We start from the raw sequence: 42,758 nt of genomic DNA, 5'->3' as shown, positions 1-42,758 counted from the left end.
TGAGCCCGGTACAATACCGAGCTCATGCCCAACTGGTTGCATAAAAATAGTTGTCTAACTTTAAGGGGTCACTTCAATCTGTGGGCTGCTTTTTTTTATTGCGAAATAGCTTTCAGCATGAACGTATGATCGTGGTGATGGTATAGAAAGAATATTTTTCTGATTTGACACTAACCTTTTAGTAAGTAGTTGTACTAAAAGTGCATACTTACATATTTGTAGTGCGCGCTTTATACTCAGAAAATAAATAATACTCAAGGAGGATAAGTCTTTGAAAACTCTTGTTATCGTAACACACCCAAGCATAGAAACATCTGTGATAAATAAGCAATGGGTAGGAGAACTCAAAAAATATCCAGAAAAGTATACTATACATGAATTGCATACGATTTACCCTGACGGGAACATTGATGTGGAAAAAGAGCAGCACTTAATTGAATCGCATAGTAAGCTTATTTTACAGTTCCCTGTTTATTGGTTTAGTAGTCCGCCTCTCCTTAAAAAATGGCTTGACGATGTTTTTGCTTATGGCTGGGCTTATGGTTCAAATGGAGGAGACAAATTAAAGAATCGCAAAGTTGCTTTAGCTGTATCTGCCGGAATTAAAAAAGAAGATTATAGTGAAAAGGGAAGATATCGCTATACACTTGAGCATCTACTATCCCCTTTTGAAACAACCTTCCTATATTGCAGTGCAGATTATCGTTCGTTCTTTGCGTTTTATGGTACAGAAAATGAGCCTGGCGCAGATGCCCCAGGTTTGTCCGAAAGCGAATTGGAAAAAAGCGCACGAGATTATTTGAGTTTTATTGACAGCCTGTAATAGGAATGCCTATTGCTGTCCGTCCTCCAGAGCTGGCAAACCATTTTCCTCTCCCCACTCGCACATCATATTTAACAATGGAATGAGAGAAAGGCCACGCTTAGATAATGAATATTCAACTTTTGGAGGTATCTGGAGAAATTCCTTGCGTATGATAAGGCCATCTGCCTCTAGCTCTTTTAACATAATGCTTAGTGTTTTGAAGGAAATGGTGCCGATACTTCGTTTCAGCTCGTTATGCCGCATAACCTTATTTTCAGAAAGCCAATATATAATGATCATTTTATATTTACCGCTTATTAAGGACAACGTATATCCAAAGCCAGTGTCTTTTAGGACCACGCCAGACGGAACACAGGTTTCACCCATAAGTTACACTCTCCTTTAGGTAAGTATATAATATAAATGTGCATACTTTACAACTGATCATTATGCAATCTTGGTGAAATGATGTAAAGTATGCTCGTTATAAATGTTTCTGTATCTTTAAATAGAGTGATTTTAGAAACGGAGAGGATCGCCTTGACATCCTGGAAAGGCGTTCACTATAATTCAGATAGAAATCGCCTCCACTCTTCTTTTTATTCATTTTGTGGAACCGGTTCCTTAAAAGATGTAGTTAAGTCCATTCACTGTTTATGAATGTAATCTCTAAATAAGGTGGCATCGTTATGTTTAAATGGTTGAAAAAGAAGGCGACTCCTCGTATTGAACAATTCGACATGGTAGCACCAATCAAAGGAAAAGTGGTTTCCCTTGAAGAGGTTCCAGATCCTGCGTTCTCTACGAAGGCTATGGGGGAAGGTATCGCTATTCATCCGACTGAAGGTAAAGTGACTGCTCCTTTCGCGGGTAAAGTCGTTCACGTGATGGAGAAAAGTAAGCATGCTCTGATCATTGAGCATGAATCCGGTGTGCAAATTTTGATACATGTCGGGATTAATACAGTTTCCCTCAAAGGACAAGGGTTTAACCCTCACGTTCAAACAGGAGATAACATTAAAGCAGGGCAATTACTGATGGAGTTTGATCTAGACGCGATTCAACAGGGTGGCTTGCCTGTAATTACTCCGGTAATCGTTCCAGACGGGCAAGAGATGATCAGTCATGTGGAAATCTTGGAAGGTACATCCGCCTCTTCAGAAGTACCCGTATTAAGAGTTCACTTAAAAGCCTAGTTCTCATTCAGAAAAGACTAACCAGGAATTCCTGGTTAGTCTTTTCTTTAGATGATTCACTGACTGGTCAAGGATCGGGTATGACCATGTGATCAAAAGCTAGGATTCACATATTTCAGATATCCGCTGATTACAATTGCCTTCGTACAGCCCTCCATGAAAGCAGATCACTTTTTTTATATCATATGGCAGCAGGTTTTTAAGAGATTCTTTGGCCATATTGAAATCACAGCAGTATTGCGGGTCTGGAGCCAATAATTTGCCGCTTACCACGCGTAGAGCATCTCCTGCAATCAGGGTTTGACTGGATTTATGATAGAAACTTAGGTGTCCTGGTGTATGTCCAGCAGTATCTATAACTACGATCCCCCCGCAGAAAGGTAATTCCTCTCCGGCAACGATGGTGGAGTTTACAATAGCCTTTGGGGGATTTTCAAGTGTACGCCGGAATGCGTGTCTCCACTCTACCGGAACGGATTCGGGCATGGCGCTTACAGCTTGATCTATTGCTTCTGGAGTCAGCTTTATAAGCTGTTGTTCTCCCTGTATATAAGGCTTTTCGATAGAACTGGCTAATACTTGAACTGGGGATGAAGAAGCCCGGATTATATCTGCTAAACTGCCGATATGATCAAGATCCTGGTGTGTTATTAATATGAAGGTAAGTTTATGGATTGTTAATCCGGTGCCTAGAATAGCCTCATGCAAAAGTGAGAGTTGCCCGGGGTAAGCGGTATCAACTAAAATCATGTTATCTTCGTCCCACATTAAAGTGGGGTGAATACTCTCTATACTTCCCATAATGTTAGCAGAAACCTGGAGCATGTGTATTCCCTTGTCTAATTGCATCGAATCCCTCCATAAGAGTTGATGTAATACAAAGGAATCGTATCATGAAATATAAATATGTAAACATATATTATATCACAAAAATAATTATTTGTAAATATGTAGAATTTTAAATTTGTGTGACAGTTAGGAGTGATGACGTGAAGAAAATTTATTTTGTCAGACATGCCCAAGCAACAGGACAGGAACCAGATGCCCGACTTACCGATGAGGGTACCCGACAAGCTGAGCAGTTAGTTGATTTTATGGAGAACGTAGGTGTGGAATATATTGTGTCCAGCCCGTGGAAACGGGCCGTGCGAACCATTCAGCCCTTGGCTGAACGGAAACAGTTGCAGGTGTATACTGATGTACGTCTTCAAGAACGGGTACTTAGCCATGAGCATTTGGACCATTGGCTGGACGTGCTGGAACAGACCTATTTGGACGAGGACTTGAAGCTGGAGGGAGGGGAATCATCCCGTGAAGCAGTAGATCGAGGAATCCAGCTTGTTCAGGAGCTTATAGAGCGGGCGGAAAAAACGGTTATCATTGTAACTCATGGAGCTTTACTATCTCTTCTCATTCGACATTACGATCCGCAGTTTGGGTTTGAGGACTGGAAAAAGCTTTCGAATCCCGACGTGTATTTGCTAGAGCTGAAAGAAGCAGAAGCCAAGATTCACAGAGTGTGGAATACGGGTTGAAATAAATAAAGCACGTTCACCATAAGTGCAGAATGGAATCGAAAGGGGAGGCGCATGTTGAATGCAAACCGTTTTTTAGAATTAGAAAAGGCGTTGTTTCAAGCTTGGTCTTTGGAGTCTAGTTCTAAATGGACAGCAAATAATCCTGCGGCTGGACAATGTGGTGTCACAGCGCTTGTCGTTCAGGACAGGCTTGGCGGCGATATTTTGAGGACATGGCTGGATAGTGGCTGGCACTATTACAACCGCATTGGTGAGGACATTATAGATTTTACGAGGTCGCAATTTTCAAGCCTTCCTCAGTATCAGGATGTATACTCCAACCGGGAGGAAGCTTTTTCGGACACCAATGCAGGGCAGTATGCAGCCTTAAGCCAGAGATTAAAGGAATTTCTAAACGAAGAAGAATAAGGGGATTTAAATCTGGATGCAGTCATAAAGACGTGATTTTTGAACCTGATCCAATGGAAGGTACTTTTTGTTGCCCAATATACATTAAAGAGCTGAGTAATCAGTAAAATTCTTGAAGATAAAAGCTGTATTTACGTTATAAAATGGGCTATACTGAGGTAAGAATAGTAAAGGAGTCGTGCGCTAACACGACTCCAGTATACAACCACTGCTTAAAGAGCAGTCGGCAGTAGGGTCCAACAATAGACCGTTACCTTGGATCGGGGCGGTCTATTTCTTTTTTATGTAGGTAGGCAATGCCAGAATGAACATGCCGAACATGATCATCAAGGAAATTGCGTCTTGAGATATTAATTACTTAATTACGTATTTTCTTGGAGAGTACTATAAAATAAACTCTAATGCAGCCAATGACCGGGAATGCTTAGAGAAGGGGGCAGTTTGGTTTTACAATTGCCCTTAGCCGAATTTAATTGCGCCTGTGTAAGAAAGATACTTCCTTCCAGATTAGCCCCACTTAAATCAGCATCTCTAAAATCCGTACCGATCAAGTCTGTCATTCTCAGATCAGCCTCTCGCAGATCAGCAGCAATAAGTAAAACTCCTCTCAGGTTGGTACCTCTAAGATTAGCGCCTCTCAAATTGGCCCCGATAAGGTCTCTACTCCTGATTTTTTTACTATATTTATTGTGCTCCACGTTTTTCTTAACTTTTTCTCGTACTAACTCACTTGTTTGTAAAAGTAAATCATTGACTAACGCCCTATGGGTTGGTACATGAAGATTTATGAGGGATTTTGGATCTTGATCCGTAAGCTGCTCGGTTTTCGCCATAGCTTTTTGTAAGTCTGTATAGATGGGTTGAGTTTCTTTTAAGTTAAGGGCTTCATTGAGGTAATAAAGCATTTCATGAAGCTGTTGCATGATGGGAAATAGATTGAACATTTCCTCAGCTATTGCCGGATCGTCTCGCCAGCTTTTTCCCTTGTATGTAACTTGGGAAACTTTTTGACCTGCTCCAAAGCAATCATATACCGTACAGCCTCGCAAGCCGTTGTTTCTTAGATTCTTATGAATATCACAACGATAATCCGCATTGAGGTTTTGACAAGGGGTTCCTCCATCCTTATTAAAAGCAAAATCAGCTGATTTTGCATAAGGCAAGGCTACACAGCATAAACCAAAACATTGTTCACAATTTGCACTATACAATAAACACACATCCTTTTACTGGCACCTATTAAATGTAATATTACCAAAAAAAGATGGGGTATAGTATATTGTTTTTTCATAGACTTCTAGAGTCTGCTGGATCGTTTAGAGAAGAAATCTAGTCTTTTGCCAGGTTCAATTGCCATGAGACTCCGTATTTATCTTCAACCCACCCAAATTGTTGGCTTACGGGAGAGGCTTCAAGGGGCATTAGAACTCGGCCTTCCTGAGATAGCTGGTCAAACACGCTATGGATTTCTTCTTCCGAATCACAAGTGACGAATAGCGATAGAGCTGGGGTAAAAGGGTGTTTGTCCTGATGGTTATAGTCTATAGCCATAAAAGTCTGCCCTTTGAGGTTGAATACGGCATGTAACACGGTCCCATCTTCCTGATGAAAAATGCTCATGATACCAGACGGTTTAAATACAGAGGTATAATATTGCATGGCTTCTTCTGCTTGACCGGAGAACATGAAAAATGTTGTGATTTTTGGACTGGAATCATGCATGAGATCAACTCCCTAGATTGTATCGTAGATGATAACATCTTTCCTCTTTTTTAATAGAAATATTCAGCATTAGAGAAGTGCTTCATGAAGATGTACACACGTGAAAGGAGAAAGACAGGATAATGGACGCGACAGCAAGACTTATGGATATGTTCGGCTCAGCTAAGAAGCTGGATGCCAGCATCATTTCTGCCTATACGGATGTGGTTGCCCAATATGGGACAGTGGAAGATGCGAGGGAGTTATATAGGCTTTTTGTAGAAGATCCCCATCATTATATCCGGGGGTTGCTCCTTCAGCCGATCATGAGATGCGGGGATGTTACTTTGGCGCAGGATATGTACGAGCGTTACGTCCGAAATCAGGCATCCCCAGAACATATACCTGACGGTGTGCTGTATGCGCTAGGTTATTTGGGTTATGTGGAGGCTGCTGCTGATCTCGTCGCTTTGGTGAACGGACCGTATGGAGCTGTGTCTGTGGATGCCTGTTTAGGACTGGTACATCTTCCATGCGAACCGTATCGTGAGAAACTGGCGGCTGAATTGGAAAAAGCGCTAGATCAGAATTTGTTTAATGAATTCTTACCTCTGTTAAGCTTCAAATGCACGACTGAAGATATGATTCCGCGATTGGTACATTGGGGAGAGCAACATGCTTCCGTAGACTGTAATGCAGGAATTATTGCTGGAATCGCATTGTTTGGAGAAGGGCAGAAGGATACGATTCGATCTATCCTGTGGAATCCGTTTTGGGAGGCTCATGGAACGGCTACAGGCAGTTGTGTGTGGTCTTATTTTGCTATGCAGCATGTAGGACTAACCTTTAGGGAGCTTGTTCAGGATATAAAAAGCTACGATACATCCAAAAAAGATGTACAGACATTGGAATACCGTTTGGACGTGCTATATGAGATGTTGGAACTAAAGCTAAGCTATACAGCCCGACCGATCCGGTTCGCTCGCAGCAATGAGGAATCATTTGGTCAGCTATATAGCGATTTGTTTAGCTGGTCTAACGAACATCACGATGACTCTATTGTAGGCTGGATGAACGAACAGTTGGGGGTTGAGCACCGACTGTTGGATCAGTATGATGAGCTAAGGAAAAAAATCGAGATTAAAATGGTGCATGAAATTGAGCTGGAGCATGTTCGGACAGGGAGTTAATCGGGTCGGGATATAAGAATTTTTGATGTAAAAGGACGAAATGGCGGAGTTTGGCGGCGATATGGGGATTCGCCCAGTCCGCGGGCTGATGTCCCGCATAGGATACATCAGCCTAGAACACAAGGAGTGAAACACATGTCTTTACTGCCACAAGTTCCTTTCGGAACGCAACCGGGTACTCCGGGTCCTTTCACGCCGTCAGGTCCTTCGATTCCACAATTTCCTGATATGCAGGATTCCTTCCCATCTCCGATGGGTCCGCCACCAGGCCCAGGACCATTTTCGCCACAGCCGTTCTCACCACCGCCGCAGGGGCCATTCGGTCCGCAAGGTGGGCAGCAAACTCAAGCACCAACTTCCCCACCACCGCAATTTACACCACCGAAGCCGCTGGTTTCGGCGTATGCGGTTGACCCTGGAGCCATCTTTGGTTGTTTGTTCCGCAACACGTTTGTATGGCTGACGAACGGAGAGCGTTTCTGGATGTACCCTGTCTTTGTAGGCAGGACATCCGTAGCGGGTTTTCGGTGGAGTGGACGTTTTTGGTTTTATTATGGTGTAGACACTAACCGTATTGAGTCGTTTAGCTGTTATTGGTAATAGCGTAGCTTTAGGGAAGAGCGGGGTTTAACGGGATGATGGCTGATGGCACTGGCAAGAGAGTAATTGGGCACATGAGGTAAGTGAAGCGAAAATAAAAAGACTGAGAGAGCGCTCATCGCGTTCCCCCAGTCTTTTTTTGCTATTAATCCATCCACCAACGTTTAAAATTGCCCCACCATGATTTCTTTTCGGCTTGTCGCTCCGCTTGGTCAGTTGGTGTTGATGCCGGTGGGTTATCTTGCCCCGACAGCGTCTCCTTCGGCTCCGTGCCGCTGACAAATACCTCCAGCCGCTTATCTGGGCTGTCCGGTGCAGCCAGTTTGCCGCTGGCCGGATCAATATAAGCGCTGACTACGCCGTCGGGGATAGGAAAGATTTTGGGCGGCACATTCTCCAGCGCTTTCTCCGTATATTGCGCAAAAATCGGAGCCGCCCGTCGGGCATCCTGTGTGCTGATGTCCTTGCCCTTGTCATAGCCAACCCAGACAGCGGTGGATAGTTCGGGGGTAAAGCCGACCATCCACGCATCGGTGTTGGTCGTGCCGCTCTTGCCGGCAACCGGGCGCTTAATCAGCTTCGCGACCCGGTTGCCGGTGCCGCCTTCTTCGAACACGCCTTCCATGAGGCGTGTAAGGACATAGGCGGAGGCGGGCTTCACCACCTGCACGGGCGCGGCTTGGGGCGCTTCGTACAGCGACCGCCCGGCCGCATCGGTGATGCGCAGCACTGCCACCGGAGCCACCTTTTGCCCGCCGCTGCCGATGACCGAGAAGGCCGAGGCCATCTCGAACGGGCTGACGGGCGACACGCCCAGCGCCAGCGAAGGTACGGGCTTAAGCTCGCTTGTAATGCCCATTTTGCTGGCGAGGTCCATGACCTTGTCCGTTCCCACCTTCAAAATGGTGCTAACGGCATAAATATTATCGGACGCCGCAATTGCGCGCCGAAGATCTATTTCGCCCAAGTATTTGTCTCCAAAATTTTTGGGCTTATAGGTCTTGCGGTTGTTATCGTAGTGGAACAACGTCGGTCGGCTTTCGAACTTGGACGTACTCGTCAATTCGCCGGAATCCAGCGCGCTCAGATACATAATCGGCTTGAAGGCTGAGCCCGGCTGCCGGGTTGTGGCCAGCGCATGATTATATTGATTCCCGACATAGTTCGTTCCGCCGACCATGGCCTTGACATGTCCGTTGCGCGGGTCCATGGAGATTAACGCGGTTTCCAGTCCGTTGCTGTTCTTCATGCCTTCGTTTACAGCCGCCTCGGCTGCCTGCTGCATGTGCATGTCCAGCGTGGTATAAATACTCAGTCCGCCATGCTCGAGCACCCCTTCGCTAATCCCAAGTTGATGAGTCGCCAGCTGGCGGACGTAATCGCGGAACCAGGGAGCGGTTTCCACTGTCCGGCGCTGGCTCTCGGGCCGCAGGGCCAGCATTTCCTCATAGGCCTTGGTGGCTTCGGCCGGAGTAATCTTGCCGGTGAGCGCCATGGAGTCCAGTACAATTTTCTGCCGATCCTTTGCATTTTTCATATGATTATACGGTGAATAGTAGGTCGGTCCTTTCGGAATACCTGCTAACAGGGCGCTTTCGGCCAAATCCAGCTCTTTTGCGGATTTACCGAAATACATTTGCGAAGCTGCTTCAATGCCATAGGCGCCGTGACCATAGTAAATTTCGTTCAAATACATTTGCAGCAGTTCATTTTTGGTGTACTTCATTTCAAGCTGTGCGGTATAAATGGCCTCCTTGGCTTTGCGCGTCCACGTTTTCTCATGAGATAAGTACAGATTGCGTGCAAGCTGCTGAGTCAGCGTGCTGGCCCCTTGCGACATATCCCAGCGGGTCAGATTAACGATTACCGCCCGGCCCAGACCTTTGAAATCAAAGCCAAAATGATCGTAAAACTTCCGATCTTCCACAGCCAGGGTGGCTGCAATCAAATCGGGTGAAATGTGATCAAGCTGGACCGGAATGGATTCCTTGCCTCCAGCAGAGAAAGTGGCGATGACTTGTCCCTGACTATCGAGCAGACGTGAATTCCTATCCGTATCCGCGAGCGGAAGGCTGGTCGTGTACAAATAGGCGAGCAGGATGCAGGCGGCGATGACCGTCAGAATAGTGAGAGACATTAGTCCTTGAAAGCATCGAAGCCAAAGCGGTTTACGCTTGGGGGATCGCCCGGTCGTATCGGTCATCATGCCACCTCTTTCCATAGTTGATGTTCTCAGTATAGTCAATCCGAAAGCGTCTATTCATCAGATACACACACGTGTCTATTTTAAACAAGATTAAATCTCCAAATTGCTTTTGCAGTCCATTCAGGTATCACTTATAATGCAAAAAGTGTGAAATTCCAATGCGTTTGGTACAATAAATATAGCAAACTCGGCGTTTGCGTGTTGCTGATATAAGGAAAGTCAACGTTTATGCTACCGGATTGCCGGACACATACTTTGATCAGAAAGAAGGTTGGAATGATGGACTTGTGGTTTACGGAGAAGCAGACTCCCTCTTTCGGTATTACAGCAAAAATCAAACAAACCTACGTCTCTGAGAAAACGGATTTTCAGGATCTGGCTATGATCGAGACAGAGGAATTCGGCAATATGCTTGTTCTGGATGGCATGGTGATGACAACGGTTAAGGATGAATTTGTGTATCACGAAATGGTAGCACATCCGGCCTTGAATACACATCCGAATCCGAAAAAAGTTTTGGTTGTGGGCGGTGGCGATGGCGGCGTTATTCGTGAGGTCATTAAGCACCCTGAAGTAGAAAAGGCGGTATTGGTTGAGATCGATGGTAAGGTGATTGAATATTCCAAAAAATATTTGCCTGAAATCGCAGGGAAGCTGGACGAGCCTAATGTAGAAGTGCTAGTCAATGACGGATATATGCACATTATTGAACACAAAAATGAATACGACGTCATTATGGTCGATTCGACGGAGCCGGTAGGTCCGGCAGCCCCGCTGTTTGAGCGCGGGTTTTACCAAGGCATTTTTGAGGCGTTGAAGGAAGACGGCATTTTCGTTGCGCAAACGGATAACCCGTGGTTCAAGGCAGACCTGATTCAGAAGGTCAACAAAGATGTGAAGGAAATTTTCCCGATTGTGCGTGTGTATGGTGCGAACATTCCGACCTATCCGAGTGGTCTTTGGACATTCACGTTGGGGAGTAAGAAGTATGATCCGCTCGAAGTAGACGAGACCCGAATTCCAGAAATGGACACCCGATATTACAGTCCGCGTCTACACAAGGCGGCGTTTATACTACCTAAGTTTGTAGAAGATTTAACGAAGTAAACATTTTAAAAAGCGCCTTAGTGGTCTTTATTGCCTGTTTTTGGGTGGGAAAGAGCGCTATAGGCGCTTTTTTGTGTTGGATAAGATTTGAAAAAGGGTATAAAAGCATACTGGACACTGGATTTCCTTTTAAGATAAAAGAAGGAAATTTAAGGGTGTGCGTAGAATATACAAAAAACCAGACATTTAACAGATTTGTAATGTCAACAGGAACGGTTTGGTTATGGAAATACATAAATCGGCGATGTACCAAAGAGGGGGAAACTTTTTTGATCAGACGCTCTTTTTATTACCTGTGGGGGTCTCAGACAATCTCCAACGTAGCAGATATCATCTACATGTTGAGTGTAGTGGTATTGGTGTTCAGTTCAAGTAATTCCTTAATGACGACTATTTTAATTCCGTTGTTCCGATTGTCTGCCCAAGTACTTAGTGGGCTCGTTGCACCGATCGTCCTTGGCCGATTTCAGCTAACGCGCGTGTTGCTATTTTCCCAGTTTGGGCAGTTTGTCATTTTTACGCTGCTGCTGCTTTATTTGTGGATCGTACCTGAGCAGAGGTCGTTTCTATTTATTTTTGTGATGGTGTTTGGTATGTCTTTTCTGGATGGCTGGACAAATCCCGCGCGTAATGCGCTTGTACCCCGTTTGGCTACGGGTGAAGGACTAATGCGGGCCAACGGCATGGTAGCGGTCAGTGATCAGGTGGTCAAGTGTGCAGGCTGGGCGTTGAGCGGAATTATTGTGGCTTGGCTGGGTTCCCTGAATACGCTTGTGATCGCATCCTGTTGTTATCTTGTGGCTGTAACTGTCACGTCCTTCATCCGTGATCCGCTGGATCAGAAGGAATTAAGTCTTGAAGCTTCGGATTCCTCAACAAATCTAGTAGAACCTGCAAAGGGAAAGGAAAAAGGCTCCCATTGGAAAGAGCTTGGGGAAGGCTGGAAAATCATTTGGCATAACCGTCGTATTCGTTCTCTGATGATCGTCGATAGTGTGGATAGTATTGGGGGAGTCTCCTGGCTCGGCGTATTTATTTTGGCGTACGTCAGCCAAGTGCTGCATCGGGATGCGAGCTGGTGGGGCTTTATGAATGCGTCCTTTTTCTCGGGCACAATTTTGGGTGGATTGATTGTCGTTGGTTTGGTCAAGCGCTTGCAAAAGAACAGCTTTTTATACATGCTCGGAGCGTTGCTGGTGTATGTACTGATTACAATTGTATTTGCGCTGAATACAATCCCCGTTGCTGCACTTATTCTTTTTGCTGTATCAGGCTTACCTGTTCAAATGGCAGGGATTATTCGCCGCACCTTGCTGCAAACCAGTGCACCGGCAGCCCAGTTGCCCAAAGTGATGGCAGGAATTGATGTGATTACAAATCTCGCTTTCGGTCTGTCCTTGTTATTCATGGGCTGGTATGCAGATCGTTTCGGTATGGTGCAGGTGTATTTGTTGGCTGCGATTATGACGACCATTGCTATCTTGATCGGCTGGTTGTACCGCAGGGATTTTCAGGAAAGTGGGCAAATGGACCATCCAACCGCTACGGGCGCTGGGATTTAAAATTGGGGTTCTCGTTAGGCGTGACAGCATTCATTGGATGAGTACATAATTAAATGCAGGTGTAAAAGTGAACGTGACGATTAGGTAGAATAAAAGCCTGCAATTCTCCTCAATTCTACAGGAACCCCACTGGAATAACGTTGACGGTGGTGTTCCTTTTATAACTATTAAATTAATTGGTATGTCTGTTGAGCAGTATGTGCCATTGCTAATGTCAGGTCCGTTTGCTCGTGAGATATGTTTTGACGGCAGGAGGAGTGTAATTTGTAAATTGCCGTAGGATTCCTTGCGGAGTAGTATCCGTAACTACCATCGCACGATATTTTTCTTGCATAAATTGTTCCTGAGCCATACGATCAAACAAGGAAATAAGAGGATCGTAATAATGGTTAATATTTAAAAGACCGCATGGCTTTTCATGCAAGCCTAATTGCGCCCATGTGAAAATTTCAAAGTATTCTTCCATTGTACCTGGGCCACCTGGTAAAACAATGAATCCGTCCGCAATCTCTGCCATTTTAGATTTTCGTTCGTGCATGGAATCAACAATGATTAATTCGCTCAGGCCATTATGCGCAATTTCACGGCTTTGCAAAAAGTGAGGGAGCACACCGATGACGCGACCTCCTGCATGAAGTGCCGCGTCAGCGACTGCACCCATTAAACCAACACTTGCTCCTCCATAAACCAGGCTTATTTCCTGTTCGGCAAGTGCCTTGCCCAGAGCAACAGCATGCTCTCGATAAATCTCAGACGCTCCATTACTGGAACCGCAAAAAACAGCAATGCTTTTCATATGAGATTCTCCTTTATGTATATCTTTTTGCAAGTTTTTGCTGGTGTGTTCGAAATATATCCTCCAAGGTGATGTCATACTTGTTGGCGATCACGATGAGATTACCCAGTACGTCTCCAAGTTCTTCAGTTAAATGCTCCTTGTTCTCCTCGAATGAACCATCGATCTCATCAGGCCGGTCTCTGCCAATCTCCAGGGCGCGAATAGCTCTCGCAACCTCCCCGGTTTCCTCTGCCAAGAAACCAATTCGGACGAAGATATCTAAATCCGACCAGTTTCTCTCCTGATAATATTGCTTGACCCACTTTTGAAATTCATTAATATCCATATTCAGCCTCCCAACTGAAACCCACGCATAGGTGTTGGCTATACACAAACCATAAGGTTTAGATGAAACGGAAACGTTTGTTCGTGTTTTATTATATAATATAAGGGGGGATTTATCAAAGAGAAATTAAAAAGCCGTTTGCTTAAAAAGCAACCGACTTTTTTTAAAGAACGTTGACCTTAATGATGCGACCGTATCCGTTCAGTCTTTTAAGCTGTAGTGAACTGGCTGTTATAGAGCGAGGCATAATGGCCACCGCTGGCAAGCAGTCCCTCATGGGTACCACTTTCGACGACATCGCCGTTTTTCATGTATAAAATCAAATCCGCTTCGCGGATGGTTGATAGTCTGTGGGCGATCACAAAGCTGGTGCGTCCGGCAATCATTTTCATAAATGCTTTTTGGATACGCGCTTCTGTCAGGGTGTCTATGCTACTGGTCGCTTCATCCAGGATCAGCATAGGTGGATCGACCAGGATCACCCTCGCGATGGTAAGCAGCTGTTTTTGGCCTTGCGACAGGCTGTCGCCTGACCCGCTAATGACCGTATCGTAGCCATGAGGCAGTCGCTTGATGAAGCTATGCGCATTGGCAGCTGTTGCAGCCGCGATGACTTCTTCGTCCGTGGCGTCTGGCTTCCCGTAAGCGATATTGTCCCGAATGGTCCCGCTGAACAGCCATGTATCTTGAAGCACCATACCAAAGTTAGTCCGTAGGCTGTCCCGGCTCATGTCGTTGATATTCACCCCGTCGATGGATATCGAGCCGCTGTCCACATCGTAAAATCGCATGAGCAGATTGACGAGTGTGGTTTTGCCAGCTCCGGTCTGCCCGACAATGGCCACACGAGTGCCTGGCTTTACCTCCAAACTAAAGTTTGTAATGAGCGTACGTTCCGGGTTATAGGAGAATTTGACATGATCAAAAACAATCGTGCCTTTGCTGCGCTCCAGCTGTACGGCGTTCGATTTTTCGGGCTGCTCTGGCGGTGAGTCCAAAATAGCAAATATGCGCTGAGCAGAAGCTGTAGCTGCCTGGAACTGGGTCAGCACACCCGTAATTTCATTAAAGGGCTTGGCGAACAAATTGGTATAAATCAGAAAGCTCGACAATCCGCCTACCGAGATCCCACCCAAAATAATGGAGATACAGCCAATCATGGCGGTGACTGAAAAAGTCATGTTGTTCACCAATCGGGTAGAGGGGTTGGACAATGATCCGTAAAACTGCGATTTCACCCCGGCTTGATACAATTGTTCGTTTCTGGCGGAAAATTCCTCAAGCGAGCGGTTTTCATAATGGAAAGCGGTAACTACCCGTTGTCCGCCGATCATTTCTTCCACATAACCGTTCAGGCTTCCTAAAATTTTGGCCTGTTCGCGGAACATACGCTGCGATCTTGTGGTAATGAACCGTGCTACGCCATATGTGATCGGGGCAGACACCAATACGACCAACGTCATGATCGGACTAATATACAGCATGAGTACAATGGAGCCTATAATCGTAATAATCCCGGTAATCAATGTGGAAAAGCCTTGTAGTAATCCATCCGACACAGCATCCATATCGTTCACAAAACGGCTAATGCTGTCTCCTTGCGGATGAGTGTCATGAAAGCTTAACGGAAGGATATTAAAATGATCAAATAACTCCCGCCGCATATCATTTACGGTCTGAAAAGCAATACGGTTCGTCAAATACGTGAGCAGCCAGCTAAATAGACTGCCTACAATATATACAATGCCTAATCCAGCTAGAATCTGCGTAATACCTTTAAAATCCACTGCTCCCTTATCCACCATATGGTCGATAGCCTGACCAATCATGTAGGGTCCGATCAGACTGGCAAGCACGCTGAGAATTGCACTGACGATGACCCAACATGTTGTTGTTTTATATTGACCCACATAGGTTAACAATCTTCTCCAGGTTTCCTTGCCACTCATTGGTCTACCTCCTGCGTTGAGAGCTGGGAATGATTAATTTCCTGATATACATCTGAGCTGCTCATCAACTGTTCATGTGTGCCGATACCAACAATCCGTCCCTCATCAAACACAATTATTTTATCAGCATGCTGTACGCTGCTTACTCGTTGCGAGACCAACAGGACGGTCATGCTGGTGCTATTTTCCCGTAGCGATTTACGGAGGGCGGCGTCGGTTGCAAAATCGAGTGCGCTTGAGGAGTCATCCAAAATGAGGATTTGCGGATTGCCGACAATAGCACGGGCAATGGTAAGTCGCTGTTTTTGTCCTCCTGACAAATTAAGCCCCCCTCGGGTGATCGGAGCATCGAATTTCTCCGGCAGGTTGGAAATGAACTCATCCGCTTGCGCGATTGCTGCGGCTTGAGCGACTTCCTCATCGGTGGCGTGTTCATGCCCCCAACGGATATTATCCGCTATAGTACCAGTGAACAGCAGTGCCTTCTGAGGGACAATTCCGATTTTCTGCCGCAATTGCTCGAGCTTATATTGCCGAACGTCAATGCCATCAACCTGCACACGACCCTCTACCGCATCATAGAAGCGGGGAATAAGATTCACAAAGGTGGATTTCCCAGAACCTGTTCCTCCGATGATGCCGACCGTTTCACCGGGATAGATGTTTACCACTATATCGCTCAGTGCCAGTTGTCCTGTCTTATTGTATCCAAAGGAAACATGATCAAAAGAGATGGCTGGTACAGCGCCATGCTCACTTGTTCCTTCCCTGTCTATAGATGTAGAAGTAGCAGCAGTGTCGGAAATCGAAGCTTGCGTGTCTAGGACCTCCTGAATACGCGCTGCTGAAGTGGCAGCTTTGGTGAACAAAATAATTAAATTGGTTACCACAATCAGAGCCAGTAAAATTTGCGTAATGTAATTAATAAAGGCAATAATCTCCCCTTGTGTAAGAGATCCATATTGGATATGGATACCGCCGATCCACAGGATAGCAATAATAGCTCCGTTCACCACCAACAAGGTGGCGGGGCTTAGCAAAGCAGAAATACGTCCGACACGAATAGCAGTCTGGGTCAGGTCATCTGAGGTGGCATTGAACTTTCCTCGTTCAGCTCCTCTTTTGGCAAATGCACGTATGACCCGTACGCCTGTAAGATTTTCGCTAAGTACCAGAGCGATTTTATCGAGTTTTTTCTGGTATAGCTGGTACAGGGGAGAAGCCTTCGTAATGACTACATACAGAATCAAAGCCAGAATCGGTGTAGCCGCCAACAGCACCAAAGCAAGGCGGAAGTCCAGAATCATGGACATGATAATCGCCCCGATACAAATAAAAGGAGCGCGAATGACCAAACGAATCAACATCGCTACAGCTGTTTGCAGCTGATTGACATCATTCGTAATCCGGTTGATGAGCGAGGGTGTACCGAATTTATCGAGATCAGCATAAGAAAACGAAGAAATATGCTTAAACATCGTATTGCGCAGCGTAGTTCCGAATCCTTGAGAGGCACGAGCTGCGTAAAACTGACACACTAATGAACTGCCAAAGCCCAGTATAGTCATGAGTAACATCAAAAGACCCATCTGCCAAACATAATGGGTGTCTCCTTTACCTACGCCATGATTGATCATTAAAGCAACCATAGTAGGCAGCAATAGTTCCAAGATGGCCTCAATCAGTTTAAACAGAGGCCCAAGAATCGTTTCCTTTTTATAGGGTTTCAAAAAAACAGCAAATTTCAGCAAATAAACCATCACCTAACCTGAATAATGTATATAGCCTCATGCCGCAATAGCATAACTGAGTTTGATTATGGCATATCCCCAACCATATGAATAATATTTAATATATATTAGAGGTATAGGTTTTACATATATCAGTACCGGAGGTCCATAATGATGGAATTGAGACATCTCAAGTATTTTTTGGCGATTGCAGAGGCCGGACAGATTACAGCGGCAGCCAAAAAGCTGAAAATTGCACAGCCTCCCTTAAGTCAGCAACTCATGCAGCTGGAGGAAGAGCTTGGTGTAAAGCTCGTGCATCGAGGCTCACGAAGTATCCAATTGACGGAGGCTGGCATCATTTTACAGAACAGGGCCAAGCAGATTTTGGAGCTGACAGATGCCACGACAAGAGAGATAAACGATTTTGCCATGGGGATGAAAGGTACGCTCACCATTGGAACGGTCTCCTCCTCTGGGGCAACGTTGATGAAAGACAGGCTTTCCGAATTTCATAAAACCTATGCGGGTGTAAAATTTGAAATTCATGAGGGAAATACGTTCATGATTCTCGATCTTTTGAACAAAGGAATTGTCGAGGTCGGTATCGTCAGAACCCCTTTTAATACTACCGATTTAGGGTGTAGATATGCGTCCACTGAGCCGATGATAGCAGTGATGACAGAAGAATATGACTGGAACCCCGAACAGAAGACCATTTCATTGTCTGAGTTGAAGAACAGGCCGCTCATCGTATATCGCCGCTTTGAACAATTGATCCACGATACCTGTATGAAGCATGGCTTTGAGCCGAATATCTTTTGCAAAAACGACGATGCTCGCACCACGCTTCACTGGGCTAATGAAGGGCTGGGGATCGGTATGATTTCGCGGTCTGCGTTGTCACTCGGAAGCAATAACCAGTTAATCGTTAAGGAAATTATGTGTGAGGAATTGCATACGCGTGTGGCGGCTGTCTGGCTGAAGGATAAATACATGTCTTCTCTAGCCTCTCGATTCATCGAAAGTTTTAGCCAAGCATCCGATGGAGCTGACTTAAGGTAGCTGAATTTTTTGGATGAAAGCATCTTTTTGTAAAAACTCATTTGAATTGCAATCGGGAACTGGATATAGTAGTACAGTAGGATAGCAATAGAATGGAGTTTGAATACATGCCACATAATGCAAAGGTCCGAATCCGTCTTCATAGTCACCATGACGGAGAAGATGTGGTACAGGAACTTCCCGGAGAAGCGATCGTGCGTGGGAAGCATCTATATATAAGGTACGATGAGCCGCAAGAAAGTCCTGAGGGCGGTACGACACGAAACACAGTCAAAATCGGATCGGATGAGCTAAAACTGATTCGTCACGGTGAGGTACAATCAGAGCAGTCGTTTGCGCTGGGACGCAGGTTGCCTGGATTTTACCGCTCGCCTTATTTAAACCTGAACATGTCTGCGCATACGCAGAAGCTCGATATTCGGATGGATGGTTTCACCGGACATGTGAGCTGGACCTATGATCTGTACGTATTTGAGGATTTCTCGGGGCATTTTGCCATCAGTTTGCATATACAGGAGGAGCAATAATCATGACAAGCAATCCACTGGAACTTATTAATCAAAAGGTGACTTCAGCAATCGAGGCGGCGGTGCTGGCTATCGGAATCGTGAGCCGCGAAGAGCTGCCGACCATTACGCTGGAGGTGCCAAAGGACAAGTCACACGGTGATTTGGCTACCAACGCTGCGATGCAGCTCACCCGCATTGCGAAGAAGAACCCACGGCAAATCGCTGAAGATTTGATCGCGAATATGGATTTAGCTTCCGCTTCTATTGAAAGTGCGGAAATCGCTGGACCGGGCTTTATTAACTTCCGCCTGAACAAGAGCTACCTGTATGCAGTTATTGGACAAGTGCAGGAACAGGGGGCAGATTACGGGCGTATACAGGAAGGTGCAGGCAAAAAGGTACAAATCGAGTTTGTCAGCGCCAATCCGACAGGTAGTCTTCACTTAGGTCATGCACGTGGTGCAGCCGTAGGGGATGCTCTCTGCAACGTGCTTGATTTTGCCGGATACAAAGTAACTCGTGAATACTACATTAATGATGCGGGCAACCAGATTTACAACATGAGCCGCTCTATTGAAGCGCGTTATTTGCAGGAGCTGGGACAGCCTGCGGAGATGCCGGAGGATGGTTACCATGGTGAGGATATCATCGGGTTTGCCAAGGAACTGGTGGCCGAAAAGGGCGATTCTCTGTTGTCCATGGAACCGGGAGATCGCGCAGCTTATTTCCGTGACTACGGTCTGGAAAAGGAACTGAACAAGATCAAGCGCGACCTGGAGCTGTTCCGTGTACCTTTTGATTCCTGGTTCAGCGAAACGTCGCTGTATGAAAACGGTGAAGTGCTTAAAGCGCTGAATGAGTTGCGTGACCGTGAGGAGATTTACGAGAAGGACGGAGCTACATGGCTGAATACGACCAAGTACGGCGACGATAAAGACCGTGTCTTGATCAAAAATGACGGTACATATACGTACCTGACCCCAGATATCGCTTACCATCGCGATAAATATGCTCGTGGGTATGACACGATCATCAACATTTGGGGAGCGGATCACCACGGCTACATTCCACGGATGAAGGCAGCAATGGAAGCACTGGGCAATGATCCAGATAAGCTTAAAGTGCTGATTGCCCAAATGGTCAGCTTGTTCCAAAATGGGGAAAAAGTAAAAATGTCCAAACGTACCGGCAAGGCCGTGACGATGGAAGATCTGATGGAAGAAGTGGGTGTAGACGCGATCCGTTACTTCTTCACTATGCGCAGCATGGATTCGCACCTGGATTTTGACATGGATTTGGCGATTTCCACTTCCAATGAGAATCCAGTATTCTACGTACAATATGCGCACGCACGTGCATGCAGCGTATATCGTCAAGCCGAAGAGCAAGGTATTGCTGTGCTGCCGTTGGCAGAAGTCGACTTGTCCAAGCTGACGGCTGAGCATGAATACGATCTGCTCCGCAAAATCGGCGAGCTGCCGGAAGAAGTATCGGTGGCGGCTGCAAACTTTGCACCACACCGTATGATTCGCTATGTCTACGAGCTGGCTTCATTGTTCCACAGCTACTATAAGGCAGAGCGCGTCATCACAGAGGATGCCGCTCAAACGCAGGCACGCTTGGCGTTGTTTGGTGCGGTGCGCACGACCATTGCCAACGTACTGAAGCTGGTGGGCGTGTCTGCACCAGAACGTATGTAAGCAAGCAACTTTAAGATCATGACTTTGTAGTCATAAATAATAATAAAAGGAACCGTTCGTATCACCCTCAACAGGGTGGCGATTCGGTTCCTTTTTATGTTGGATTAGCTTAGTAGCGTTCCAGTACCAAATTCGTTTTCAGGGAATCGGCGGGAACCAGCCATCCTTTGGATTGCAGCAGGTTCATCAACTTGGTGCGGTTGCTGGCGGCAACACTGTAATCCGAGGTTTTGAAGGAGATTTCGATAATATGCTCTGTACCTGATCCGTTTGCGCTGCGAATAGGCCATATTTCAACGTCGGTATCCAATCCCTGAAAGCTACCCTCGTATTTACTGACCTGTACAGGACCGCGTACTCTGGAGTCTGCCAAGGTTTGTTTGCCCCAATTGCTGTTTTTCCAGTTTTGCAGCTTGCCCGGAAGATTATCCTGCAGTTGCTTTAATGCTTGATCTGGAGAAGGCAGAGCCAATCCTTTGGAGGCGTTTGTTTTTTTATCATTGGAAAAGCTTAGTGTTTGCTTGCTGTATCCCCAATCCACCTCAGCCTCATAATTATCATCAGATGCGCTGAACCCTTCTTTATTCGCTTGGGTGAGCGCCGCGTCGATATTTCCATTTGTGACCGTATAGCGCTTTTTGTAGGTTAATTCATAATTTTTTTTGTCTTCTTTTTTACGAAATCTCACGTTCCAGCCTTCGTCATTTAATTGCAATGAATTTGTATCAAAATACTCGACGCTCAATCTTTGTGCATCGTTGCTAATTTGAAACTCGTTCACGATGCCACTTTTTAATGAGCCATCCGCATTGAGGACCTGAGCCGTATCCAATAGTAGCTTCACCTCATAGCTTGGTGTGGCATTGGCGGCGGCTTGTATCGGTTCTGCTCCTTTCCATCCTGTTACGAGCAGTACTGCACTCAGAGTTACTACCGACATCAATTTGGTGATACGAAGGCCTGTTTTCATTTTATCCTCTCCTGTTCGTCCGAATAGGTTACACGCTACACTTTACGGGTGTATTGTCAGTCGTATGTCAAAGCAAAAGGGGACTCCGGTTAAAAAATTACATAATTTCTATATGACAGGTAAGATTTAATCTTGGTTCCATGACAAATATTCGGTGAATCTGTGAATGAGCGCCGAGCGATGACGGTCTTTGTTGCTGACCATATAGATGTACCGCTCAACAGACTGCCCCGGGATAGGTCTTACAACCAGTAAGCCCCGCTCAACCTCTGACTGAACGGCAATGCGAGAGACAAAAGAGATGTGTTCTCCCAGCATAACCGCCTGTTTGATGGCTTCCAGTGAATCCAGCTCCAGATAGGAAGGAAGTCGCCGACTCCCACGTTCCAGCCATTTGTCGGTCACATGGCGTGTGCTGGATTCCTTGCCATGTAATACGAAGGAGGAAGAAGCGATCAGCTCGGGCGTCAAATCGGTTTCGTTGGCGAGCGGATGAGTGGGTGAGCAGATGAGTATCAGTTCATCTTCGCCCAAGGATTCGGAGAGTAGCGTTGGGGATTGAAACGGCTCTGCCGAAATGATGCCGAGGTCAATTTCGTGGCGAGCGAGCATGTCCTTGATCACGGGCGCTGTTTTCACAGACAAGGCGATGTGAATGCCCGGATGCTCACGGGCAAAGCGGTGCAGCACAGCAGGAAGCAAGTAGGTAGCGGGTACATAGCTTGCGCCAATACGTATACTTCCCCGCTGGAGCGTATCGAACTCGCGGACGACTCGCTCAGCTTCAGCAGCCAGTGCATTAATTTTGCTGGCATAGTGCAGCAGTGCATTTCCGGCATCCGTCAGGATGATTTTGCCCATACGTGTGTCAAACAGCTTTACTCCGAATTCACGCTCCAGATTTTTCATATGAAAAGTAACGGTGGGTTGCTTTAGGCCAAGAAGCTCGGCGACTGTGGTGATTTTACGGTGCTTATTTAGCAGCTCTACAATATGTAACTTTAGAAGACTTAAGTTCACTTAGAATGCCTCGCTTTCAGGTTAATCGAACAATCATGCCTATTTCTATGGGTAGCAGCATCAATCCCCTCTATATAGATTAAATCTATGAGTGTTAACACAATTCATTGAAATAATTAATTTTGTTTTAACTTTCCAATAACACAGGTTGCGACTTCAAGTTTTACACTGGGGTCAGTCAGAAGAACAGGCAGGTAATGCGATGAATCAGGATCTATATATTCACGGATTAAGTAAAACCTTTAGCCAAATAACAGCGCTGCATGAGACGAATCTGGTAGTACGACGGGGCAAATTCACAACACTGCTCGGACCATCCGGCTGTGGGAAAACAACGCTCTTGCGCTTGATTGCTGGTCTGGAGACACCGGATACCGGCACAATCACGATGGGAGAGGAAATTCTTTTTTCGGCAGAACGCAAAAAGGATATTCCCGCCCATCTCCGCCACTTTGGCATGGTCTTTCAGGATTTCGCGTTATGGCCGCATATGACGGTGTTTGAAAATGTGGCCTTCGGCCTGCGTGCGGGCAAGCGAGGGAAAGGGTTCGCCAGCGTACGAGACAAGGAACTGCGAACCGTGGTGCTGAAGGCGCTCGACATGGTCAGATTGTCAGGGATGGAGGATCGGTATCCTCATCAGCTGTCCGGTGGCCAGCAGCAGCGGGTTGCCTTTGCAAGAGCGGTTGCTATCCGGCCTCGACTTGTGTTGTTCGATGAGCCGCTCAGTGCGCTGGATGCGGTGCTACGGGAGGAGATGCGCATTGAGATGCTATCGCTTGTGCGCGATCTGGGGCTGACCGCCCTATATGTCACCCATGATCAGATCGAGGCCATGTCCATGTCTGATGAAGTGGTTGTTATGAAAAGTGGACATATTTTGCAGACCGGAACACCAGAGGTGATCTACGGTTGCCCAGCTCATCCAGAGGTGGCGAGGTTTATTGGCAAATCCAACTGGCTGGAGTTGGAACGGACACTATTTCGTCCTGAACATGTGCGTTGGGAACAGGAGCAAGCAGATCAGCATGCTTTTACAGTAGAGATCCTGCATGTCAGCTATGTCGGCGATCGTTATGAAATTCGTATACTAGCCGAGAACGGCGAGCAATGGACTGCATATCATTCCAGCCGCTTGCCCATAGGTCAACAAATGCACGTTTGGGTATCACCGCAACACATCCACCAACTTGAAGCATAGGGAAAAGGGGTATTTACAAGATGATGAATAGGCATGTTTTTCGTACAGGATGGAAAAAAGGGACGATGCTCGCATTCACATTGACTTTTGGACTCACTGTGGCGGGTTGCGGAACAGCAACGCCATCCAAGGATGGGGCGCCAGCTAATGGATCAGCAGGACAAGCTGAGGCGGCATCCACCGATCAGAAGCTGGTGGTCTACAGCGCAGGCCCCGATGGACTGGCGAAAAAGCTGGTAGCAGGGTATGAGGCGCAGAGCGGAGTTAAGGTAGAGCTGTTCCAGGGAACGACAGGAAAAATTTTGGCCCGTATGGAAGCCGAGAAGACGAATCCGGTAGCGGACGTGGTTGTGCTGGCATCGCTTCCGTCTGTACAAGGCTTGAAAAAGGAAGGACTCACGCTGCCTTACCCGGATGCCAAGAACGCAGACAAGCTAAATCCAGACTGGTCCGATAAGGAAGGCAACTACTTCAGTACCAGTGCTTCTGCTCTGGGCATTGTGTATAACACGAAGCTGGTGAAAACACCACCAACTTCATGGGCTGATTTGGCGAAGCCTAAGTACAAGGATCAGGTTAATATTCCCGATCCATCCCTGTCCGGCTCAGCGTTGGATTTTATGACAGGCTATCTGAGCGCCAAGGGCGATGGAGGCTGGACGTTGTTCGAGCAGTACAAGGCTAACGGTGTTGCTATGGCTGGTGCCAATCAGGAAGCGCTGGACCCCGTGATTACCGGAGCTAAAGGTGTAGTCGTCGCTGCGGTCGATTACATGACCTACAAGGCTAAAGCCAAAGGTGAGCCGATTGATATCGTCTATCCGACAGAGGGGACAGTCATCAGCCCACGTCCTGCCGCAATTCTCAAGTCAACGCAGCATGAGCAGAATGCGAAGGCATTCATTGACTATCTGTTGTCGGACGAGGCACAGAAACTAGTAGCAGATGCCTCCTTACTCCCGGGCCGCACGGATGTCAAAGCCGACAAGCGTGCCAACCTTGACGAGATCCCATTGTTGAAAACCAATTGGGAGTGGATGGGTGAGCACGGATCAGACGTGACGGAGAAGTTCACGCAAATGTTCAAGTAAGCCGATGGGAGGCTTATCCGTTAAACACATCAGAGCGTGGTGTCTGACGCTGGCTCTAATCGCGCTTCTTTTCCTGATTGTGATGCCGTTGCTGCAAATCTTTATCCAAAGTGTGTATGTTGATGGGAAATTCCAATGGGATGCGCCTTTTCGAACGTTAGCTGCTTCACCATTTGCAGGCGTGCTATTCAGTTCAATTTGGCTTGGCATCTGCGTGATTGCAGGAACGACGGTACTTGCACTTCCGCTAGCCTGGATCATGTCCAATACTCGCCTTGCACACTGGCGCTGGCTGGATGTCGTGCTGCTGATTCCGTTTATGACCCCGCCCTATATCGGGTCCATGGGCTGGATTCTGTTTATGCAAAAAAACGGATATCTGGAGCAATTGTTCCCGGACCTGCATTTCTTAACGCCGTCCTTCTTCAGCCTTGGTGGCATGGTGATGATCATGAGCCTGCATCTGTTTCCATTCCTGTACCTGCTGCTGCGCGGGGCGCTGGTGAGGATTGGCGGGAGCCTGGAAGAGGCGGGTGCCGTAATGGGCGGCGGCTTTCTGTACAGGTTCCGTCGAATCATTTTACCGCTACTGCTATCAGCTTACGGAATGGGCGCGTTGCTCATTTTCGTTAAAACGATTGCCGAGTTTGGTACCCCCGCTACCTTTGGGCGACGTATCGGGTATGAGGTCATGACTTCGGAAATTCACAAATATATCTCCAGCTGGCCCATAGATTTTGGCAAAGCGACGTCAATGGCCTCGGTGCTGTTAACCGCCTGCCTGCTCATGTGGTATGCGCAGTCGGTGATCAACCGAAAGTTTACGTACAGGCTGGTAGGTGGTAAAGGTTCGCGTCCGTCCCGTCTCCGTATATCCGGCTGGACTACGGGGCTGAGTGTTGCATTTATTCTATTGTTGCTCATTGCGTCCATTGGCATTCCTTATTTTTCAATTCTTTCAGCCTCGACGATGAAGCTGAGGGGAATGGGGCTTGCCTGGGATAATTTGACGCTCGACTCTTACAAGGAACTGCTGTCTTGGGGATCAGAGAGCATGGAGGCGCTCCTGAACAGCGTATTTCTCTCTTTGGGCGCTTCGACGCTTGCTGTGGTACTGGGCACTTGGTTTGCGCTTGTCATTGGGGGCTCGCGCACGAGAATCCAACGGACAGTTGATGCATTCAGCTTGCTTCCGAATACGGTTCCGGGAATTGTTATGGTGGTCGGCCTGATTTTGTGGTGGAACTCGCCGTGGATGCCGATCCCTTTGTATAACACATACGGCATGGTCATTCTGACGTATGTTATCTTGTTTGTTCCTTATACGGTGCAGTATGTCAAAAGCGCCTTTACACAGGTGGACACGGGGCTTTTTCAGGCGGGACAGGTATTTGGCGGACGACCGTCTTACATATTCCGCCGGATTGTACTGCCGCTGATTGTACCGGGAATGCTCGCTGGTTGGATGATGACATTTACGATCGCTTCACGCGAGCTGGTAGGATCGTTGCTGATTTTGCCGCCATCCGTTCAGACGTCTGCAACCTACATATTTGCACAATTTGAGCAGGGACAGGTGTCACTTGGGATGGCGATGGCCGTCATATCGGTCGGAATGACCACACTGCTGCTGATCTTAATCGAAAGCTTAAACTCGCAAAGAAAGTGGAAATGATCATGACCAAGCTTAGGATTTGGGGAGGAGCGGGCGAACATGGCCGCTCCTGCTATGTTTTTGAAGGAACGCAGCATCGCGTCATGCTCGATTGTGGCGTGAAAAAGGAAGGAACCGGACAATATCCGGTTTTTCCGCTGCAAAAGGCGGAGGGACTGACTACTGTATTGCTGTCACATGCACATGAAGATCATTCCATGGCGCTCCCCTTACTGTACAAGTATGGATACCGGGGAGTGGTCTGGACGACCAAGGCCACCGCTGAGCAGTTAGGCTCCTATTTTCGCTCCTGGCATACGTATGTTGAATCGAGAGGAGCCGACTTGCCATACGACGAACAGGATATCCAATCCATTGCTTATCGCTATCTAGAAGATGAAGCGCCAGCAGGAGAATGGCTTGAGGCTTGTCCGGGTGTGAGAATCATGTGGGGACGCAGTGGACATTTGGCTGGTGCAGTGTGGTATGTGGTAGAAATGGAAGGGAAGCGGTTGTTTTTTTCTGGAGATTACAGCCGCGAATCTGAACTTCTTGCTGCCGATGCGCCAGACTTGGATGTTGGGGAGGGGCTGCATGACCTACCTGAATGGAAGTCAGAGCCCAATCTAGCGGACATATCCATTATGGACAATGCCTATGGCATGGATATAGACCCGCAGCCTGTTAAGCTGGAGCGGCTGAGGGTCGAGATGGAGCGGATATTATGGTCTGGAGGTCATGTGTTGTTGCCGGTGCCTGCCTTTGGCAGAGGACAGGACCTGATCGTATGGGCTAGCGAGCAATTCCCTGAACAGGCAATAATTGTAGAGCACGACATATGGCAGGGATTAAAACAGTTAAACCGCTGGAAAGAATGGCTGCGTCCAGAAGCCCCGGCGCGAATAAAACATGTGCTAAACAGTGACAGGGTCTTCGTGCCTCGTGATGCTGCGGAACGAGTGAGTCTGCTGGAACAGAACCCAACGGTTATTATCATAACAAGAGACGGCATGATGGATTCCCCACAGGCGCGTTGGTACTATCAGTATCTTTCGGATAACCGCAACATGGGGGAGGGTGAAGATAGCGGAGAAAGCATTAGCAACAGTGTTATATTGACCGGACATGCTCCGCAGGGTTCTTTTGGCAAACATCTGTTGGAACGTGCGGATGAAAATAACAACTGTGTAGCTCGGCATTTGATTTATAAGGTGCATCAGGGATTATCAGATGTGCGGCAAATGCTGAAGGAGTTGCCTAGCAAACAGGTTGTACTCGTTCATGCGCCGAAGCTGCAGACCGACCTGGTGCGAGATGAGTTGATAAGAGAAGGAAATGGTGGATGTGAAGGTCCTGCCAGAAAAGTTCACTCTCTGGAGCCGGGCGCTACACTAGAGGTTTAGCATCACATCGTCATTCACTTTGTGCCCTCCTGCATCAATCGGAAGGCATCGACTTCTCCAAGTTTGGTCGAGATAGAGCTACGTCCGGCGCTTTTACGCAGACGGAGCGGTGTGGCGGTACGCTTAAGCAACGCCTTGATTTCTCCAGGCCCCAGTTCCGGTCTCAGTGAAAGGAGAAGTGCGATGCTTCCGGTCACATGGGAAGTAGCCATAGAGGTACCGCTCATTTCGTGATGCTTGCCATGGATCCAGGAGGATGTGATCTTTTCGCCAGGTGCGTACACGTCTACAAATTGCCCCCGGTTGCTGAAAGGCGCGATGCGTCTGTATTTGTCGGTAGCCCCCACTGAAATCGTCTGAGAATAGCGGGCTGGATAGTCAATACTCCGGCGCTTGCCCTCATTTCCCGAGGACGCTACAATCACAATGCCGTTATGATATGCTTTATTCACCATATCAAGTAGTGCCTTGCTGCGTGACTTCATACCAAAGCTCATATTGATGATATCGACACGATTTAATACACACCAGTCGATACCAAGGATGATATCGGAGACGTAGGCGGCTCCATTATGATCAAATGCTTTTACGGGATGAATTAAAGCCCGTGGTGCTACGCCGACCCTACCTTCGTCATAGTTGGACGCCGCGATAGTTCCAGCAATATGAGTACCATGGCCGTTATCGTCATAGGGTAACATGGTTCGGTTAAGCAAATTAATACCTCTGGCGAGAGAATGACGAAGATCAGGATGTTGAAAATCCGCTCCTGTGTCGATCACACCGATTCTGACCCGATTCCCTGTCGAGGAAGGCCAAGCCTTGTATGCACGTACCTGTTTGACTCCCCATGGCATGGAAAGGTTCTTTTCTGCTTTTGGTATATGAGCAGTTTCAGCGTGGACCTTCATGCGGGTATCTTCTTCAACGGTAACACCGTTGTGATATTTGCCCAGCCTGTCTCCCCCTGAAAGCGGAGCGATTAAAGCACGGATTAGTCTGGCCGGTTGTACTTGCCGTAATCCCGCAAGCTCGGGTTTCAGCTTCCTGAGATAGGACAGGCATTCCCGGTATTGGTGAGGCTTATCGAACGTGATGATCTGTTTGTTCCGTCCACTGCCGGACGGCTCCGAAATACCCTCATGCAAACGCTGCAAAAAATCCGGATAGTCCATTTGAGACGGTCCCCCTCCGATGAGCCATGCTGAGGTATTGTATGAGCAAGCGTCAACTGCGGCATGGGAAACCTGCCCCTTTTTTATGGAAATAGGCCTGCTTGTCGTGTCAAAGTGGCCGTGGACACATACGATACATGGAGGGCATAAGCTCTTGTGCAACAACTTTGGGGGGTTCTCCCGGAGCGGGTACAGTCGAAGACGGGGGGGACCCCGTCTTTTTATGTATGCCGTCTTGTTTAGAGGGATATTCCTGGAAATTATGACGATACCCATCTTTAACTTGCAATTTGCTTCCAAATAGGTTTTACTTAGTTTTGATAATGGATATGTTAGTATTGCATGTATCGTGTATGCTCTGAAACATGTTCTTGTGAATTACGTGTGAGAGGAAGTGTCCCTAGGTGAGTACCCCACTCAACTTGAAGATTGACCCGGAGAAAGTCCACGAGACTCCAATGGTGGATTTGGCATTTATGGTATTGAAAGCAGCCAATACTCCGTATTATTACCGTGACCTGATGAAGGAAGTCGCCAAATTGCGTGGCTTTTCCGACGAAGAAATTAATGACGTTATTGCTCAGCTATATACTGAAATCAACATTGACGGGCGTTTTGCCTGTGTCGGTACGAATCTGTGGGGCTTAAAACGTTGGTATCCGGTAGATAAATCCGAAGATGCCCTGACAGGCGCCAAGCGTCCTCGTATTATTAACGACGAAGACGATGACGACGAAGATGACTATCATGAGGAAGAAGAAACATACAACTCTGATGACGACTTCGATGCAGATAGCGAAGACGAGGATGGCGAAGATGAGCTGTTCGACGGAGAAGAAGATGATGATGATAGTGATGAAGACGTAGTTATAGACGATGAAGACCTCAGTGATGAGGAAGATTCAGAAGATGAAAACGACGATGAGTCGACGGAAGACGACGATTCGCTTCGTTAGGAACAGGCTGCAAGGGGAGATGCGTTCTCCCCTTTTTCATGACCGTTTTCTTGAAAACCTCTTCTGACTTTAAAGCTTTCAGGTGGATTCTCTCCAATCTGGTTCAATGGACAAATTAACACGGATAACTTCCTTGACAGCGGATTGGACACGGGGTAAACTATTGCTTGGGCTTATGATTGATTCACTTATATGTTTGCTTTTTGTATAAAAGTGCCCCGTACTACGGGAGTGCTTTTTTGTTTTTTATAGGGGTGTTTTCACTCATGAAAGAGGGCTAAGGGCGGCGGACATGGAAAATGATTCCGCTGCCTTCTTCATGGATGATAATCCGTGCAAACGGGTTACGATAACATCATAATGTCGCCTGAATTTTGCATCTTATCTAGGAGGGTTTTGAACAGTGACAAAGTATATTTTTGTGACAGGCGGGGTTGTGTCTTCCTTGGGCAAAGGGATTACGGCAGCTTCACTGGGGAGGCTTTTGAAGAACAGGGGACTGAAGGTAACGATCCAAAAATTTGATCCTTACCTGAATGTCGATCCGGGTACGATGAGTCCTTACCAGCACGGTGAAGTGTTTGTAACGGATGATGGTGCGGAAACGGACCTTGACTTGGGACACTATGAGCGCTTTATTGATATTAATCTGTCCAAGAACAGCAATGTCACAACAGGCAAGGTATATTCCAGCGTAATCAGCAAAGAGCGTCGCGGAGAATATTTGGGCGGTACGGTGCAGGTTATCCCTCATATTACGAACGAAATCAAGGAACGCGTGTATCGTGCAGGCCGTGAAGCAGGTTCGGACGTAATTATTACAGAAATCGGCGGTACTGTGGGTGATATTGAAAGCTTGCCATTTTTGGAAGCTATTCGTCAGCTCAAAAGCGAAGTTGGGCGCGAGAATGTGATGTACATTCACGTAACACTCATTCCTTATATTAAAGCTGCTGGTGAGGTTAAAACCAAACCAACTCAGCACAGTGTAAAAGAACTGCGCAGTATCGGTATCCAACCGAATGTCATTGTTTGCCGTACAGAGCATGAACTGTCCTCCGATATGAAGGCTAAAATTGCATTGTTCTGCGATATTGATGCGAATGCAGTGGTAGAATGCCGCGATGCTTCAACCCTCTACGAGGTTCCGTTGAACCTGCGTGAAGAAGGCTTGGACGAAATCGTAGTTAACCACCTCAAGCTGACAACACCTGCACCAGATATGACCGAATGGGAAGGGTTAGTTGATCGAATCAGCAAGCTGGATAAAACGGTTGAGATTGCCATTGTTGGTAAATATGTCGCATTACATGATGCGTACTTAAGTGTGGTTGAATCACTTTCCCACGCTGGATTTGATGCGAATGCAGACGTAAAAATTCGTTGGGTGAACGCTGAAGAAGTGACGGACGAGAACGTAGCTGACATGCTGGGCGGCATTGGCGGCATTCTCGTACCGGGTGGCTTCGGCGATCGCGGAATTGAAGGCAAAATTAGTACCATTCGTTATGCACGGGAGCAAAAAATTCCGTTCTTCGGCATTTGTCTGGGTATGCAGGTATCTGTCATTGAGGTTGCCCGTTCCCTGGCTGGTCTCGAAGGAGCCAACAGCTCGGAAATTAACCCGGCTACTGATTATCCTGTCATCGATTTGCTTCCTGACCAAAAAGACATCGAAGATTTGGGCGGTACGATGCGTCTTGGCTTGTATCCATGCAAACTGGTGGAAGGTTCCCTGGCTTCGGCTTGCTACAACGACGAGCTGGTGTACGAAAGACACCGTCATCGGTACGAATTCAATAACGAATATCGTGAAGTTATTGAAAAAGCGGGTCTTCGTATTTCCGGTACTTCACCAGATGGACGCTTGGTGGAAATTGTGGAGCTCCCTGAGCATCCGTGGTTCCTGGCGGTACAATTCCATCCAGAATTTACTTCCCGTCCGAATCGTCCACAGCCTTTGTTCCGTGAATTTGTAAAGGCAGCATTGCAGCTTCAAGGTTAATGCTATGGCTTGTAAGACCTCCTCAGGGAGGTCTTTTTTTATCCCATGCTTCCTGATTATGAAAGAATATTCCACAATTATGTATAACAGCAGGATTTTCTTTTTGCAGGAGCGAATATAGTTTTAGGTATGGGACGGATATTGTACGTCATCGGACGCTGTTATGGCAATAGCTGCATGATCCTCGTTTTAAGATCTTAGGAGGTTAAAACATTGGAAAAGAAGAAAGTATTAATCGTCGATGACCAGAATGGAATACGGATTTTACTGATGGAAGTGTTCGGAAGTGAGGGTTATGAGACCTTTCAGGCGGCGAACGGGAAAATTGCACTTGAAATTGTTGAGAAGGAACCACCTGATCTGGTTCTGCTCGATATGAAAATTCCAGGTATGGACGGACTCGAAATTCTGAAGCATCTAAAAACCATGAATCCTGATATCAAGGTTATTATGATGACAGCATATGGAGAACTGGACATGATTAAAGAGGCGACGGAGCTAGGTGCGCTAATGCATTTTACCAAGCCCTTTGATATTGACGAAATGCGGATCGCTGTGAACAAACAACTCAGAGGTGATTAGGTGAGTCACTATGGTTGAGAACTCTGTTAACACAACAGGGTTTTTTGTTTGTGATTATGGGAAATACTGAAAGTAAATCCTCTCCTTATACAATTCTATGAAAAAACGGCGTCCTAACGTGATTTTTGTATGTGTTGATATGCAAAAGCTTGTTTAGTATTTAACATGGGTTGTGGTATAATAAGCCCGTATGTGATGTCGGCTAAAATATAGACAAACCCAAACACCTTTAGGAGGACTGTAACCATGCCATTGGTATCTATGAAAGACATGTTGAACAAAGCACTCGAAGGAAAATATGCAGTAGGTCAATACAACATTAATAACCTGGAGTGGACTCAAGCTATTTTGGGCGCTGCTGAAGAAGAAAAATCCCCAGTAATCTTGGGCGTTTCTGAAGGCGCAGCACGTCACATGGGCGGATTCTACACTGTTGTTAAAATGGTAGAAGGTCTTATTCATGACATGAAAATCACCGTTCCAGTTGCGATCCATTTGGACCACGGTTCCAGCTTTGAAAAATGTAAAGAAGCTATCGACGCTGGTTTCACATCCGTTATGATTGACGATTCCCACAGCCCGATCGACACAAACATTGCTACAACGAAAAAAGTGGTTGAATATGCTCATTCCAAAGGCGTTTCTGTTGAAGCTGAAGTTGGAATGGTTGGCGGTCAAGAGGATGATGTTGTCGGCGACGTAATGTACGCTAAGCTGGACGACTGTCTGCGTATCGTTAACGAAACAGGTATCGATACACTGGCACCTGCACTGGGTTCCGTACACGGACCTTACAAAGGCGAGCCAAACCTCGGATTCAAAGAAATGGAAGAGATCTGCAATGCAATCAAACTTCCACTCGTTCTGCACGGTGGTACTGGTATCCCAACACATGACATTAAAAAAGCAATCTCTCTGGGAACTTCCAAAATCAATGTAAACACTGAGAACCAAATCGTATTTGCGAAAGTGGTTCGTGAAGTGCTTGCTGAGAAACCGGATGCTTATGACCCACGTACATTCATCGCTCCAGGTCGTGAAGCGATTAAACAAACCGTTATCGGTAAAATTCGTGAGTTCGGTTCCAACAACAAAGCGTAATAATGAATCAACTGGTCGTGCGTCTGCACGGGCTTAGATGTATTTCTTAGTTGTAGCTGTAGTTCTGCTGCACAAAATATTTAAATCTGTACAGTTGAATAGTTTGGTATGGAAAGCACACCGCTTAGCCGGTGTCTTTCCATTTTCACCACTAAAAAAGTTAAAAGATTTATGATTTGAGATTATTGTTTGACCGACTGCAAAACACGTAGGGGGACCCTCAAGCTTATGGAAAAATTGATGATCACCGGTGGACGGCCGCTTCAAGGTACAGTTTCCATCAGCGGTGCCAAAAACAGTGCCATCGCCTTGATTCCCGCAGCCATTCTGGCAGAGTCGGAAGTCATTTTGGACAATTTGCCGCTGTTGAGTGATGTGGCGGTGTATTCCGAAATACTGGAGGAACTTGGTGCAACGGTTACCTGGGAAGGTAGCCAGATGAAAATAGATCCTTCCTCCATTAAATCCATTCCTATGCCGAATGGGCCTGTTAAGAAATTACGAGCCTCTTATTATATGATGGGCGCCATGCTGGGCAGATTCAAGGAAGCGATCATCGGTTTGCCAGGAGGGTGCAATTTCGAACCCCGGCCCATTGATCAGCATATCAAAGGTTTCGAAGCGCTGGGTGCCACGGTAACGAACGAGCACGGCGCTATTCATTTGCACGCAAAAGAACTGCGCGGAACCAAGATTTATTTGGATGTTAGCAGCGTAGGTGCTACCATTAATATTATGCTGGCGGCTGCACGTGCCAAAGGCGCCACAATTATCGAAAATGCGGCTAAAGAGCCTGAGATTATAGATGTAGCAACTCTTTTAAACTCGATGGGGGCTATTATTAAAGGTGCCGGTACGGAAACGATTCGAATTGAAGGTGTGTCGGAGCTGCATGGCTGCCGTCATTCCATCATACCTGACCGTATACAAGCGGGCACATATATGATTGCTGCTGCGGCAACCCGTGGAAATGTATTGATTGACAACGTAATCCCCAAACATATGGAGGCTCTCACTGCAAAAATGCAGGAAATGGGCATCGGCATCGAGGAATATGATGAAAGCATTCGCGTACTGGGTGCACCTTCCTATGAACATGTCGACGTTAAAGCCTTGATATACCCCGGATTCGCTACAGATTTACAATCTCCCATGACCAGCTTGCTTACCCAAGCGCAGGGTGTCAGTGTATTGAGCGATTTTGTGTACAGCAATCGTTTTAAGCACGTCCCTGAGCTGGTGCGTATGGGGGCTAAAATTCGCGTAGAGGGTCGGTCTGCTATTATAGAGGGTGGTCAACTGAATGCAGCTAAAGTAAAAGCGGCAGATCTGCGCGCCGGAGCGGCCCTTGTCATTGCTGGACTTACAGTAAGCGAAGGTGTAACTGAGGTGACGGGTGTCGAGTACATTGACCGTGGTTATGATCACCTTGTTTCCAACCTGCGTCTTTTGGGCGCGGATGTATGGCGGCAGACTGAATAATTAAACCATGCCATTTTTTCGAACTCCCGGAACGAAAGCGATAGAACGGGCAACACCTATGCAGCCGCTGCTTGATACAAGATTGTGGTTCATACCTAACAATCTTTTATCGGAAAACCGGAATAATTCGGTATAATTCAGGCAGATGGCTGCATAACTTTATTTGTTTTGGTTAAAATTATGTTAATGGTGTTTATGATATCATTGTCTATCATTTAGATGTATGAATGGACTTAATAATTGAATAGGTGGTTATTATATGGATCTGCAAATTTCCGATCTGGAAGAAATGAAGCTGACCGACCTGTACAAGCTGGCCAAGCAATACCAGATCCCGTACTACGGAACGCTCAAAAAGAAAGAATTAATATTCGCGATCCTGCGCGCACAAGCTGAGAAGAGCGGATTGATGTTTATGCAGGGGGTTCTGGAAATCCTTCCCGAAGGTTACGGCTTTCTGAGGCCGATCAATTATCTCCCGAGTACCGAAGATATTTACATCTCTGCTTCACAAATCCGCAAGTTTGACTTGAGAACGGGCGATCTTGTTTCTGGTAAATGCCGAACGCCAAAAGAGAATGAACGATATTTTGGATTGCTTCAAGTTAACGCCGTCAATGGAAGAAGTCCTGAGCAAGCTGCTGAGCGGCTACATTTTCCTGCACTGACTCCACTGTATCCGCAAACCAAATTAGTCCTTGAAACTTCCCCCAACCATTTGTCTACGAGAATTATGGATGTACTGGCCCCTGTCGGACTTGGACAGCGCGGACTCATTGTAGCACCTCCCAAAGCTGGGAAGACGCTTCTCCTCAAAGAAATTGCCAATAGCATTTCTACTAACAATCCCGAGATCGAGCTTTTTGTCTTGTTGATTGATGAACGCCCCGAAGAAGTGACCGACATGCAGCGTTCTGTTAAAGGTGAAGTTGTGGCCTCTACATTTGACGAACTTCCTGAAAATCACATTAAAGTGGCAGAACTCGTGTTGGAGCGTGCGCTGCGTCTCGTAGAACATAAAAAGGATGTTGTCATCCTGTTGGATAGCATCACACGTTTGGCTCGTGCGTACAATCTCGTTATCCCTCCTTCTGGTCGTACTTTGAGCGGGGGTATTGATCCGGCGGCATTTCACCGTCCAAAGCGCTTTTTTGGTGCGGCTCGGAATGTGGAGGAAGGCGGTAGCTTGACGATTCTTGCTACAGCGCTGATTGATACAGGATCACGCATGGACGATATCATTTATGAAGAGTTTAAAGGTACAGGCAACATGGAGTTGCATTTGGACCGCAAGCTGGCAGAACGTCGTATCTTTCCTGCGATTGATATTCGTCGTTCCGGCACACGCCGTGAGGAAGTGTTGTTGAACAAGGAAGAATTGGATACCATCTGGGCCATTCGTAAAAACATGACGGAAAGCCATGATTTTGTGGAAGGCTTCCTCAAAAAGCTGCGTAATAGCAAAACTAATGCTGAGTTTTTGGCTTCGTTTGATTTGACGGCACCTTCCTCCGGTAGCTCGCAAAGCAGTTCTGGTGGGCAACAACGGAGAACTGCGCGTTCTGCCACAGCGTCAGTCCCGGCCACAACCAACTAAAACCCATTCATGTATTTTATCTGTTCCGTAAGTACACAGTCGTTACCATTCATTTTGTTAATGGCGTAGGCTTAACGGAGCGAAAGGAGCTCCATAATGTATTTGGTGTATGCCGACGAAAAAGGCAATGTATATGATCATGCTTCTTTGTATGGGCTTGCCCGTAGTGCAGACATGATTGTTGAAATCATGGAGGATGAGCTTATTCCGTTACCGGAAGGAGCTACATTGGTAAGCCTGCCCAGTACTCGCCCGGTCGGTATGAACCCTGAAACAGGGGAAATGGTTTCTCTTCCCGGAGATATGCAAGCAGTAGGGGCTTTATTGCCGCAAGGTTTTACGCGCTTGTGCCTGCCGGGATATGTGAAGACCGATAAGGAGTACAAACTTCCCTTGTTCGGTTATTCGGCCGTAGTCTGGAAAGACGGGGCATTTTATGTAACGGCAGAGCAGAGTGACAGTCCATCCAAGTGGAATCCGGAAAACTGTGACCGTCATCAAGTTAAACTGGGTGTTCAGCGGATGACGGAGCAATATCCCGAAAATCGGCTGTACCAACATTTGTCTAACTGTGCGCTGGGCTACGAATGTCTTACTTCCTCGAACACATTCCTGAATCGCTGGGAAGGAGGAGTTCCGGTATCCTATTCGTGTAATGCGGGTTGCTTTGGCTGTATATCTGAACAGCCGGATGACAGTGGCTTTGTATCTCCGCAGACAAGAATGAACTTCCGTCCCCGTGTTGAAGAAATTGTAGAAGTTATGCTGGAACATTTGAAGACACCGGAGTCCATCATCAGTTTTGGCCAAGGTTGCGAAGGCGAGCCTTCCACACAAGCCAAACTGATTATTGATTCGATCAAAGAGGTGCGCTCCATTACTGATATGGGATACATCAATATCAATACGAATGCGGGATTGAGTGATCATATCCGGGGAATCGTGGATGCGGGTCTTGATCTGATGCGCGTTAGTACCATTAGTGCACTGGACGATCACTACAATGCGTATTACAAGCCGCGCGGCTACACGTTGGCTAATGTGGAAAAATCACTTCGTTATGCTTCTGAACAGGGAGTATATACGTCGATTAACTATTTGATTTTTCCGGGTGTAACAGACCGAGAGGAAGAAATTGAGGCAATGATTGAATTTGCCAAACGTACTAAGCTCAAGCTGATTCAAATGCGTAATTTGAATATCGATCCTGAAAGCTATCTGGAGTTGATTCCACCTGCTCAAGGTGAAATCCTTGGCATGAAGCAAATGCTTGAGATTTATCGTGAGGAACTGCCTGATGTAGTCATCGGTTCTTACACTCATGTACCCCCACAAGGGCTGGCACGTCCCAAATTTGCCAAGGCCTAAAACTGTCAATAGCAACTTGAAACTCACCTATTTTACGCCATCTTTGAATGCGGAAAAGAGTTGTTGAAACGCTCATATTCAAGTGCTATAATGTGAACATGTGTTCATACAACTCTGGACTGATAGGACGTTCAGGGCGGAAAGAGGTGAAAGTTCAATGCAACAAGCTATTCAACCGAAATTTAACGTAACTAATGTCACTTGTGCTTGCGGAAATTCGTTTGAAACTGGTTCTGTGAAAGGATCTCTTCGTGTGGAGATTTGCTCCGCCTGCCACCCATTCTTCACAGGCAAGCAGAAATTTATTGATGCTGGTGGACGCGTAGATCGTTTCAAAAAGAAATACGGTATCTAATGGATTACCGCAGGTTATAAAGTTATTAGAGCCTTCTGCAACTGCAGAGGGCTCTTTTTGTAATAATGTGTATTTGCTTTTTATGCGGCCTTAAGATATACTTATTTTCACCGTGCTAGATGGGGAGGTAGCGGTGCCCTGTAACTCGCAATCCGCTATAGCGAGGTTGAATTCCTGTTAGAGGTGTTGTTGATGTGAGGCTGGTCCCTGCGCACAATGTTGACGGCTGGGTCCTCCGCAATGAGTACTTGTGAACCTGGTCAGGTCCGGAAGGAAGCAGCCATAAGCAAGCCCACTCTTGTGCCGGAGGGTTGCCTAGCCCGAGTTGTTGTTCAGGGTTGCCGCTCGGATCACAACGATCAATAACAGGTGCACGGTATATATTAGTGATTAGAACATCTTGGCAATCATTGCGAAGATGTTTTTTTGTGTTTTATAAATTGGAAGGTGTCTGGTTTAGATTCGGACGGGAGTATAGTATAATGAAGTGACCATGAATGGTCATGAAAGTGAATGGGAAAGAGGGTAACGCGCATTGGAACATATAGCGTTGTACCGTGCTTGGCGGCCGCAGGCTTTCAAGGACATGGTAGGACAACAGCATATTATCCAGACATTGCAGAATGCCATCCGCGAAAATCGCACGTCCCATGCCTACCTGTTCAGCGGTCCACGAGGAACAGGTAAGACGAGTGCGGCCAAAATTTTGGCCAAGGCTATCAACTGTGAGCATGGACCTGCGCCGGAACCTTGCAACGAATGCGAAGCCTGTAAACGGATCACGGCCGGAGCGGTCATGGATGTACAGGAGATTGATGCAGCCTCCAACCGGGGCGTTGAAGAGATTCGTGATTTGCGCGATAAAGTCAAATATGCGCCCACAGAAGTGCGGCACAAGGTTTATATCATTGATGAAGTGCACATGCTGACGACGGAAGCGTTCAATGCGCTGCTCAAGACACTAGAAGAGCCGCCGCCACACGTGATGTTCATATTGGCTACGACTGAACCACATCGGATTCCGGCGACAATTATTTCGCGTTGCCAGAGGTTTGACTTCCGGCGGGTATCGCTGGAAGAACAGACGGAGCGGCTTGACCTGATATGTCAACAGGAGAACATACAGGCTGATTCAGATGCACTGCAGTACATTGCGCGTCTTTCAGATGGCGGGATGCGAGATGCAGTTAGTGTTTTGGACCAGATATCCTCGTTTACAGATGGTCGGGTTACTTATCAGCAGGTGCTGGATATGACGGGAGGTATTGCGTCCGAGCAATTCGGTAAGCTTGCCTTGGCATTGCTGAAAGAAGATGTGGGCACGGTGCTCCAAATGATCGAGAACTTTATGCAGGAAGGTAAAAGTGCGGATAAGTGCATGGAGAATCTTCTGTACTATTTCCGAGACCTGCTAATGATCAAGATGGTGCCTCAGGCAACCAAAATGACGGAGCGAGTGCTAGATCCAGAGCGATTTAAGGAAGTGGCAGATGCTTTTACCAAGGAGCAACTCTTTGCGATGATTGACACCCTTAATCGTTATCAGAGCGAGATGAAATATGCCGTTCAGCCTCAAACTTTGTTTGAGGTAGCTCTGTTGAAACTATGCAGTATTCCGGGGGGAGCAGGAGCTGTTGTTCAGCCGGCCGCACAGCGCTCTGGTGCTGCAGCTGAGCAGGAAGATGTGGTAATGTTGAAGCGCCAGCTTGCTGAGTTGGAAAAGAAACTGGAGCGCGCGCTGCAAGGTGGATTGGGCGCTGGAGCTGGACAGGAAGCGTCGTCGGGCGGCCGTCAGGCTTCCGGGGGTCGTGCCCCTGCTCCGCGGATTTCAGCGCCGGCCAAACTCCCCTCTCAGTTGGATCGCTATATCGCTGAGAAGTCGAGCGAAGCATTCGCAGCAGCGGGGCGTAAGTGGAGTCAGATTTTACAAGGGGTAAAAGAGGCGAAAGTTACGGTTCATGCCTGGTTTATGGACGGTGAGCCAGTTTCTGTGTTAGAGGACAGTGTACTGGTCGCATTTAAGAACAATATTCATCGTGAAACTACCGAAAAGCCTGCCAATAAGCAGGTCATCGAGAAAGTATTGCATGAGCAGTTGGGCCATCCTTATCGTTTAGTAACGATGATGCAAAAGGATTGGAATGCTGCGATTGAAGGAGTTTCCGACCAGCCTGCCGAAGAATTGCAACTGGAGCCGGAGCATGATACGCCGGGAAAGTCCAAGGAGCCCTGGATTGATGAAGCTATTCAACTTTTCGGGGAAGATCTGGTAGTCATTAAAGATTAAATCAAGTGTCTAGATGTATACTTCATTAAAGGAGATGATTGAAATGAACAATATGAACCAAATGATGAAGCAAGTGAAAAAAATGCAGGAACAAATGCTGAAAGCCCAAGAGGAACTTGGCGGAAAAGTAATCGAAGGTACTTCTGGCGGCGGTGTTGTGACGGTGGAGGTAAATGGACATAAAAAAGTGTTGTCCATCACGATCAAACCGGAAGCCGTAGATCCTGATGATGTAGAAATGCTGCAAGATCTTGTACTGACTGCAGTCAATGATGCTTTGTCCAAAGCAGATGAACTGGCTAATGATGATATGGGTAAATTTACAGGCGGCATGAAAATTCCGGGCTTGTTCTAGTCTGCTGCATAAAGGAGAAACGCGCTATTGTATTATCCGGAGCCGATTGCAAAGCTAATTGATGCTTTTACGCGCCTGCCGGGAGTAGGGCCGAAGACGGCTGCCCGGTTGGCCTTTCACGTACTGAAAATGAAGGAAGATGATGTGATTGACTTTGCCAAAGCGCTGGTCAATGTAAAACGCAATCTGCACTTCTGTTCAGTCTGCGGCAACATTACGGATACGGACCCTTGTCGGATCTGTCAGGATAAGACGAGGGATGCTTCCGTCATTTGTGTTGTTCAGGATTCCAAGGATTTGGTGGCTATGGAGCGTACCAAGGAGTTTAATGGTTTTTACCATGTGCTTCACGGGGCGATATCTCCTATGGAGGGAATTGGTCCTGAGGATATCAAACTCAAGGAATTGCTGAACAGGCTCAGTGATGAACGCGTCAAGGAGCTGATTTTAGCTACGAACCCGAATATTGAAGGAGAGGCCACGGCCATGTACATTTCTCGGCTAGTGCGTCCTTTTGAAATCAGGGTTACTCGTATTGCTCACGGATTGCCAGTGGGTGGAGATTTGGAGTATGCTGACGAGGTTACCCTGTCCAAAGCGTTAGAAGGCCGTAGAGAGCTCAATTAATAGGTGTATTTATACGTTATAAATAGGGAGGGAATGTCCTTAGGGTATTCTCGACTCACTTGGGGGAGCCGCTATGGCTCCTTTTTTATTTGCGGTGATAGATGGCAGTATAGATCGTTCCTGGTTCTAAGTTTGTCCTTTGTTCAATAAGTATGAATAAGGTAATCTTGCAGACTGTGCACATAATTCAGCTTGTGAGGAGGATGAACGGATGTGGGAACGGATGAAACAAAATTTCCGTCGTCAGGAGAATGGCAAATCAGAAGCGGAGTATCGGCAGGAGTTGTTTGCCCAGATTCGGGCTTCGCATGCGGAATGGTTAAGAGCGCATCGTTTATTTCATGAAGCAACGGGTAAAGATGAGATCGACTACGCTATATTTGTTCTAGAAGCTGCAGAACGTAAATATCAGATACATTTAAAAAGTGCGAAACAGCAAGGCCTGCATCGTTTCCATCTGCCTGCAGACGAACCGGGGTATGCCAATGATACGGATCGTGTTCACAAGCGGAGAGCTGAATGAAAGGGGCGGTCTGGCTTGTTTTGATTGCCTGTGTCGGGATGTTACTATTTCTAATCTTAAAAAAACGTTTGGGTATCAGCTGGCTTGTAGTATTCGGAGCACATATGGGCCTGGCAGCCATCGCATTGTATGTTATCAATTATTCAGGGTGGATTACGCAGGTGTACATCCCGATCAATCCAGTGACAATGGGGGCGGTAACGATATTAGGTTTGCCTGGGATTGTCCTTTTACTGGGATTGAAAATAGTATTATTCGGACAGGCTATATGAAAACTTAAATGTTATTGTTTCTATTTTTAAAATATAGTTGACGGCGAATTCAAAAATGTGATACATTAATTCTCGGCCCTTAAAGCCCGGGAATTTTTTTGTGAAAACAACATTTAAATGAAATTAAAAAATGATTTTAAAAAAGTGTTGACTTAAATCCCGAATGTGTGTTATATTAATCAAGTCGCCGCTGAGATGCGGTGGTGAAACAAAGTAAGACATAATGCAGATTTGATCTTTGAAAACTGAACAACGAGTGAGTAAAACGATTTTGCTTGCAAAATCAAACAAGAGATATTTTATCTCGTCAGTTTCAAAATGAGCTTATCGCTCTTTCTATAAAC

General features: G+C 46.7%; 41 protein-coding genes and 1 other RNA gene. 29 read left to right on the top strand and 13 right to left on the bottom strand.

The genetic code is table 11. The features are described 5' to 3' along the window. Window positions 1-271 precede the first annotated feature (271 nt). Window positions 272-823 (top strand): NAD(P)H-dependent oxidoreductase, encoded by a 552-nt coding sequence (locus ACUYLD_RS25040; protein ID WP_250259947.1) that lies wholly within the window; start codon window positions 272-274, stop codon window positions 821-823. A gap of 9 nt (window positions 824-832) precedes the next feature. Here the strand turns inward: ACUYLD_RS25040 and ACUYLD_RS25035 are convergent, their stop codons facing one another. Then, window positions 833-1,192 (bottom strand): winged helix-turn-helix transcriptional regulator, encoded by a 360-nt coding sequence (locus ACUYLD_RS25035; protein WP_446676199.1) that lies wholly within the window; start codon window positions 1,190-1,192, stop codon window positions 833-835. A gap of 302 nt (window positions 1,193-1,494) precedes the next feature. Here ACUYLD_RS25035 and ACUYLD_RS25030 point away from each other — a divergent pair, with 302 nt between their 5' ends. After that, entirely contained in the window at window positions 1,495-2,001 is a 507-nt protein-coding gene (locus ACUYLD_RS25030) for a PTS sugar transporter subunit IIA (protein ID WP_250259946.1), read from the top strand. 99 nt (window positions 2,002-2,100) lie between these two features. On the opposite strand, the gene ACUYLD_RS25025 is transcribed toward ACUYLD_RS25030, so the two are convergent. Then, entirely contained in the window at window positions 2,101-2,850 is a 750-nt protein-coding gene (locus ACUYLD_RS25025; RefSeq protein WP_446676198.1) for an MBL fold metallo-hydrolase, read from the bottom strand. A 140-nt stretch (window positions 2,851-2,990) separates the two neighbouring features. On the opposite strand from ACUYLD_RS25025, the gene ACUYLD_RS25020 reads away from it, so the two are divergent. Both ACUYLD_RS25020 and ACUYLD_RS25015 read left to right on the top strand, forming a co-directional pair. Continuing rightward, window positions 2,991-3,536, top strand: coding sequence for a histidine phosphatase family protein (locus ACUYLD_RS25020; protein WP_069290786.1), 546 nt, complete (start codon window positions 2,991-2,993; stop codon window positions 3,534-3,536). Between the two features lie 57 nt (window positions 3,537-3,593). Next, on the top strand, window positions 3,594-3,947 hold the full coding sequence (locus tag ACUYLD_RS25015) for a YunG family protein (protein WP_069290787.1): 354 nt from the start codon (window positions 3,594-3,596) through the stop codon (window positions 3,945-3,947). A 270-nt stretch (window positions 3,948-4,217) separates the two neighbouring features. Here the strand turns inward: ACUYLD_RS25015 and ACUYLD_RS25010 are convergent, their stop codons facing one another. From ACUYLD_RS25010 to ACUYLD_RS25000, 3 genes are all read right to left on the bottom strand, one after another. After that, complete coding sequence (locus ACUYLD_RS25010; RefSeq protein ID WP_446676203.1) at window positions 4,218-4,283, bottom strand: putative holin-like toxin; 66 nt, start codon at window positions 4,281-4,283, stop codon at window positions 4,218-4,220. Between the two features lie 62 nt (window positions 4,284-4,345). Continuing rightward, window positions 4,346-5,158 (bottom strand): pentapeptide repeat-containing protein, encoded by an 813-nt coding sequence (locus tag ACUYLD_RS25005; protein WP_446676197.1) that lies wholly within the window; start codon window positions 5,156-5,158, stop codon window positions 4,346-4,348. A 118-nt stretch (window positions 5,159-5,276) separates the two neighbouring features. Further along, the gene (locus ACUYLD_RS25000; RefSeq protein WP_013308197.1) at window positions 5,277-5,669 is read right to left on the bottom strand and encodes a VOC family protein; all 393 of its coding nucleotides are present in this window, start codon (window positions 5,667-5,669) and stop codon (window positions 5,277-5,279) included. A gap of 119 nt (window positions 5,670-5,788) precedes the next feature. Here ACUYLD_RS25000 and ACUYLD_RS24995 point away from each other — a divergent pair, with 119 nt between their 5' ends. Then, on the top strand, window positions 5,789-6,838 hold the full coding sequence (locus tag ACUYLD_RS24995) for a hypothetical protein (RefSeq protein WP_446676202.1): 1,050 nt from the start codon (window positions 5,789-5,791) through the stop codon (window positions 6,836-6,838). A gap of 135 nt (window positions 6,839-6,973) precedes the next feature. Beyond that, a complete protein-coding gene (locus ACUYLD_RS24990) occupies window positions 6,974-7,438 on the top strand; it encodes a transporter (RefSeq protein WP_235306884.1) in 465 nt (154 codons plus the stop codon). A gap of 145 nt (window positions 7,439-7,583) precedes the next feature. On the opposite strand, the gene ACUYLD_RS24985 is transcribed toward ACUYLD_RS24990, so the two are convergent. Continuing rightward, window positions 7,584-9,641 (bottom strand): transglycosylase domain-containing protein, encoded by a 2,058-nt coding sequence (locus ACUYLD_RS24985; protein WP_069290789.1) that lies wholly within the window; start codon window positions 9,639-9,641, stop codon window positions 7,584-7,586. 282 nt (window positions 9,642-9,923) lie between these two features. On the opposite strand from ACUYLD_RS24985, the gene speE reads away from it, so the two are divergent. Both speE and ACUYLD_RS24975 read left to right on the top strand, forming a co-directional pair. Beyond that, window positions 9,924-10,751, top strand: coding sequence for a polyamine aminopropyltransferase (gene speE / locus ACUYLD_RS24980; protein ID WP_446676201.1), 828 nt, complete (start codon window positions 9,924-9,926; stop codon window positions 10,749-10,751). Window positions 10,752-11,020: 269 nt separating this feature from the next. Then, complete coding sequence (locus ACUYLD_RS24975; RefSeq protein WP_446676196.1) at window positions 11,021-12,313, top strand: MFS transporter; 1,293 nt, start codon at window positions 11,021-11,023, stop codon at window positions 12,311-12,313. Between the two features lie 214 nt (window positions 12,314-12,527). Here the strand turns inward: ACUYLD_RS24975 and ACUYLD_RS24970 are convergent, their stop codons facing one another. From ACUYLD_RS24970 to ACUYLD_RS24955, 4 genes are all read right to left on the bottom strand, one after another. After that, entirely contained in the window at window positions 12,528-13,109 is a 582-nt protein-coding gene (locus ACUYLD_RS24970) for an LOG family protein (RefSeq protein WP_061831788.1), read from the bottom strand. 13 nt (window positions 13,110-13,122) lie between these two features. Beyond that, window positions 13,123-13,437, bottom strand: a complete 315-nt coding sequence (locus tag ACUYLD_RS24965) for a MazG nucleotide pyrophosphohydrolase domain-containing protein (protein ID WP_061831789.1) — start codon at window positions 13,435-13,437, stop codon at window positions 13,123-13,125. A gap of 209 nt (window positions 13,438-13,646) precedes the next feature. Continuing rightward, entirely contained in the window at window positions 13,647-15,386 is a 1,740-nt protein-coding gene (locus ACUYLD_RS24960; protein WP_446676195.1) for an ABC transporter ATP-binding protein, read from the bottom strand. Continuing rightward, a complete protein-coding gene (locus tag ACUYLD_RS24955) occupies window positions 15,383-17,137 on the bottom strand; it encodes an ABC transporter ATP-binding protein (protein ID WP_414126656.1) in 1,755 nt (584 codons plus the stop codon). The genes ACUYLD_RS24960 and ACUYLD_RS24955 overlap by 4 nt, the downstream gene beginning before the upstream one ends. A gap of 153 nt (window positions 17,138-17,290) precedes the next feature. Between ACUYLD_RS24955 and ACUYLD_RS24950 the strand changes: the two genes are divergently transcribed. From ACUYLD_RS24950 to argS, 3 genes are all read left to right on the top strand, one after another. After that, window positions 17,291-18,181 (top strand): LysR family transcriptional regulator, encoded by an 891-nt coding sequence (locus tag ACUYLD_RS24950; RefSeq protein WP_446676200.1) that lies wholly within the window; start codon window positions 17,291-17,293, stop codon window positions 18,179-18,181. A 92-nt stretch (window positions 18,182-18,273) separates the two neighbouring features. Then, a complete protein-coding gene (locus ACUYLD_RS24945) occupies window positions 18,274-18,708 on the top strand; it encodes a DUF1934 domain-containing protein (RefSeq protein WP_081112515.1) in 435 nt (144 codons plus the stop codon). A gap of 2 nt (window positions 18,709-18,710) precedes the next feature. After that, window positions 18,711-20,390 carry an arginine--tRNA ligase gene (argS, locus tag ACUYLD_RS24940; protein ID WP_043882018.1) on the top strand — a complete coding sequence of 560 codons (1,680 nt, stop codon included), beginning with the start codon at window positions 18,711-18,713 and terminating at the stop codon, window positions 20,388-20,390. Window positions 20,391-20,499: 109 nt separating this feature from the next. Here argS and ACUYLD_RS24935 read toward each other — a convergent pair whose 3' ends face one another. Together ACUYLD_RS24935 and ACUYLD_RS24930 are read right to left on the bottom strand one after the other, a co-directional pair. After that, the gene (locus ACUYLD_RS24935) at window positions 20,500-21,360 is read right to left on the bottom strand and encodes a hypothetical protein (protein ID WP_250259936.1); all 861 of its coding nucleotides are present in this window, start codon (window positions 21,358-21,360) and stop codon (window positions 20,500-20,502) included. A gap of 126 nt (window positions 21,361-21,486) precedes the next feature. Next, window positions 21,487-22,380 (bottom strand): LysR family transcriptional regulator, encoded by an 894-nt coding sequence (locus tag ACUYLD_RS24930; protein ID WP_446676194.1) that lies wholly within the window; start codon window positions 22,378-22,380, stop codon window positions 21,487-21,489. Between the two features lie 202 nt (window positions 22,381-22,582). Between ACUYLD_RS24930 and ACUYLD_RS24925 the strand changes: the two genes are divergently transcribed. From ACUYLD_RS24925 to ACUYLD_RS24910, 4 genes are read left to right on the top strand one after another with little or no spacing between them, the layout of a single operon-like run. Next, window positions 22,583-23,581: an ABC transporter ATP-binding protein gene (locus ACUYLD_RS24925; protein WP_446676193.1), complete on the top strand. Its 999-nt coding sequence runs from the start codon at window positions 22,583-22,585 to the stop codon at window positions 23,579-23,581. A gap of 20 nt (window positions 23,582-23,601) precedes the next feature. Continuing rightward, complete coding sequence (locus ACUYLD_RS24920) at window positions 23,602-24,672, top strand: ABC transporter substrate-binding protein (RefSeq protein ID WP_446676192.1); 1,071 nt, start codon at window positions 23,602-23,604, stop codon at window positions 24,670-24,672. A gap of 4 nt (window positions 24,673-24,676) precedes the next feature. After that, window positions 24,677-26,347 (top strand): ABC transporter permease, encoded by a 1,671-nt coding sequence (locus ACUYLD_RS24915; protein WP_446676191.1) that lies wholly within the window; start codon window positions 24,677-24,679, stop codon window positions 26,345-26,347. Continuing rightward, a complete protein-coding gene (locus ACUYLD_RS24910) occupies window positions 26,344-27,729 on the top strand; it encodes an MBL fold metallo-hydrolase (RefSeq protein WP_446676190.1) in 1,386 nt (461 codons plus the stop codon). Before ACUYLD_RS24915 ends, ACUYLD_RS24910 begins: the two co-directional genes overlap by 4 nt. Before the next feature lie 14 nt (window positions 27,730-27,743). Here ACUYLD_RS24910 and ACUYLD_RS24905 read toward each other — a convergent pair whose 3' ends face one another. Further along, complete coding sequence (locus ACUYLD_RS24905) at window positions 27,744-28,904, bottom strand: S8 family peptidase (RefSeq protein WP_250267149.1); 1,161 nt, start codon at window positions 28,902-28,904, stop codon at window positions 27,744-27,746. A 404-nt stretch (window positions 28,905-29,308) separates the two neighbouring features. Here ACUYLD_RS24905 and rpoE point away from each other — a divergent pair, with 404 nt between their 5' ends. The 14 genes from rpoE to ACUYLD_RS24835 all read left to right on the top strand — a co-directional run bounded on the left by rpoE (window position 29,309) and on the right by ACUYLD_RS24835 (window position 42,414). Beyond that, window positions 29,309-29,860: a DNA-directed RNA polymerase subunit delta gene (rpoE, locus tag ACUYLD_RS24900; protein ID WP_013308216.1), complete on the top strand. Its 552-nt coding sequence runs from the start codon at window positions 29,309-29,311 to the stop codon at window positions 29,858-29,860. Between the two features lie 403 nt (window positions 29,861-30,263). Next, a complete protein-coding gene (locus ACUYLD_RS24895) occupies window positions 30,264-31,865 on the top strand; it encodes a CTP synthase (protein ID WP_013368772.1) in 1,602 nt (533 codons plus the stop codon). A gap of 213 nt (window positions 31,866-32,078) precedes the next feature. After that, on the top strand, window positions 32,079-32,447 hold the full coding sequence (locus ACUYLD_RS24890; RefSeq protein ID WP_013308218.1) for a response regulator: 369 nt from the start codon (window positions 32,079-32,081) through the stop codon (window positions 32,445-32,447). 246 nt (window positions 32,448-32,693) lie between these two features. Next, window positions 32,694-33,548, top strand: coding sequence for a class II fructose-1,6-bisphosphate aldolase (gene fba / locus ACUYLD_RS24885; RefSeq protein ID WP_013308219.1), 855 nt, complete (start codon window positions 32,694-32,696; stop codon window positions 33,546-33,548). Window positions 33,549-33,776: 228 nt separating this feature from the next. Next, on the top strand, window positions 33,777-35,030 hold the full coding sequence (locus ACUYLD_RS24880; RefSeq protein WP_013308220.1) for a UDP-N-acetylglucosamine 1-carboxyvinyltransferase: 1,254 nt from the start codon (window positions 33,777-33,779) through the stop codon (window positions 35,028-35,030). 259 nt (window positions 35,031-35,289) lie between these two features. Then, entirely contained in the window at window positions 35,290-36,627 is a 1,338-nt protein-coding gene (gene rho, locus ACUYLD_RS24875; RefSeq protein ID WP_061831799.1) for a transcription termination factor Rho, read from the top strand. A 96-nt stretch (window positions 36,628-36,723) separates the two neighbouring features. Continuing rightward, window positions 36,724-37,995 (top strand): radical SAM protein, encoded by a 1,272-nt coding sequence (locus ACUYLD_RS24870; RefSeq protein WP_061831800.1) that lies wholly within the window; start codon window positions 36,724-36,726, stop codon window positions 37,993-37,995. A gap of 157 nt (window positions 37,996-38,152) precedes the next feature. Then, window positions 38,153-38,350 (top strand): 50S ribosomal protein L31, encoded by a 198-nt coding sequence (gene rpmE / locus ACUYLD_RS24865; RefSeq protein WP_071639069.1) that lies wholly within the window; start codon window positions 38,153-38,155, stop codon window positions 38,348-38,350. 110 nt (window positions 38,351-38,460) lie between these two features. Continuing rightward, window positions 38,461-38,727: signal recognition particle sRNA large type (gene ffs / locus ACUYLD_RS24860), an RNA gene on the top strand. Between the two features lie 158 nt (window positions 38,728-38,885). Then, window positions 38,886-40,637 carry a DNA polymerase III subunit gamma/tau gene (dnaX, locus tag ACUYLD_RS24855; protein ID WP_061831801.1) on the top strand — a complete coding sequence of 584 codons (1,752 nt, stop codon included), beginning with the start codon at window positions 38,886-38,888 and terminating at the stop codon, window positions 40,635-40,637. Window positions 40,638-40,680: 43 nt separating this feature from the next. After that, window positions 40,681-40,992: a YbaB/EbfC family nucleoid-associated protein gene (locus ACUYLD_RS24850; RefSeq protein WP_013308226.1), complete on the top strand. Its 312-nt coding sequence runs from the start codon at window positions 40,681-40,683 to the stop codon at window positions 40,990-40,992. A 27-nt stretch (window positions 40,993-41,019) separates the two neighbouring features. Next, complete coding sequence (gene recR, locus ACUYLD_RS24845; protein ID WP_061831802.1) at window positions 41,020-41,619, top strand: recombination mediator RecR; 600 nt, start codon at window positions 41,020-41,022, stop codon at window positions 41,617-41,619. A 211-nt stretch (window positions 41,620-41,830) separates the two neighbouring features. Next, on the top strand, window positions 41,831-42,142 hold the full coding sequence (locus tag ACUYLD_RS24840) for a DUF2508 family protein (RefSeq protein ID WP_025676300.1): 312 nt from the start codon (window positions 41,831-41,833) through the stop codon (window positions 42,140-42,142). Then, entirely contained in the window at window positions 42,139-42,414 is a 276-nt protein-coding gene (locus ACUYLD_RS24835) for a pro-sigmaK processing inhibitor BofA family protein (RefSeq protein ID WP_061831803.1), read from the top strand. Before ACUYLD_RS24840 ends, ACUYLD_RS24835 begins: the two co-directional genes overlap by 4 nt. Window positions 42,415-42,758 lie beyond the last annotated feature (344 nt).

This window comes from Paenibacillus sp. SER-28 (genome assembly GCF_052906305.1).
The sequence above is the reverse complement of the archived record's forward strand: the minus strand, read 5'-3'. Positions and strand labels throughout refer to the sequence as shown.

Coding starts and splice junctions, on each gene's coding strand:
- ACUYLD_RS25035 (WP_446676199.1), bottom strand. CDS start 1,192: ATGGGTGAAACCTGTGTTCCGTCTGGCGTGGTCCTAAAAGACACTGGC.
- ACUYLD_RS25030 (WP_250259946.1), top strand. CDS start 1,495: ATGTTTAAATGGTTGAAAAAGAAGGCGACTCCTCGTATTGAACAATTC.
- ACUYLD_RS25025 (WP_446676198.1), bottom strand. CDS start 2,850: ATGCAATTAGACAAGGGAATACACATGCTCCAGGTTTCTGCTAACATT.
- ACUYLD_RS25000 (WP_013308197.1), bottom strand. CDS start 5,669: ATGCATGATTCCAGTCCAAAAATCACAACATTTTTCATGTTCTCCGGT.
- ACUYLD_RS24990 (WP_235306884.1), top strand. CDS start 6,974: ATGTCTTTACTGCCACAAGTTCCTTTCGGAACGCAACCGGGTACTCCG.
- ACUYLD_RS24985 (WP_069290789.1), bottom strand. CDS start 9,641: ATGACCGATACGACCGGGCGATCCCCCAAGCGTAAACCGCTTTGGCTT.
- speE (WP_446676201.1), top strand. CDS start 9,924: ATGGACTTGTGGTTTACGGAGAAGCAGACTCCCTCTTTCGGTATTACA.
- ACUYLD_RS24970 (WP_061831788.1), bottom strand. CDS start 13,109: ATGAAAAGCATTGCTGTTTTTTGCGGTTCCAGTAATGGAGCGTCTGAG.
- ACUYLD_RS24965 (WP_061831789.1), bottom strand. CDS start 13,437: ATGGATATTAATGAATTTCAAAAGTGGGTCAAGCAATATTATCAGGAG.
- ACUYLD_RS24960 (WP_446676195.1), bottom strand. CDS start 15,386: ATGAGTGGCAAGGAAACCTGGAGAAGATTGTTAACCTATGTGGGTCAA.
- ACUYLD_RS24950 (WP_446676200.1), top strand. CDS start 17,291: ATGGAATTGAGACATCTCAAGTATTTTTTGGCGATTGCAGAGGCCGGA.
- ACUYLD_RS24945 (WP_081112515.1), top strand. CDS start 18,274: ATGGAGTTTGAATACATGCCACATAATGCAAAGGTCCGAATCCGTCTT.
- argS (WP_043882018.1), top strand. CDS start 18,711: ATGACAAGCAATCCACTGGAACTTATTAATCAAAAGGTGACTTCAGCA.
- ACUYLD_RS24935 (WP_250259936.1), bottom strand. CDS start 21,360: ATGAAAACAGGCCTTCGTATCACCAAATTGATGTCGGTAGTAACTCTG.
- ACUYLD_RS24925 (WP_446676193.1), top strand. CDS start 22,583: ATGAATCAGGATCTATATATTCACGGATTAAGTAAAACCTTTAGCCAA.
- ACUYLD_RS24920 (WP_446676192.1), top strand. CDS start 23,602: ATGATGAATAGGCATGTTTTTCGTACAGGATGGAAAAAAGGGACGATG.
- ACUYLD_RS24915 (WP_446676191.1), top strand. CDS start 24,677: ATGGGAGGCTTATCCGTTAAACACATCAGAGCGTGGTGTCTGACGCTG.
- ACUYLD_RS24910 (WP_446676190.1), top strand. CDS start 26,344: ATGATCATGACCAAGCTTAGGATTTGGGGAGGAGCGGGCGAACATGGC.
- ACUYLD_RS24905 (WP_250267149.1), bottom strand. CDS start 28,904: ATGGACTATCCGGATTTTTTGCAGCGTTTGCATGAGGGTATTTCGGAG.
- fba (WP_013308219.1), top strand. CDS start 32,694: ATGCCATTGGTATCTATGAAAGACATGTTGAACAAAGCACTCGAAGGA.
- ACUYLD_RS24880 (WP_013308220.1), top strand. CDS start 33,777: ATGGAAAAATTGATGATCACCGGTGGACGGCCGCTTCAAGGTACAGTT.
- rho (WP_061831799.1), top strand. CDS start 35,290: ATGGATCTGCAAATTTCCGATCTGGAAGAAATGAAGCTGACCGACCTG.
- ACUYLD_RS24870 (WP_061831800.1), top strand. CDS start 36,724: ATGTATTTGGTGTATGCCGACGAAAAAGGCAATGTATATGATCATGCT.
- rpmE (WP_071639069.1), top strand. CDS start 38,153: ATGCAACAAGCTATTCAACCGAAATTTAACGTAACTAATGTCACTTGT.
- ACUYLD_RS24850 (WP_013308226.1), top strand. CDS start 40,681: ATGAACAATATGAACCAAATGATGAAGCAAGTGAAAAAAATGCAGGAA.
- ACUYLD_RS24840 (WP_025676300.1), top strand. CDS start 41,831: ATGTGGGAACGGATGAAACAAAATTTCCGTCGTCAGGAGAATGGCAAA.
- ACUYLD_RS24835 (WP_061831803.1), top strand. CDS start 42,139: ATGAAAGGGGCGGTCTGGCTTGTTTTGATTGCCTGTGTCGGGATGTTA.